This window comes from Halorubellus litoreus, assembly GCF_037081675.1.
GTDB lineage: Archaea > Halobacteriota > Halobacteria > Halobacteriales > Natrialbaceae > Halorubellus > Halorubellus litoreus.
In genome coordinates, this window is the sequence record NZ_JAZAQL010000001.1 from 322903 (window position 1) to 377896 (window position 54994).

Here is a 54994-nt window from a genome sequence, read left to right on the forward strand (position 1 = left end):
AAGCAGTCGAAGACGACGTCGAGGAAGCCGACGAAGACGACGTCGACGATGAACCCGACGAAGAAGCAGTCGAAGACGAGGAAGCGGAGGAACACGATGAGGACGACGTCGAAGAAGCGGACGACGTCGAGGACGAAGACGAGGACACCGACGAGGAGGTAGCGGATGACGTCGACGAGGACGACGCCGTCGATGCTGAAGACGAGGACGACGCCGACAGCGAGAGCGACGACGGCGAAGGCGCTGAAGACGCCGCTGAAGAGGACGCTGAAGACGCCGCTGACGACGAGGCGGCGGTCGAGGAACTCCAGGACATCAAGGGTATCGGGCCGGCGTACGCGGAGCGCCTGGTCGACGTCGGTGTCACGTCGATCGCCGAACTGGCGGACGCGGACCACGAGGCGGTCGCGGAGGCGGCGGACCTGGCTCCCGGCCGGGTCGAGCAGTGGGTGGACCGCGCGAACGCCCGCCAGTAAGGCGGTTCGCTTCCCCGACACCGTAACACCGTTTAGCGGCGGTGCCGTCGGTCCAGGTATGGATTCGTATCGGGTCGCGACCGACGCGGCCGCGTTCCGCGAGACCGCTCGGGGCGCGCCGCCGGGCGCTCGCGTCCCCGTGGAGGTGCGTGCGTCGGTCGCGGACCCCTGGACCGCGTATCGGTGCGCGCGCCGCGGTGACGGCCGGTGGGGCGTCTTCTTCGAGACGACCGGCGTCGACGCGACTGGCGCGGATGCGAGTGCGACGAGCGTCGACGGGACCGGAGCGGACGCGAACGCGACTGGCGGGGAGGACGACGCGGACGGCGGCTGGGGGTACTTCGCGGTCGACCCCGTGGAGCGCTTCTCGGCGCGACCGGGTGCGGTACTGCGCGAGGACCCGCCCGCGGACGCGCATCCCGGGTCGGGGTCGCCGTCGCTGCGGGCGCTCGAGGGCGTGCTCGACGGGGAGACGCTCGCGCGCGGCGACTGCGAGGTACCGTATCCCTGTGGCGCGTTCGGGTGGGTGTCGTACGACCTGGCGCGGGAACTGGAGTCGCTGCCGAGCGACGCGGCCGACGACCGCGACCTGCCGCACGTCCAGGTCGGGGTGTACGATGCCGTCGTCGCGTGGCGTGCCGCCGACGCCGCGAGCGACGGTGAGACGACGCTCCGCGTGACCGTCTGTCCCGAGGTTCCTGCTTCGGGAGCCGATCGTGACCGAGCGCTCGACGACGTGCACGCGGCAGCGGTCGAGCGCGCCGCGGCGCTCGTGGAGCGAGCGACGACCGGCGACCCCGGGCACGGGCCAGCGCCGGCCGCCGATACCGAGGCGGCGGCGTTCGAGAGCGACGCGGGCCGCGAGGCGTACGCCGACCGCGTTCGCGCCGTGAAGGACTACGTCCGCGAGGGCGACACGTTCCAGGCGAACGTCTCGCATCGCCTGCGAGCGCCGGCGGCGGTGCATCCGGTGGCGGCGTACGACGCGCTCCGGCGCGTCAACCCGGCGCCGTACTCGGGGCTCGTCGAGTTCCCCGGCGTCGACCTCGTGTCAGCGAGCCCCGAGCTCCTCCTGGAGCGCGACGGCGACTTCGTGCGCACCGAGCCCATCGCGGGGACGCGACCTCGCGGGAGCGACACGGCCGAGGACGACGCGCTCGAAGCGGAGCTGTCGAGCGACGAGAAGGAGCGCGCGGAGCACGCGATGCTCGTCGACCTGGAGCGCAACGACCTCGGGAAGGTCTCCGAGTACGGGTCGGTCGACGTCGCCGAGTACCGGCGCGTCGACCGCTACAGCGAGGTGATGCACCTCGTCTCGGACGTGACGGGGCGGCTTCGCGACGGCGTCGGGCTCGCGGACGCAGTCGGAGCGATGTTCCCGGGCGGCACCATCACGGGCGCGCCGAAGCCGCGGACGATGGAGATAATCGAGGAACTGGAGTCGACCCGTCGTGGGCCGTACACGGGCGCGATGGCGGCGTTCGGGTTCGACGACCGCGCGACGCTGAACATCGTCATCCGGACGCTCGTCCGCTGGAGCGACGAGTACCACCTCCGCGTCGGCGCGGGCGTCGTCCACGACTCCGACCCCGAGCGCGAGTACGACGAGACGCTCGCGAAGGCGCGAGCGCTCCTGCACGCGGTCGACGACGCGGTCGCCGCGGACGCCGACCTCACCGTCTCGGAGCGCCCCACGACGACGGAGGGCGAGCCATGACGGCGAGGGACTCGGCCGCGGGGTCGCTCCCGCCGGTTCCGGGCGAACCACGCGTCCTCGTCGTCGACAACTACGACTCGTTCGCGTACAACCTCGTGCAGTACGTCGGCGAGTTCGCGGGCGACGTCGTCGTCCGCCGGAACGACGCGGTCGACGTCGCTGGCGTCCGCGCGCTCGACCCGGACGGCATCGTCGTGTCGCCGGGGCCGGGCACGCCCGAGGACGCGGGCGTGTCGACGCCGATATTCTCGGAGCTGTCGATTCCGACGCTCGGCGTGTGCCTCGGGCATCAGGCGCTCTGCGCGGCCAACGGTGCGCCGGTCGGGCACGCACCCGAGGTCGTTCACGGGAAGCCGTCGGTCGTCTCCCACGACGGTCGCGGCGTCTTCGAGGGCCTCCCGGAGCGCCTGCGCGTCGGGCGGTATCACTCGCTCGCGGTCAGGCGCGAGGACCTCCCCGGGACGCTCGTGGAGACGGCTTCGACGAGCGACGACCGCGCGACCCTGATGGCGGTGCGGCATCGCGAGAAACCCCACGTCGGCGTGCAGTTCCACCCGGAGAGCATCCTGACCGGGGACGCGGACGACGCGACCGAATCGAGCGCCGAGAACACTCCAGCCGGCGCGCGCCCGAGCCTGCGCGTCGGCAAGCAACTCGTGAGGAACTTCCTGTGCAGTACCACGTAGACGGCGAGCTGGTCGACCGGAGCGAGGCGTCGGTGAGCGTCGACGACCGCGGGTTCCAGTACGGCGACGGCGTCTTCGAGACGATGCGAGCCTACGGGGGGACGCTGTTCGCGCTCGACGCGCACTTGGATCGCCTGGAGCGCTCGTGCGACGCGCTCGGCCTGGACCACGGTCTCGACCGTCGGGACCTCGCGACGCGCGTCCACGAGACGCTCGCCGCGAACGACCTGCGGGACGCGTACGCGAAGCTCTCCATCACGCGCGGCAGCCAGCCGGGAACGGTCACCCCGCACCCGGACGTGGACCCGACGGTCGTCGTGTACGTCAAACCGCTCCCGCGCGGCGGCCTAGAGGGTGACGACGTCTGGGACGAACCCGCCACGCTCCAGACGGTCCCGACGCGCAAGCCGCCGCGGAGCGCGCTCCCGCCGGGGGCGAAGACGCACAACTACCTGAACTCCATCCTCGCCCGCGAGGAACTCGTCGCGGGCGCCGACGAGGCGCTCCTGCGCGACCAGGCGGGGAACGTCGCCGAAGGTGCCGCGTCGAACGTCTTCTGGGTGGACGACGACGGCCTCCACACGCCCGCCGCGGACCTCGACCTCCTCCCCGGCATCACGCGAGCGTACGTCCTCGACCTCGCCCGCGAACAGGCTGGCGTCCCCGTTCACACCGGCGAGTACGCGCCGGAAGCGGTTCGGAGCGCGGACGAGTGCTTCCTCACGAACTCGACGTGGGAGCTCCGGCCGGTCGCGACCGTCGACGGCATCGACGTCGGCGGCGGCCCCGTCACCGACCTCCTCTCGCGCCTGTTCGACCGCCTCGTCGAGACGCGGCACTACGGCGGAATCGACGCCGACGCCAGTGGCGGCGACCCGCCCGCCGATGTCGGCGAGGCGGGACGCGACGCCGTCGAGTCGAGCGACGCCGAAGACACTTGACGCGTGGTGCCCTGCGAGCAGGCATGCGCGGGGATTCGCCGGCGGCGGTGCTGTTCGACCTCGACCTGACGCTGTGCGTCTCCACGCAGGCGCCCGAGGATCTGCTCTCGGCGACGTTCGAGCGCGCTGGCGTCCAGCCGTTCTGCGAGGTCGTGGACCTCGCCGCGGTCGCCTCGGAGACGCCCGAGTGCGAGAGCGACCGCGAGTTCTTCGCGGCGCTGTTCGACCTCGCCGCCGAGCGCGTCGACGGCGTCGACCCCGCGACCGTGCCGTCGTGGGACCTCGCGGACGCGCACGACGCGCTCGTCGACCACTCGGCGGTCCGGTTCCGCGACGGTGCTCGCGACGCGCTCGACGCGGCGCTCGCGCACGGCCCCGTCGGTCTCGTCACGAACGGCGGCCGCGACACCCAGTCGACGAAGCTCGACGCGCTCGGTATCGCGGACGCGTTCGGCGCGACCGTCTTCTGCGACCCGACCGCTGGGATGCCACCGAAGCCCGACCCGAAACCCGTCCGCGCCGCGGTCGACGAACTCGGCGTCACGCCCGACGAAGCCGTCCTCGTCGGCGACTCGAAGGCGTCGGACGTCGCCGGCGCGCACGCCGCCGGCGCGCGGTCGGCGTGGGTTCCCTACGACGACGCGAGCAACGACGGCGACCACGACCCCCACCACACGCTCGACGCCCCGGAGGACCTCCGTGACATCCTCTAGCCAGGAGAAAGCATTTACTTCGACCGACAGAGCGTGCACGTATGACGCGCTCCCGCGGCCAGTTCGACACGCGCCACGACGACGAGCGCGACGACGGTCCCGGCAGCGGCGGTGACGGTGGCCGGGGGCGCGCCCGCGACGGCGGCGCGGTCGACGGCGTGCGCTCGTGGCTCTCCTTCCATCGCGTCGAGTTCCTGCTCGTCTGCTGGCTCGCCGTCGGCGTCGTCGGGCTCGCGCTCGCGTTCGGCCTCCCCGGACTCGCGATGGCGAACGGGGAGTCGGCACCCGAGGTCGTCCGCACCGTCTTCTGGACGACCGGGCTCGTCGCCATCCCGCTGCTGGCCGCGTCGCTGCTCGTGCACGCCGTCGTGGACGCCTACCGCGTCGCGCTCGCCGACGGCGACGTCACCTCCGTCGGGCGCGCCGTCGTCCGCGTCCTCCAGTCCGCGAGCGCCGCGACGTTCGCCGTCGGCGTGACGGTCCTGTTCCAGGACACGGCACCGGCGAACGCCGAGTTCGACCCGGCGGCGCTCGTCTCCGCGTTCCTCCTCCTCGCCGGGTTCGCGGGCATGGTCGCGTTCGTCGTCGGCGACGGCCTCGTCCGCCTCGCCAGGGGCACCTGGTAGTGCGGGGTCACCGGTCGAGTCGGGCGGTCACCAGTCGTCGACGACGGCGCGCGCTCGCTCGTAGCCCGCGGCGTCCGTCCACGTCACGCCCGACGCGAGGTGCTCGACCCTGACGTCCGCGCCGCAGTCCGGGCACCGGTAGCCGCCGGGCTGCTTGACGGGTTTCGAGGCGCGATGTCGACCCGCGCGCCACTCGCAGCTCGCGGTGCACGCGAGCGCCAGTCGCGGGTCGGTGAAGGACTCGCAGTGTCGTGGCGCGTCGACCGCCGCCGCCTTCTCGCGGAACCGCTCGCCGTGCCCCGCCTCGCCGAACCGCTGGAACTCCCAGGCGTGCACGAGCTCGTGGCGGATGGTGGCCGTGAACTGCCGCCAGCCGTACTGCTCGTAGGCGTCCCACGTCAACCGGATCGTGACCGTCCCCGAGTCCGCGTCGTACGAGCACGCACCCGCTCGGCGACGCGCTCGCTTCGACACCTCCCACTCGATGGCGTCGTGGTCGACGTCGACGTCGACGCTCTCGGCGTAGAGGCGAGCGTACGACAGGAGGTCGCGCGGCGTGTCCGGGTCGGGCGTCCCACTCTGCACGCGACGACGGAGGGAATCGGTCGCAAAAAACGAACTGGTTCCGGAGACGCGACCGCTGGTCGTGGCCCGCCGTCCACGGGGTCGACCGTCAGTCCATGACGGTGACGTCGCCGAAGATGGCGGCGCCGTCGACGACGAGGTCGGGCGACCCGCTGGGGTTGCTGCGGCGGCGGTCGCGGACCTCGCCGAAGACCGCGGTCGTGTCGATACCGACGACCCAATTCTCGGGGACGCGAACGGTCGCGTCACCGAAGATGGCGGTGACGTCGACGGCCAGCGGCGGGTCGTCGGGGTCGCGCTCGACCGCGCGGAGGTCGACGTCGGCGTCCTCGAACACCGCGGTCACGCTCCGCGCGCCGTCGCGGTCGACGTCGTCGACGTTCCCGACGACGACGTGACTACCGCCCATGCGGACGAGGCGGTTCTTGCGGTTGCGGCCGAGGACGAGCGTCGCACCGTAGAGGACGACGAGGAGCGGCCAGAACTGGCCGGCTTCCGCGCCCGTGAGGACGCTGAACTCGACGAGCAGCCAGCCCGAGCCGACGAGCACGAACGTGATCGGCCAGAACAGGTGCGTGAACCGCGTGGTGACGAGGCGGTACGCGCCGTAGACGACGAACGCGCTCGCGAGCAGGACGTCGAACCCGTCGAAGGGGACGGTGTCGGTGGTGTCGAGCAGGAGGAGGACGCCGAAGAGGACGACGAACCCACCGATGAGCCAGCGGCCGTTGCTTCGGGTGCCGGTACTGACGACGACGGAATCTGAATTGGACATGATGGGGGCTCCGGACCGCGCGTCGGTGATGGCGGGACTGGTCGTCGAATCGAGCGACGGAAGTTCGATGCGGCGCGAGTCGTCGGTGCTGGACCGAGGCGCAATATCCAATTGTAGATACGTCGAGAACGAATATAAAGCTACGCTGACGGGTGCTATCTCCTCGCAGCGAATCGAGCGAAGAGCGCGTTACCGTTACGCTTCGACGAGGAGGCCGGCGCGTTCGAGTGCGTCGTCGACGGCGGCGTCGTCGTGGATGACGGCGCTGATGGCGGTGGCGATGGCTTCGGGGTCGTCGTGCTGGAAGATGCTGCGGCCCATGGAGACGCCGGCGCCGCCGGCGTCCATCACGCCGCGGACCGCTTCGACGGTCTCGCGGTCCGTACCCTTCGCGCCGCCGGCGATGACGACGGGGAGGCGCGTGGATTCGACGACGTGCTGGAAGCTCTCGGCGTCACCGGAGTACCCGGTCTTGACGACGTCCGCGCCGAGTTCCTCCGCGAGGCGGACGGCGTGCCCGAGCGCTTCCGGGTCCGTGGAGTCGACGCCCTCGCCGCGAGCGTACGCCATCGCGAGCACGGGCATCCCGAGGCGGTCGGCGTCGCGCGTGAGTTCGGCGAGGTCCTCTATCTGGTTCGGTTCGTGCTCGCCGCCGACGTTGATGTGGAAGGACACGGCGTCGGCGCCGGCGCGAACGGCTTCCTCGACGGTGCCGGTGACGCGCTTGTCGGCCTCGTCCGGGCCGATGGTCGTCGAGCCGTTCAGGTGGACGACGAAGCCCGCGCCGTTCTTGTTGTCGTGGACGCGCGGCGCGATGCCCTTCTGCGTGAGGACGGCGTCCGCGCCGCCGCGCGTGACCCCGTCGATGGTCGCCTCGATGTCCTTCAGGCCCTTGACGGCGCCCATGGTGATGCCGTGGTCCATCGGGACGACGAGGTAGTTCCCGTCGGTCGAGATGCGGTCCAGTCGTGCGTGTTTCCCCGGGCTTACGTGTGGTGTGTCGCGTGTCATGTGCGTGAATCGAACTGCGTTAGTGTGTCATCGTGTGCCACGTCGGGTTATGTCGGTTCCGATTCCGCCAAACTTTCGTCGTCGGGGTCGCCGCCCGCTTCCTCGGCGTCCGCGGCCGCTGCGTCCCCGTCCGACGCACCCGCGAGCGCGCCCTCCTTGAGTTCTCGCGCCTTCGACTCCAGACGTCCCGCGGTCTCCGCGACCGGCGTGTCATCCTCGTGGCCCTCGGCGACGATGTCGACGAGTGCACTCCCGACGATGACGCCGTCCGCACCGGCGGCCACGACCTCCCGCGCGTGCTCGCCGGACTTGATACCGAACCCGACCGCCTTCGGGACGTCCCACTCGCGTAGCCGCGAGAGGCTCGCGCCCGTCTGGTCGCTCACGTCGTCCTTCGCGCCCGTCACGCCCAGTCTCGCCTGCACGTAGACGTACCCGGAGACCTGATTCATGATGCGTTCAAGCCGGTCGCCCGCGGTCGTCGGCGCGACGATGAACACGAGGTCCAGTCCGAACTCGTCGCACGCCGCCCGGAGCGGCCCGGCCTCCTCCGCGGGCAGGTCCGGGACGACGAACCCGGAGAGGCCCAGTGACGCCGCCTTCTCGACGAACGGCCGTGGTCCTTCCTCGTCGCCGTACTGATAGATGAGGTTGTAGTACGTCATACAGACGAGCGGCACGTCGACGTCGAGGTCCTCGACGAACTCGAAGAACCGCTCTGGCGTCATCCCGCCCTGGAGCGACCGCACCACGGCCTCCTGGATGGTCGGCCCCTCCGCGATCGGCTCCGAGAACGGCAGGCCGAGTTCGATGACGTCCGCGCCGCCGCGTTCGAGCGCCTCCACGTACTCCAGGCTCGCCTCGTAGCTCGGGTCGCCCGCCGCGAGGTACGGGACGAACGCCGGCTCGTCCGCGAAGGCATCTTTCAGTGCTGCATTCTCACCCATCAGTGGAACACCTCCCCCATGTCGACCGCGCCCTCGACGTCGCGCTCCTCGGTCTCCTGCACGACCGACTCCAGGTCCTTGTCGCCGCGCCCGGAGACGTTGATCACAGTTATCTCACCGAGTTCGTCGCGGTTCTCGTCCGCCCACGCGAACGCGTGCGCCGTCTCCAGCGCCGGGATGACGCCCTCCAACCGGGAGAGCCGGTGGAACGCGGCCAGCGCGGCGTCGTCGTCGACGTTCGCCGCCCGCACGCGCCCCTCGTCGACGAGGTACGCGAGCTCCGGGCCGACGCCCGCGTAGTCCAGTCCCGAGGAGACGCTGTGGGACTCCAGGATCTGGCCGTCGCGGTCCTGAAGGAGCTTCGTCCGCGCGCCGTGCAGCACGCCCTCGTCGCCCGTCGACAGCGACGCGGAGTTCGGCGCCACGCCCGCCTCCTCGTCGACCGAGAGCGACGATCCGCCCGCCTCGACCGCGACGAGGTCCGTTCGCGTCCCGCCGTCGCTCCCGTCGTCGTCGACGAAGTTCGCGAACGTTCCCATCGTGTTCGACCCACCGCCGGCGCACGCCACGACCGTATCGGGCACCCCGCCGGTCTGCTCGATGGCCTGCTCGCGGGCCTCCTCGCTGATGACCGCCTGGAAGTCCCGCACCATCGCCGGGAACGGCGCCGGGCCGACGACGCTCCCGATGACGTAGTGCGTGTCCTCGACGTTCGTCGCCCAGTCCCGCATCGTCTCCGAGATCGCCTCCTTCAGCGTCCCGCGACCGGTCGTGACGGGGTTGACCTCGCTCCCGTTGAGCTTCATCCGGAAGACGTTCGGGCGCTGGCGGTTGATGTCGCGCTTCCCCATGTAGATCTCGCAGGGGAGCCCGAGGTGCGCGGCCGCCATCGCGGTCGCGGTGCCGTGCTGGCCCGCGCCCGTCTCCGCGACGATGCGCTCCTTCCCCATGTACTTCGCGAGCAGGACCTGCCCGAGCGCGTTGTTGAGCTTGTGCGCCCCACCGTGCAGGAGGTCCTCGCGCTTCAGGTAGACCTCGCTGTCGTAGCGCTCGCTCAGGTGCTCGGCGTACTGGAGGGGCGTCGGGCGCCCACCGAAGTCCCGCAGTCGCTCGCGGAACTCGTCCATGAAGCCGTCCTCGTTCTCGAGCACGTACCGCTCGTAGGCGTCCGTGAGCTCCTCGATCGCCGGCATGAGCGCCTCCGGCACGTACTGTCCACCGTACTCGCCGAACTTGACGTCCGTCGCTGTCATTGTGTTGTCTCCGTGGTATCGCTCGAATCGACTGCGTCCGCCGCACTCTCTTCCGCGAGCCGTCGCGTGTTCTCGCGGACGTCGCCGTCCATGATGGCGCTCCCGACGAGGAGCGCGTCGGCGCCCGCGGCTCGCATCCGCGCGACGTCGTCGGTCGTCGCTACGCCGCTCTCCGCAATGAGGGTGACGTCCCCCCGAGCGTCCGCCGGAACCGCGTCGGCGACGCGCTCGAACGTCCCGAGGTCGACCTCGAGCTTCGCGAGGTCGCGGTTGTTCACGCCGACGATGCGAGCGCCGGCGGCGAGTGCGCGTTCGAGTTCCGCTTCGGTGTGCACCTCGACGAGCGCCTGGAACCCGCGGTCGCGGGCCGCTGCGAGCATCGATTCGAGCGTGTCGGCGCCCTCGACGCCCGCGTCGGGGTCGTCCTCGCTGCCGAGGAATCGCGCGATGAGGAGGACGACGTCGCTCTCGACGGCGTCCAGTTGGCGTTCGCGCAGGAGGAAGTCCTTCCGGAGGACGGGGACGTCGACGGCGTCGCGGACGCGTTCGAGCGAGTCGGTGCTGCCGCCGAAGTGCTCGGGTTCGGTGAGGACGCTGAGCGCGGCGGCGCCGCCGTCGACCATCTCGGTCGCCAACTCGACGGGGTCGTCGTCGCGCGTGCCGTCGGTGGTGGGACTGGTCGGTTTGACCTCCGCGATGAGCGGTGTTCGCCCGGCGGCGGTTGCTGTCTCGAACGCGGCGGGGAGGTCGCGCGCGTCGACGGCGACGCGGTCGCCGGCCGGCGAGTCGCGGGTGCGTGCGGCGTCGAGGATGCGCTCGACGGCCGGCGCGAGCCCCTGCCCAGAGCTAGTGTTCATCCTTGTACATTGTCCGACTGATTCGTACATAAGACTTGCGTCCGCGCCCATCGAGAAACCGTTTGTACCACCACAGTCCGTTTAAAAATTTACGTTCAACCCGCGAGTGCGGCCCGTGTGCACATGGCACGTACTCACACAGCCACCGTCGCCATCGTCGCCGCACTGCTCGTTCTCGCCCCCACGGGCGCAGCCACCCTCGCTGCCGCCAGCACGGCCAACGCGCCCGGGTCGACACCAGCGACGACCCTCGACTCGCCCGCACTCGACGTCGCACCAATCGACCCCGAACCCACCAGCGTCCACCCCACTGACGCCGACCAGCGCCACCTCGGACAGCGCGGCACGGTCCACCGCAACGTCGACCAGCGCAACGTCGACCAGACCGACAGCGACGCGGCGGACGCCGAGCCACCGGGCGACGAACCCGTCCTCCTCGTGCACGGGTTCGCCGACACCGGCTACACGCCGTGGTGGGAGGAGATGACCGACAACCTCGCCGACGCCGGCTACGAGCACGGCGAGGTGTTCGTCCTGAACCTCGGCGCCGTCCCCGGCTCCACCGTCGACTCGCCCGAGGACTACGCCGCCCACGTCTGCGACGCCATCCAGACCGTCCACGAGCGAACCGACAGCGACGAGGTCGACGTCGTCGCGCACAGCATGGGCGGCCTCGACGCCCGCTACTGCATCGAGAAACTCGACGGCGCGAGCGACGTGGACGACCTCGTCACCCTCGGCACCCCCCACCAGGGGACGTACGTCGCGTACCTCGCGTACATCACGCCCGGCGGCCGCGACATGGTCCCCGGCAGCGACTTCCTCCAAGACCTGAACGACGGCCAGCTCGCAGCGAGCGTCGAGTACACCGCCGTCTGGAGCGACTGGGACGAACTCATCAACCACGACGAGTACGCGAAACTCCCCACCGAGGAACGCGCGAGCGTCCCGAACGCGAAGAACGTCTTCGTGAACAACAAGTTCCACGCACAGCTGGTGTGGGACGACGACGTCTTCGACGCCTGGATCGACCGACTCGACTGACCGCCAGACGGCGTCGTCGACCTTCCCGGTAACGATCGGGCACCGCCCGGGCCTCTCCCGAGCGTCCGCCCGAACCGCAGTTTTCATTCGACCGACTCGAAAAAGGTCGACTATGACACCGCCAGACGCGGACCAGACGCGCGACGCCGTCGACGCGGACCCGACCCCGGACCCGTTCCGCGGCGAGGACGGCGCTCCCGTCGTTCCCGACGGCTGGACGCACGGCGTCGTCGACGCGAACGGCATCACGGTCTCGTACTACCGCGTCGGCCCCGCGCCCGAGGACGCCAGTGCGACGGTCGTCGTCGCGCACGGGTTCTTCGAGGACGCGCGCTGCAAGCGCCGGCTCGTGAACGCGCTCGCCGACGAGTACGACGTCGTCGCGTACGACGCTCGCGGGCACGGCCACACCGACGCCACAGAGACGGGGTACGCACCGGCCGACCGCGTCGCCGACCTCGTCGGCGTCCTCGACGCGCTCGACCTCGACGACCCCGTGCTCTACGGGCACTCGATGGGCGGGTCGACCGTCGCGAAGACCGCCGCCGACCACCCCGACCGCGTCGCCGGCGTCGTCATGGAAGATCCCGCTGGCACGCGCTCGATGGCGGACCTCGACGTCGACGAGATCGCCGACGGCATCGTCGAGGACGTCCGCGAGGAGCTCGCGATGTCCTTCGACGAACTGCTCGCCACGTACGAGGACCCCGACGACGAGGACGCCGCGTCCGCGGTCGACGAGATCCCGCCGGAGCTGTACGCGACGTTCGCGCGCTCGGACCAGCGCCAGAGCGAGCACGTCGCCGAGATTCCGCGCCAGGGCTACCCCGCGCTCGCGGAGGTCTTCCCCGAGGTGGCGGTTCCGGCGCTCGTCCTCCGGCGCGACCACGCGACGGTCCCCGACCCGATACGGGACGGCTCGCCGACCGACGAGCGCGTCCGCGACCTCGACCTCGCCGACTCGCTCCCCGACGGTCGACTCGTGCACGTCCCCGGCGCCGGCCATCACGTCGTCCTCACCGCCGAGGACGCCGCGCTCGCCGAGGTCCGCGCGTTCCTCGCGCGCCTCGACGACGGCGAGTGAACGCGACCTGTTCCGCCGACGGTAGCGGTCACTCGGCGACCGCGAACGCGCCGCTCTCGACGCTCGTCGGCGCGCCGAACCGGCGGAGCGTCGGCGATGCGAGCCAGTACGCGGCCGTGAGCGCGAACCCGGCGCCGCTCGCGTACAGGACGAACGTCGGCGAGACCGCTTCGCCGACCGCACCGCCGGCGAGCATCCCGAGCGGCGCGACGACGGCGCTCGCGGTGCCGATGGTCGCCGTCGCCCGACCGAGGTGGTCGTTCGGGACGCCCGTCTGGAGGACGGCCTTCACGTTCACGTTGTAGACGCCGACGGGGACGCGCGACGCGCCGAACAGCGCGCCAGTCGCAGCCACTCCGGCAGCGAAGACGCCGGCAACCCACGCGACGGCCGCGGCCGCGAACCCGAGGACGCTCGTCGCCGCGAACGCGCGGTCCTCGAACGCGGGCGCTGCGATCGACCCGAGGACGCGCCCCGCCGACATCGCCGCCAGCAGCGTCCCGTACGCCGCCGCGTCCGAGAGGCCGTCCGCGTACGCCGGGAGCACGGCCGAGGCCGCGCCGAACAGGAGGTTCGCGAACAGGCTCGCGGCGAGCAGTGGCGCGAGCGCCGACCCGGCGACCACGTCGACGCCGGCGCGGACGTCCGCGGCGTACTCGCGGAGCCGGCTCCCGACCTCGGGCGCGTCCGTGTCGTCGGCGTCCGCGCCCGCGTCGGCGTTCGCGTCGTCGTCCGGGACGGCGAGACCGAGGAACGCGAGCGCGGCGACGAGGAACGTCGCGACGTCCGCGACGTAGAGCGCGACGGCGCTGGTCGCGGCGACGAGCGCGCCGGCGACGAGACGGGAGGCGGCGTCGGTCGCCTGATGGACGACGGTCGCCAGCGAGTTCGCGCGAACCAGATTGTCGTCGTCGTGGACGACGCGGGGGACCGTCGCGCTCTGTGCGGGGCCGGCGAACTGGCCCGCGAGCGCGGCGAGGAACATCGTCGCGAGGACGACGGCGACGGACTCGCCCATCAGCCAGAACCAGAGCGGGACGACGAGCACGAACGCGGCCTGTGCGAGTTCCGAGGCGACGAGGACGCGCCCGAGCGGTCGGTCGTCCACGACGGGCCCGACGAGGACGCGACAGACGCCGGGGATGCCGACGAGGAACCCGGCGACGCCGGCGACGGCGGAGGAGTCGGTGAGGCTGTACGCGAGCCACATCGCGGCGACGGCGTAGAGGCCGTCGCCGAACTGGCTGACCGCGGTCCCGCCGAGCAGCCGGCGGAACGCGGGAACGCGGAGGACCGAGAGATGCGACCGGAGCGCGCGTGCGACCATCGACGGAATCGACACCCGGAGGCCCCTTGGGCGTTCCGCGAAACGCGTTTCTGTGCGTTCGTTGACTGGAAAAAGGTCGAAGTGCGAGCGGCCACAACACGTCGCTCGTGTCCCGCAACGACGACTGCGACGTCGGCTCGTCGGTCGACGACGCCGCGGACGACGCGAGTACGGCAAGCGCCGAGGCGCCCGCGCGGAACGACGACGACCCGGTCGACCCGCTCGCAGTGCTCGGGAACGAGGTCCGCGTGCGCGCGCTCCGTGCGCTCGCGGACGCCGACCGCCCGCTCGCGTTCTCCGAGTTACGGCGGCGGAGCGACGTCCGCGACACCGGACGGTTCAATTACCACCTCGACCGGCTCACCGACTACTTCGTCGAGCGGACCGACGACGGCTACGCGCTCGCCCCCGAGGGCGCCCGGGTGGTCGACCTCGCGAACGCCGCACGCGTCGACGTCGAGACGCCCGCCGCCGTCGACGTCGGCGCCGGGGACGACGCCTGTCCGGTCTGTGGCGACGACGACTGCGACCGCCTCTACCACGTCCACCTCGGGCCGACCGGGCGCTGACCGGGCCGGCGGACGCGTCCACGCATCCGGGGGTCGTCCCGGTCGGGCGACGAGGAACCTTCAAGGGTGTGGTGGGCGACGGTTCGGGCATGGACGCGGCCGACACAGCCGGCATCTACGCGCGAGAGATCGAGTACCTGGAGCGGTACGTCCAGTTCGGTGTCGCGAGCGGACGGGTCATCTCGGTGTCGTTCCCGGAGTTCCCGGACGACCACGCGAGCGACGACTACGAACTCCTCGACCGGTTCGAGCGGTACTGCGAGGGTATCAGCGAGGACGACTTCGCTGACGTCGAGGTCGGCCTGACGGTGCCGACGGGCGAACGGAAGGTCCTGGAGGCGCTCCGACAGGTGGGGTACGGTGAACAGGTGAGCGTCGAGCAGCTCGCGAAGATGACGCCGACGCTGTCGGCGGACGACGACGAGGACGTCATCGTGGTCCGCGAGGCGCTCGCGGAGAACCCGCTCCCGGTCATCTTCCCCGACCATCGCGTACGGGACGGTCCGAGCGCGCTCCCGCCGCAGGTCGAGCAGAAGCTCCGGTCGCTCGAGGATCTCTGACGCGGCGACGGGGACGTCGAGGCGGGAAGCCAGAGGATGACAGTCCTTCTACAATAACGCAATCACGGAAGCTCGCTTACAAAAGTCAATTTCCGGGAACGTTCACGTTGCTGTCGGTTCGATAGCTAGGTATGAGCCGACCGAACTCGCTCGTGGCGCGGTTCTACGCGTTCAAGCTCACGAACGCGTCCGGGTTCTACCTCCCCATCTACTTCGCGTTCCTCCAGGACAAGGGATTCGACCTGGCGTTCCTCGGACTGCTGTCGGCGACGTTCTCGTTCTCGCTCGTCGCCGTCGAGATACCCACCGGGTACCTCGGCGACCTCGTCGGCCGACGCGGGAGCCTCGCCATCGGCGCCGCCGTCCGCGCCGCCATCATGGTCGCGTTCCCGTTCGTTCCCTCGAAGGCCGGCTACCTCGTCCTGTTCGGCGTCTGGGCGACCGGGTGGGCGTTCCGCTCGGGCACCCAGGACGCGTGGCTGTACGAGGTCCTCCAGTCGACGTGCGACGAGGACGAGTACGCTCGCGTCGACGGTCGCGCGAACGCCATCGTCCTCGGGACGAGCGCCGTCGCCGCCGTCCTCGGCGGCGTCCTCTACACCGTCGAACCCGCGGCGCCGTTCCTCGCGAACGCCGCCCTCGCGCTCGCAGGACTCCCCATCCTGTACTCGTTCCCCGCCGTCGAGACCGCCGGCGACGACGAGCGCTTCGGCGTCCGCGACGCCGTCGCACTCCTGCGCGCCCAGGCGCACCGCCCGGAGGTCCGCTGGTTCGTCGCGTACGCCGCCGTGTTCGCGACCGCGTTCGCCGCCACCCGTCCCTTCGAGCAACCGATGCTGCGCGCCGTCGGCGTCCCAGTCGCCGGCCTCGGCGTCCTCTACGCCGGCTTCAAGCTCGTGTCCGCCGGCGCCGCGTCGCTCTCGGGGACCGTCGAGGACCGACTCGGCGTCGGCGGTGCGTTCGCCGCCCTCCCCGCCATCTACGGCGTGGCGTTCGCGGCCATCGCGGTCGTCCCGCTCGCCGCCGTCCCAGTCGTCTTCCTGAACCGCGCGATCAGGACGCTGACGCGCCCGATACAGAACCAGTACCTGAACGACCGCCTCGACGACGTCGGCCGCGCGACCGTCCTCTCGGGCGCGTCGATGGCGCTCTCGCTCGTCTCCGGCACCGGGAAGATAGTCGCCGGTCGCGTCACCGACGTCGCGGGCGCCGTCGACGGCGTCGCCAGCTTCGGCGTGGCGCTCGCCGCGCTCGGCGCCGGCATCTGGCTCGCCGTCGACCCGGTCCGCTCCAGCTCGACGCCCGAGGCAAGCGGCGACGCCGTCGACGCGACCGCGACCTCCGACTGACCGCGCAGCGACGCGACGCCCGTCGGTCCCGCCGCTCCTCTCGTCGGTCCTTCCGCTACTCTCGTCGGTCGCGGGCGACGACGAGCATCGCGCTCGCGCCGACGACGAGCCCGAGGAGACTCACGGCCTCGAGGAGCGTGCTCGGGAACAGGAGCGCGACGAACCGCGAGATCGCCGCACCGACGAACGCCACCGACCCGACGAGACGCACCGTCGGCCGGCCCTCCATCCGGAAGCCGACGTACGCCGCGGCGAGCAACCACGCGAACCCGATACCGAGGTCCGTCGTCTCCGTCGCCACCGGCGCCTCCAGGAGCGCGCCCACGAGCAGCATCGTGAGCACGCCCGTGACGAGTACCGCGAGCAACAGCCACCCGCCGGTCGGCTCCTCGGCACTCGACGCCTCGGCGACGCTCGACTCGTCGACGCTCGCGTCGTCGTCCCGCCCGTCGTCTCCGTCACTCATGCCACTCACTCCACCCGGTAGACGCCTGAAAGCGTCGATTCTGCCGGCGCGGCGCCGACCGACGTCACGGCTCGGAGACCGACGTCACTCCCCGGCGAGGACGCCCTCGTGGACGACGAACTCGAGCGCGTTCACGAGGTAGTGCGCGACCACGACCACGAGGAGGCTGCCCGAGAGCACGAACGCTGCCGCGAGGACGACGCCGAGAGCGCCCGTGACGAGGACGCCCAGTCGCCCCTGCGCGCCGTGCCCGAGTCCGAACAGGACCGAGGACGCGACCGCGAGCAGCCACGGCGACACGCCGAACCCGGTCGAGAGCGCGCCGACGAGCACCCCGCGGAACAGGAGTTCCTCGAACGCGGCGACGATCGGGAGGACGCCACCGAGGAGGACGACCCAGCCGGCTCGCGACGTCGGCGCGAGCAACTCCCGCAACTCCTCGCTCCGCCCGAAGCCCGCCGCGTCCGCGAGCGAACTTCCCGCCTCGTTCACCGCGTACAACGCCACGCCGAGCGCGACACCGACCACCAGCAACCCGCCGGAGAGGTCGGCGTCCCCGACTCCGAGCGCGCCACGCGGAACCTCCGCGAGCACCGCCGCAGCGACGAGAACGACCGCGAACACGCCCTGCGAGAACGCCACGTTCAACAACAACATCGGTTGCGAGAGCGCCGGCTCCCCGGACCGCGCTAGCACTCGCTCGCGGACGCCCGGTACCGCGACCGCGTCCTCGACCTCGACGTCCGCCCCGAACTCGCGGGGCGCGACCGCCGCGACCGCATCCGGATCGACCTCGGTCGTCTCCACCGTCTCGCTATCGACCGCGTCGACCCCAGTCGTCTCCACCGTCTCGCTATCGACCGCGTCGACCCCAGTTGTCTCCACCGTCTCGCTATCGACCGGTTCCTCGCCGGTTCCCGCCTCGACGCCGACCCGCTCGTAGCCGGTTCCCGCCTCGACGTCGTCCGAGTCACCGAAGCGCTGGCTGGTCGTATGCGACGCAAGCAACAAGAGAACGGTGACGACGCCCGCGACCGACGCGAACGCCGTCCACGCCGTCACGGCGCGTTACTGCGGGCTCGGCGACCCGCTCCCGGTCCGGCCGACCTTCTGTTCGAGGGCCTTCCCGGTGATGTTCTTCAGGCGGTCGACGAGCGAGTCCTTCTCCGTCTCACCCGTCAGCGCGATCTCGAGGACCTCGCTGATGTGGTTCACGGGGATGACCTCGATCATCTCCTCGTACTCGTCCTCGATCATCACGTCCTGCAGGTTCGCAGCCGGGATGATGACCGTGTCGAGGCCCGCCTTCGCCGCAGCCTCGATCTTGTGCGTGACGCCACCGACGGGGAGGACGTCACCGCGCACCGAGAGCGACCCCGTCATCGCGAGACTCTGGTCCACGGGGACCTCCTCGAGTGCGGAGATGACGGCGGTCGCGACCGTGATGGACGCGGAGTCGCCGTCCACACCCTGCTGGCCCGCCTGCACGAACTGGATGTGGATGTCCTTCTCGCTGATGTCCTCGTCGCTGAACTTCTTGATGATCGCGGAGACGTTCTGCACTGCCTCCTCCGCCATCTCCTGCAGTTTCCCGGTGGCGATGACCTGCCCGGGGCCCTGCGAGGGCGCGACCTCGGCCATCACGGGGAGGACGATACCGGAGTCCTCGCCCATGACCGCGAGACCGTTCACGCGACCGACCACGTCGCCCTCCGAAACGGTGAGCTCGTAGTCCTTGCGGCGCTCGATGTAGTCGTCCGCGAGCTGCTGCTCGATGGAGCGACTCCGGCGCTTCGCACGCAGGACGTCCTCCCGCGTCGTGTGCTCGCGGTCCTCCGCGCGAGCGATGTCACCGCTCACGCGAACGAGTCCGCCGAGGTCGCGCAGTTTGAGGGTGAGGTGCTCCTTGCGGCCCGCGCGACGCCGGGCTTCGAGGATGATCTCCTCGACCGCCGAACGCGTGAAGTGCGGGAGCCGCCCGTCCTTCTCGACCTCCTGCGCAATGAAGCGCGCGTACTTCCGGCGCGTCTCCGGGGTGTCCTCGATGGTGTCGTCCATGTACACCTCGTACCCGTACCCCTTGATGCGGGAGCGGAGCGCCGGGTGCATGTTCTCCATCGCGTCGAGGTTCCCCGCCGCGACCATGATGAAGTCGCAGGGAACGGGTTCGGTCTGCACCATCGCACCAGACGACCGCTCAGACTGGCCCGTGATGGAGAACTTCCCCTCCTGGATGGCCGTCATGAGCTTCTGCTGGCTGCGGATGTCGAGCGTGTTGATCTCGTCGACGAACAGCACGCCCTTGTTCGCCTTGTGGATGGCGCCGGGTTCGACGCGGTCGTGACTCGGCGTCTCCATCCCACCGCTCTGGAACGGGTCGTGGCGGACGTCACCGAGGAGCGCACCGGCGTGCGCACCGGTCGCGTCCTCGAACGGCGCCGTCTGCTGGTCGGAGTTGTTCACCACGAGGTTCGGGATCATCGAGTCCGTCGACCGGCTCGAGTACCGGAATGCGAGGAACACGACCCCAGCCGCGAGGATACCCAGCAGGAGGCTGCCCTGGATGAGCGCGTACCCCAGCACGACCGCGACGATGATGTACATGAGGAACTGCCGCATCTGGTTGCGCTTGCGGGCGTCCTCCTTGTGCGCCTCGATGATCTGGTCGCCCTTCCCCGCGGGAACCGTTCGGACCTTCGGCGCGTTCCCGTCGTCGGGGTTGTGGTAGACGAGGATGTCCTGGAGGTCCTCCTTCGGGAGGAGTTGACTCATCGCCTTCGCGAGCATCGACTTCCCCGTCCCCGGGGAGCCGATCATCATCACGTGGCGGCGCTGCTTCGCGGCCTTCTTGACGATGTCGCGCGCCTCGTCCTGGCCGATGACCTGATCCACGAGTCGTTCGGGGACCTCGATCTCGTCGGTGCTCTCGATCTGGAGGCCACCGAGGAGGTCGTCGTCGGCGACCTCCTCGTCTATCTCTGCGTCGACTTCGACGTCGCTCCCGAGCCGGTCGATGTCCGGGCCGGTCGGTTCGTCGGAGCCAGCGTCGGACTCGCCGGAGTCGTCGACTCCGGTTTCGGGGCCGCCGGGGACGCCCAGGTCCGGGTGCTCGTCCCGGGGGACGTCCGTGTCCGGCTGACCGCTCCCCTCCTCGACCTCGTCGGTCGATTCGGGGCGTCCGTCGGTGGTGTCGCTGTCTTTGCTCATAGAAGTGATTCGCTAATCGAACGGAAGGGATTCGGACTGATATACTTTCCTCCTACCCATCGCGCCACCCGCATGGACTTTTCGCCGTCGAGACGCCTCCTACGTCCGGTTCACGCGTCGAGCGTCTTCCAGCACCGTTATAAATCAGCGTCGTGCAGGGTGAGACATGACGCGGGGTTTCTACATCGGTCGCTTCCAGCCCTACCACAACGGGCACCATAGCATGGTCGCCGAGATCGCGGAGGACGTCGACGAGCTCGTTCTCGGCATCGGGAGCGCCGGTGATTCCCACACGACCCACGACCCGTTCACCGCCGGGGAGCGCATCATGATGCTCACGAAGTCCCTGCGCGAGTTCGACATGACGACGTACGCGGTCCCCATCGAGGACCTCGACCGGAACTCGGTGTGGGTGAGTCACGTCCAGTCGATGTCCCCGGCGTTCGACGTCGCGTACTCGAACAACCCGCTCGTCATCCGGTTGTTCTCGGAGGCGGGTATCGAGGTCCGGCAGTCGCCGATGTTCAACCGCGACGTCCTCGAGGGCACGGAGGTCCGCGACCGCATGATAGCGGGCGAGGACTGGCGGTCGCTCGTCCCGGACGCGGCCGCGGACGTCATCGACGAGATCGAGGGCGTGGACCGCATCCAGCAGGTCGCGGAGACGGACTCGAACGGGTCGAGCGGCGGGAAGGGCGACCGGGACTGACCGGCGGCGTTCGTCGACCGCCGGCGGGAGCGGTGTCGGGCGTTCGGCGAGCGTAGGGTGCCGTGGTCGATGAGCAATCGATAAGCGACCGGTGCGTGAACGCTCGTGTATGATAACGCTCTCTTCTGACTTCGGGTCGCCGTATCCGGCGGCGATGCGGGGGGTCCTGCTGCGGCGGGACCCGGACGCGCGACTGGTGGACGTGAGTCACGAGTTCCCGCGGCAGGACGTGCGCGCGGCGGCGTTCTGGCTGCGCGAGCTCCTCCCGTACTTCCCGCCGGCCGTGCATCTCGTGGTGGTCGACCCGGGTGTGGGAACGGACCGTGCGGCGCTGGCGGTGAAGGCGGGCGAGCACGCGTTCGTCGCGCCCGACAACGGCGTGGTGGTGCCGGCGGCACGGGAACTGCTCGACGACGGCGAGTCGCTGCGCGCGTGGCGTCTCGACGACGCGGACGCGGCGTCGTCGACGTTCCACGGCCGGGACGTGTTCGCGCCGGCGGCCGGGGAACTGCATCGGCTCGGGTTCGGCGAGTTCACGGACCGCGTGGGCGCGGAACGCGTCGAGGAGTTCGAGGACCTCAGACTCCCCGAGGCGTCGGCGACGGAGTCGGGCGCGGTCGGCGAGGTGCTGACGGTGGACGACTTCGGGAACGTCATCACGAACGTCCCCGGACGCGTGCTCGACGGCGTGGAGACGGTGCGCGTGAACGACCGCGAGGTGCCCGCGGTGGAGACGTTCGCGGGAGTTCCGACGGGCCAGTGGCTCGCGACCGTCGGGAGTCACGGCTACGTCGAATGCGACGTCAACCAGGGGCGAGGCGACCGCGCGTTCGACCTCGAACCCGGAGACGACGTGCGCGTGGACCGCGTCGAATGACCGGCGTTCCGTGGATGCCGGTCAGCGCGTTCGACGCCCTGAACTGGCTGGGGTTGCTCGCGTTCGCGCTCGCCGGGGCGCTCGACGGCGCGGACAACGACCTGGACGTGCTCGGCGTCGCCGTCCTCGGTGTCGTCACCGCGCTCGGCGGCGGCATCACGCGCGACCTCCTCGTCGACCGGACGCCGGTCGCGCTCACCGCGACCGCGGACGTCCTCGTCGTCCTCGCGGGCGTCCTCGTCGCGGTCTTCCTCGTCCGGAACGGCCGCCGCATCTCGACGGACTCGCTCGCCGTCCAGATTCCGGACGCCGTCGGGCTGTCGGCGTTCGCCGCGACGGGCGCCATCGTCGCGTGGGATAGCGGACTGTCTGCGTTCGGCGTGCTCGTGTGCGCGATGCTCACCGGGACCGGCGGCGGCGCGATACGGGACCTCCTCGTCGGCCGCACTCCCGGAATCCTCGTCGAGGACTTCTACGCGACGTGCGCGCTCGCCGGCGCCACCGCGTTCTGGCTGCTGCGCTCCGCGGGTGCGCCGCGACCGACGGGCGTCGCCGCGTGCGTCGGTATCGCGTTCGTCCTGCGCGCGCTCGCCATCCGCTACGACTGGCACCTCCCGACCGTCGGGTGAGACGGGCGAGCACGTCCGGCGGCGGGAACGGATGGCGGAAGGACCGCCGTCAGTCGCCGGTGACGCCGTCCTCGACGCGCTCGACGACGTCCTCGGCCTCCGACTCGAGCGCGTCGCGCTCGAAGTACAGGAGTTCCGCGCCGACGACGACGGCGGCGATGACGAGCACGAGCCAGAACGTCTCGCGTTCGGCGACGTAGAGGTGCGCGAACATCAGCGGGAAGAACGCGAGCGCGCCGACGGCGCCGACCGCGGGCGGCACCGGGTGGACGTCGTCGTGGTCGCGCCGGGAGAACGCGAGCGCGCTCGTCCCGCCGAACACGAGGATGAACGCGAGCGACGCGAACGACGTGATGGCGTCGAGCGACCCCCAGGCCGCGAGCGTCGCCGTGACCGCACCGAGGACGAGGACGGTCCGGGTCGGGATGCCGTCCGCGTCGCCGTCACCAACCCGGTCCGGGAGGAGGTCCGCCGAGAGGAGGCCCTTTGCGAAGTGCGCGCTCGAGAACAGCGTCGCGTTGATCGCGCTCCCCGTGGAGAACAGCGCGGACGCGGAGACGACGAGCGCGGCGACGCCGCCGAGCGCCCACGGCGACACCATCATCTCCGCGGCGTCGACGAGCGCCGTGTGCGGGTGCCGTTCGAGCGCTCGCGGGACGAGGTTCGTCGTCACGACCGCGACGAGGACGTAGATGCCGACCGCGACCGGGATGGACGCGTAGACGGCGCGCCGGATGGTGTCGACGGGGTCCGTGATGCTGTCCTGGTCGTAGAAGAGGAGTTGCCAGCCCTGGAACGCGACGAACGAGATGGCGGCCGCCATGAGCGGCGTCACGGTACCGAGACTCGTCGTGCCGTACGAGAGGGAGACGTCCGGCGAGTACGACCACGCGAACGCGACGCCGACGACGCCGAACGCGACGAGGATGCCGACCTTCGCCGCGACGAGGACCGCCTCCGCGACGCCGGTCGTTCGCGCGCCGAGGAGGTTCAGCGCGACGAAGCCCGCGACCGCGAGCACGGAGACGACGGGGCGGAGCGGGACGCCCATCGCCGCCTCGGGGACGGCGTCGAACCAGAGCGTGAACTCGGCGAACGCGAACGCGTACATCGCCATCGACCCGACGTACCCGACGAGGAGCGTCCATCCGACCATGCCCGCGAGCGTCCCCGTCCCGAGTCGCTTCGAGAGCGGGCCGTCGTCAGCGAACGACTGCACGAACGTCACGCTGCCGCCCGCGCGGTCGCTCGCGGCGTTGAGCGCGTTGTACGAGTATGCGGCCGCGAGTGCGACGACGCCGGCGAGGACGAACGCGACCCACGTCGCCGTCCCGGAGATGCCCGCGACGACGCCGAGCACCGCGTAGATGCCGCCGCCGATCATCCCGCCGAGCGCCATCGACACGGCTCCCGCGAGTCCGAGGTTCTCGGAACTCATCGGTTGTCGATGCTACTGGCGCAGGCCAGGTATGCGTCCGTTCAAAACGCCTAGGTCGTCGACGTCCAGGCCTCGGCGGACTCAGGAGAACAGCACGTCGAAGACGCCCTTCTCGGCCTTCCGGAGGTGCTGGTGGAACGTCGGCGGTGCGATACCGAGCGACCCGGCGACGGCCTCCGCGTTCGCGTCCCGCGGCCACTCGAAGTATCCCGCGTAGTACGCCGCTTCGAGCGCGTGCTGCTGGCGGTCAGTGAGTTCGGTCTCGAGCACCCGGCTGACCGCCGTCACGTCCTCGCGCGACCGCGTCACCTGGACGTGCCGGAGCATCTGCACGTCGGGGTGCACCGCCTCGACCTCGTCGATGACGCGGCGCGCGTCGACCGACGGCGACAGATGCAGCGTCAGTCGGAGGTCGCCGTCCTCGAGGACCGCCTCGGCGACGTCGCCCCCGACCGCCGCGACCGCCGACAGCACCGGCGGGTTCGCGACCCGCAACTCGAACACCACGCTCTCCGTTCGCTCGCGCACCGTCAACGAGCTCTCGTTCGAGTACCCGTCCGCGAGCGCCGCTATCGCCTCGTGCGTCCCCGGCATCCCGCGACCGTAGAGGAGGAACTCGTCGTCGTCCATCGGAACGACGCCCTCGAAGACGACCGACGCGTCCGCGGGCGCCGCCCACTCGTCGGCGGGCACGAAGTCGCGTATCTGGAACTCGAGTTCGACGACGTCGTCGCTCATGAGCGCGCGCTTGCGTTCGGTCGCCGCGATGGCGTGCCCGACGATCTCGCCGAGTCGCCCGAGGACCTCGCGCTCCCGTTCGCCGAACGCATACGGACGCTCGCTGTACACGTTCAGCACGCCGTACGTGGCGTCCTCGTGAACGACCGGGATGGCGGCCGACGACCGGAACCCGGCCTCGTCGGTCGCGTCGCGCCACGGTTCGTGCCGCGAGTCCGACCGGATGTCCCGCGAGATGTGGACGGTCTCGGTGCGGAACGCGCGCCCCGTCGGGCCGTCGCTGCGCTCGTCGTCCGGGTCGACGGTTATCGTCACCGCGTCCAGGTAGTCGTCGACGCCGGCCGACGCGCGGACGTTCACGGTCTGGGACGCGCCGTCGGCGTCGCCGAACCACGCGAACGCGTACGAGTCCGCGGCGGCGAGGTGCTCGCAGACCGCCGCCTCGATGGCGTCGCGCGTGGACTGGTCGACGACGGCGTCGGTGACCTCGGCGACGACCTCGTGCAGTGCGTTCAGCGCGTCGACGTCCTTCCGGTTCCTGACGAGTTCGGTCTCGTACTCGGCGCGCTCGATGGCGCTGGCGAGCGTGTTCGCGATGGACTGGACGAACGTGACGTCGTGCTCGGTGAACTCGCGCCGGTCGGTCGCGTGCGTCCCGAGGATGCCCCACGGGTCGTCGTAGGGCCCGAGGACGGTGCTGATGCCGCTCGCGACGTCGTGGCTCGTCAGGAGCTCCGGGCCCGATATCGCCTCGTGCGCGTCGAGGTCCTCGACGACGACGGGGCGTTCCGTCGAGAGCGTGTGCGCGGCCTGCGATGCGTTCTCGACCGCCGAGACCGTCGCCGTTCCGACGACGCCGTCGTCCCACCCGACGCCCTCCCGTAGTCGGAGCGAGTCCCCGGCGTCGTCGAGTTCAAGCACCTTGCAGTAGTCGGTGCCGAGCGTCTCCGCGACCACCTTCGTCGCGTCGCGGAGCAGGTCGTCGAGCGACTCGGACGCGAGCGCGCGCTGGCCGAGGTCCGCGACGATGGACTGCTGCTGCATCCGTACCTCGAGTTCGCGCTCGCGTTCCCTGCGCTCGGTGACGTCCCGAACCGCACCGATGCGTTCGTACCCGCCGTTCACGTCCATCAGCGCGAACGTCGCCTCCCCGACCCACGTCTCGCCGTCTGGGCACTCGAGTTCGGTCTCGAGGACGGCCGTCGACCGGTCGGCGGCGACGAGCTCGGCCTCCAGGCGCTTCGCGCGGTCGGCCGTGCGGTCGTTCACGACCGAGGCGACGTCCGTACCGATGATGTCCTCGCGCGGGACCCCTATCATCTCGGCGTACGCCTCGTTCGCGTGCGTGAACGTCCCGGCCTCGTCGACGACGTAGATGCCCTCGTCGACGGTCTCGAGGATGGTCTCGTACCGGTCGACGGCGCGGTCGCGGTCCGCCGGCGCGCCGACCGTCGGAGCCGTTCCGTTGCGGTCGTCGGTCTCGCCTGACGCGTCGGTCGCTGGCGCGCTCGCGTCGCACGGAGTCGCGGTATCGGGCGGCTGCCACCAGACGCGAGCGTTCGCGCCGACCTTCTTCGTCTCGAGATGACCGCTCTCGACGAGTCGCTGCAATCGCGTGTACGTGCTCCGTCGACCGACGTCGAGGGCGTCCGTCACCTCCGCTGTCGTCTGCGGCACGCCGGGGTCGAAGACCGACACGGTCTCGCAGAGCGCGTCGGACAGTGTCGCGTTCGTCATTCGACGGTGTCCTCGCGCCACAGCCGTCTAACTCCATCGACGGAGGTCACCACCTCGGTAGTACGTGAGTGAAGCTATCGGTAACTGGGGGGGAGAGTGCGACCACGCCACCGCAACTCGTGTTCATCTCGTCGGTACTCCCGTGCACGCGGACCGAAGTAGTTCTAGGCGGGGATTTCCTCTGTCGAGGGGTTCGACTACAGTGTCCGCGGTCACACGCGGTCACCCCAAACGCATGATCCACACGAAAACGGACCAGACGACCGAGCAGTCGTCGGGACTGGTGTTCGACGAGAACACCCGCCATCACGTGCTCGCCGACGAGCGCCGGCGAACGGCGTGCAACGTTCTCGCCGAGTGCGAGCAATACGTCCAGCTCAGCGACCTGGCGCACGCGGTCGCCGGGAGCGAGGCGACCGACCGCGAACCCGCGTCCACGGGACGAGTTGGCGTGACCCTCCACCACGTCCACCTGCCGCTCCTGGACGACGTCGGCGCCGTCGACTACGAACCGAGCACCCACCGCGTGACGCCCAACGACGCGGCCCTCGACGAACTCGCCCACTGACACGGACGCCCACCCGCTGACGCCGAGTCGGTCGACCGCGCTCGGACGTATTTTCCGGACGGTTCGCACGACGAGCGGTCGCTTCCTACTGGTACTGTCGGCGAAAGAACGAGTGGTCGGGAGTGAGTGTTCGGGAGTCTCAGTTCGCGGCGATGATGTCGTCGATGCGGACGATCATCGTCGCAGCCTCGGTCGCGGCCGAAACGGCCTCCGCCTTCACCGCAGCGGGGTCGACGACGCCGTACTCGAGGGGGTCAGCGACCGTCGCGGACTCGCCGTCGACGACGACGCCGAGGACGTCGCCGTGCTCGTGGAACGCGCGGAGGTCGACGAGGACGTCGATCGGGTCCATGCCGGCGTTCTCCGCGAGCGTCCGCGGGAGCACCTCGACCGCGTCGGCGAACGCTTCGGCGGCGAGCTGCTGGCGGCCCGTGATGCGCGCGCTGGCGTCGCGGATCGCGTCCGCGATGGCGACCTCGGTCGCGCCCGCGCCGGGGACGACCGCACCGGTCTCCGCGGCGACCGCGACGACGTCGAGCGCGTCGTCGAGCGCACGTTCGAGTTCGTCGACGACGTGCTCGGTGCCGCCGCGGACGAACAGCGTCACGGCGTCGGCGGCCGCGCCGCCCTCGACGAACGCGAGCTCGTCGTCGCCGAACGTCCGAACGCTGATGCGGTCGACGTGCCCGAAGTCGTCGGCGTCGAGGTCGTCGATGCTGCCGAGACGCTTCGAGCCGGTGGCGCGAGCGACCGCTCGCGCGTCGTCGCTCGACAGCTTCTCGAACACGAGGACGCCCTCGTCCGCGAGGAGCGCCGCGACCTGGTCGTCGACGTCGTCCGTGCAGACGACGACGTCGATGCCGGCGTCGACGATGGTCTTCGCGACCGCGCGTCGCTCGGAGTCCTCCGCGTCCATGACCTTCTGGAGCGCCTCCGGCGAGTCGATGCGGTACTCGACGTCGCCGCTCGCCTCCTTCGCGTCGAGGTCGACGTCGAGGATGGCGACGGACGCGTCAGTGACCTCGCGAGGCATCTCGTCGTGCACGCGCTCCTCGTCGAGGACGATACCGGGGACGAGCTCGGTGTCGCTCGCGCTCCCGCCGACCTTCGTGAACACGTGGACGTCGTCTCGCTCGACTGCGTTCTCGTCGGTGGTGACGTGCCCGATGGCGTCGACGACGAGCGCCGCGAGCGCGTCCACGGTGATGCCACCGGTGCCCTTCCCGGTCATCGAGGACGTCGCGACCGCGCGAAGGAGGTCGTCGTCGACGTCGTCGTCGAGTTCGAGCGACTCGATGGTCTCGAGCGCGATGTCGGCGGCGGCGCGGTAGCCCTCGACGATCGCGGTCGGGTGAATGTCGTCGTCGAGGAGCGACTCGGCCTTCGCGAGGAGCTGGCCGCCGAGGACCGCCGCGGTGGTCGTCCCGTCACCGACCTCCTCCTCCTGGGCTTGCGCGAGGTCGACGAGCATCTCCGCCGCAGGGTGCTCGATGTCCATCTCCGAGAGGATGGTCGCGCCGTCGTTCGTGATGACGACGTTCCCCGAAGAGTCGACGAGGAGCTTGTCCATCCCGCGCGGCCCGAGCGTCGTGCGTACCGCTTCCGCGATGGCGCGACCGGCGGCGATGTTCGAGCCCTGCGCGTCGCTGCCGCGTGTTCGCGTGCTGTCCTCCGCGAGGATGAAGAGTGGCTGTCCGCCCGTGCTGCGTCGTGCGTAGGATGCCTGAGACATGTGTAATACTCACTACTTATTGGTTCGATGTCGTATATCTACTTTTCCCCAGAATCCCGACGCTTGCATGCGATTCGCACGCCAGCTTCGTGGCCGCACCGAGACCTGTCGCATCGCCAGGCCGTGGCCGGTAACGACTTACGGACGGCCGGGGAACTCCGGAGCAGATGCTGGAGTTGGAACACCGGTTCCGCGTGGTCGACGTCCACGCCACGCTCGCACCGGACCGAGACGACGGCGACCGCGCACGCGCCGTCGACCCGGACCGACTGGAACGCGAGATGCGTCAAGCCGGAATCGTCCGGACCGTCGTCTTCCCCGAGACGCGCAACGCGGACACCGACTACCTCACCGCGAACAACGGCGTCGCACGACGAAGCGTCGAACGACCGTTCGTCGCGTTCGCACGCCTCACCGGCCCCCGGGACCCCGGGACGGCCGCGACGAGTCGCCTGAAGAACCTCGCCGCGCGCCGCCGCGACCACCACACCGACCCCGAGACCGTCGAACAGTACGCGTACGACGACCGCTTCCACGGGTTCGTCCTCGACCCCGCGACCGACGGCCTCCCCGACGACGCCGTCCTCGACGCCCTCGAGGACGTCGACCTCCCCGTCATCGTCCAGGGCGGCAGCGACTTCCCACCGACGGACGTCGCCGACACCCTCCTCTCGCGGTCGTTCACCGTCGTCCTCGCCGGCTTCGGCGGATACCCGCTCCAGGCGGACCTGATGCACGACGCCATCTCCCTCCTGGACCGCTACGACGACTGCTACCTCGACACCAGCCACGTCCGGTTCCGCGACCCCCTCGAACGCGCGCTCATGGAGCACCCCGACCGCGTCCTGTTCGGGAGCGGCGTCCCCGACGCGCACCCGAACGTCGCCATCATGGAGGTGCTGACGCTCGACGTCAGCGAGGACAAGATGCGTCGCGCGTTCTCGAAGAACGCCACCAGGATCGTCCCGGAACTCGCGTCCGACGGCAGCTGAGCTCGCCAGCGACGCGACCCTCGGACGTCAGCGACGGACAGTCCCTCAGAGTTCGTAGCGAGTGACCGCGCGGTCCGCGCGCGAAGAGATACCGTTCGGGTTCCGCGAATCCGCGGGCATCCGCTTTCGCGCGGCGAGCCCGTCCTTCGTGCCGACGGCGATGCCCTCGAAGACGCCCTTCCCGTTCGCGAGCCACGCCGACGGCGTGCTCCCACCACCGAGGACGTCCCGGAGCGCGCGCGCACCATCGAACGCCGCGGTCTTCGCGGTATGCGCGAGCGCACCGGGATGGACGCCGTAGTTCTTCGCGAGCCGGTACGCGAGCGACCGGTACTTCGTCCCCCAGTCAGCCGGCTCGCGACCGCCGTCCGTCTGGAACTCACCGCGCACGCACACGTCGGCGTTCCACGCGACGTCGAAGTCGAGCGCCGCGATGCGATGCGAGACGTCCCGCGACCCACCCGTCTCCAGGTACTCGTCGAACCCGTCCACGGCGTCCAGCGCCTCGCGCGTGAACGCGCCGTTGTCGCCGTTGACGAACGTCACGTCCCGTCCTGCGACCGTCCACGTCTCCCGTGATTCCGTCGTCACGCCCGCGCGGACCGTGCGATGCGTCGGGCCCGTGACGACGTCCGCGCCCGCCTCGACGCTCTCCAGGATAGCGTCCGCCCAGCCGTCCTCAACCGCGAGGTCGTACCGCAGGAACGCGACGACGTCACCGCCTGCCGCCTGGACGCCCGCGTTCCGCGCGACGTTCAGGTTCCGCTCCGAGATCTCCACGAGGACGTCGACGTCGTCGCGGTCGCGGACCATCCCCGTCGTGCCGTCCGAGGACGGGCCGTTCACGACCACGACCTCGGCGTCCGGGGCGTCCGCCGCGAGCGCGTCGAGCGCTCGCACGAGTTGCTCCCGGCCGTTCAGCGTCGACACGACAACCGAGAGGTGCATAGCGCATCGAAGGACGGACTCGTATAAAAATCGTCTCCTCTCGACCAGACGACCACGAAACCCGAGAGAATCACCCCGCAAATACCCAGATTGTGAACTGAAACCCGATTCCCGGGCGTGATTTCAGAAGGGAAACGGCCAGAGAGTACGAGAGCGATGCACCGTAGACCGGGCATGTGGCGCTGGAGAACGGGCGCGTTCCGCTGGAGAGCAGTAGCCGAGGAGTCGGCTAGACGCGCGTGTCCCAGTACGAGACCGACGCGAGCCGGTCGAGCCCGGGGACGGACAGGAGCTTCGTGTCGAGCGACCGGAACGCGCTCGCGACGTCGTCCGGTATCTGCCGGTAGAAGCCGTAGGGGAACACGAAGTCGTGCTCGGCGTTCACGAGTTCGAGGTTCGACTTCTCCAGCAGCGAGTCGACCTCGTAGCGCGAGTAGAGCCGCGACCCCATCGGGAGCGCCCAGTTGTAGATCGAGCGCGTCGAGAACCGGTTGAACGTGTCGAAGAACACCTGGTCGTTCGAGACGCGCCGGAGCTCCGCGAGGAACGACTTCGGGGTGTCCGCGAGATGGAAGAACCGCATGGCGACGACGCTATCGAAGTGGTCGTCGGGGAACGGCAGACGCGCAGCGTCCCCGCGCATGAACTCGAGCGTGTCCGATACGCCCGCTGCCTGTGCCTTCTGACGGCCCTCCTCGAGCATCGCGGCGGAGATGTCCATGCCGACGATGTCCGCGCCACGTTCGGCGAGCATCACGGTGAAGCGGCCGGTCCCGCACGCGACCTCCAGCACGCGCTTGTCCTCGAGCGGACCGAGCGCGTCCAGTACCGCCTCCTTCTCGCGGCGGTCGATGAGGCGACCGCCTCGCGAGAAGCGCTTGTCGTCGTACTCCGCGGCCACGTCGTCGGCCTGGTACCACTCCTGTCCCTTCACTGTATCCCTCGGTAGGCCACTGCGGGGATAAAACGGTACTGAACTTTCGCCACGCACGTATTTGTGCCGCGGTACCGTACCGCACAGTATGGCGCACTGTAGACACTGCGACTCCGACGTCGACGTGGAAGCGCTCGTCCGCCACGAGCGAGACGGCCTCCTGCGCGTTCACTGCCCCGACTGCAACGGGATGCTCGGCGCGTACCGCGACCCGTCGACGCCGCGGTCGCGGTAAGCGAAGCCAGCCACGGAGCGCGGCCTCGACCGACAGGTCGTCACCCGCTGGTGACGACGCGGTCCGGCTCGATCCGGATGACGACCCGCGGCCCGCGCTCCTCGCCCTTGTGCGGGTACTCCTCGCGCTCGAAGTACCGCCGGGTGAGCGAGTCGATGTGCTCGTACGAGTCGTCGTCATCCACGGCGACGACCTCACCCCGCACGGACACGTACCGGTAGGGATCCTCGGGGTCGCTCACCTCGATACCGACCTTCGGGTCGCGCTCGACGTTCCGTTCCTTCTGACGGCCACGGGCGGTGTTCACGAGCACGTGCCCGCGTTCGTCGTCGTAATCCACCCAGACCGGCGTCACCTGGGGCGTCCCGTCCGGCATCAGCGTCGCGAAGTGCGCGAACGACTTGCGCTCGAACAGGTCGTGGAACTCGGGCGGGATCTCGGCCATGCTCGACGCCTCGCGCGCCGTCGACAAAAGCCGTCGCCCCCGGGCAACGCCGACCGGCTCGCGCCGCACCGAACGACGTCCTTCGCACGCGCCGAACCAACTCTTACTCCGAGCGACGAACCCACTTAAACACCCCTCCTTCCTTGGTAATAATACACCTTATATTGTTCGTACAGTTTGTATCCCACTGTAGCCAACCTTTAACACTGACCTTCGCTGTCACGGTGGTATGAGCATGAGTGCCGCGGACGACCGCTCGCAGAACGACGACGTACTCTCAGACGCCGAATACCGCGACCGCCTGCGCGAACTCCCCCCGAGCGCGAAGCTCGTCTCGAAGGTCCTCGAGAGCGACTCCCCGCTCTCCCAGGGCCAGCTCGCCGAGGAGTCGCTCCTCCCCGACCGCACCGTCCGGTACGCCCTCAACCGCCTCGAGGACGAGGACCTCGTGAACTCGCGGTACTCCTTCCAGGACGCCCGCAAGCAGGTCTACTACCTCAACGTCTAAGCGGATACCAAACACCCTCAGAGCGAAACCGACGCACCGACGACCGACCACAGCCACCCTCGCCGCCGACCACTCCCTCTCCACTCCGTTGACGTCGAGTGCCCGCTATCGATTCCGTCGACGTCGACCGCCAGCACTTATCAACGACCGCTCCTTGCGCACTCGCATGAAGGTCACGCGCGTTCCCGTCGAGGTCGCGACGCGAGCCCCGACCGGGTCGACGAACGCGTACGTCGTCGGCGAGGACCCAGCGGTCCTCGTCGACCCGGCAGCGCGCACCGACGCGCTCGACGACGCCGTCGCCGGGCGGGGCGTCGAGCACGTCGCCGTCACCCATACGCACCCCGACCACGTCGGCGCGGTCGCGCACTACGCGGACGCTCTGGATGCGACGACGCACGCTCGCTACGGCCGCACCGAACTCTTCGCGGCCGCGACCGGCGTCGACGCCGACGAGACGTTCCGCGAAGGCACCACGTTCGCGGGCGTGACCGTCCTGGACACGCCCGGGCACGCCGTCGACCACGTCGCGTTCGCGGCGGACGACGCGGTCCTCTGCGGTGACCTCGCGGTCGCCGCCGGGAGCGTCGTCGTCGGCCACCCCGAGGGCGACCTCCGCGCGTACCTCACCGCGCTCCGCCGCCTGCACGCGATGGCGCCCGACGTCCTCCATCCCGGGCACGGCCCGACCATCGAGAACCCGCGCGAGACGTGCGAGCGACTGCTCGCGCATCGCCTCGACCGCGAGCGCGCCGTGCTCGACGCCATCCGGAACGGCGCCGGCACCGTTCCCGCAATCACCGACGCCGCGTACGAGAAGGACGTCAGCGACGTCCGCGACCTCGCCGAAGCCACCGTGCACGCGCACGTCCAGAAGCTCGTCCACGAGGGCCGCGCCCGCTGGGAGGGCGGCCGCGTTCGACCCGGCACCTGACTGACGCCCACCACCAGTTCAAGTGAGATGCCGCGGCGAACGGCGGCGTGACGTGACGGTCGACCCGAGCGCGGACGAGACGGGAGCGCGGACCACCCGCTCGGGAGACCCCGATACCCCCCAGCGGTCCGCCTGTTCGCCAACGAATCCCGCAGTGGCCACCGTCGCGACCGCGACGACGAGCGGCTTTTGTTCGTGCGCGCCGTCGGCGACGACGTGGACTCCCTGGAGACCGAACTCGGCCGCGCTCGCGACCTCGACACCGCCGAGCTCGCCGACGCCATCGAGACCATCGGGTTCGAGTGCACGCGCTGTGGCGCGTGCTGCAAGAGCGAGGCCGACGACCCCCACACTGCGACCGTGTTCCCGGAGGAGGTCCGGACGCTCCAGGGGGTAAACGACGATGCAGACGCCGGTTCGGACGAGGCCTACGACTGGCGCGACGTCGCCCGCCCGATGCCGTACGGCCTGGAGGAGACACAGGACGGCACCGTCAGTGGCGAGACGTTCGAGTGGGCGCTCCAGACGGACGCCTGCGGCGACTGCACGTTCTACGAGGAGGACGCCGACGGGACCGGCGCGTGCACCGTCCACGAGGACCGACCGCTCATCTGCGAGACGTATCCCTTCAGCGTCGCGCTCGGCGGCACCTCCCAGCCGATGGGTGACGCCGTCGACGAAGCCGGGATGGTTCGCGCTCACGAATGCGAGGGCCTCGGTCGCGACATCGCGCGCGAGGACGCGGAAGCACTCGCTGCGGCACTCAAGGAGCGCGCCGTCCGCGAACTCGAGGAAGCGATCGGCGTCCGCGACAACTACGAGCCAGTCGACGCCGGCGACGGCGTCGTCGTCCACGACTCAGAGGGCGCGAAACGCGAGGACGGCACGCCACTCGACGACGAGACACCCGGCGAGGACACCTGAACGTCGACCGCAACGGAGCGTTCTCACGCACCCTCAAATGATGGGTGTCTTTTATTGTGGCGTGGCAGTGTACGTTCAGACGAGATGAGTCAGTCAGTCGAGTACCGGTTCGAGTGCCCGGAATGCGCCGAATCCATCGACGTCAACGAGTCGATGAAGGAGGCCATCCAGGCGCACGGCTGCGTCGTCTGCGGCACGCCCGCGCCCGACGGCGCGTTCCAGCCGTGACCACTCGAACCAACGCCCTCGTCCGAACACCCGCCGGTGGCCTCGTCACTCGGAGACGTTCCGTCGACCCGTGACCGAGTCCGGAACGAGCTTGTTCACCGTGAACTCGATGTCCTCCTTCGCTTGCTCCCACACCTCGAACTCCGGCGTCCGCGCCTTCCCGAGTCGTTCCACGTCCGTCGGCGTCAACTCGTCCTTCGGGATGCGGACGAGTTCACCAGACACGACGACGCTCTTGATGTCGATAGACCCGTCGTCGGCCGCGCGTTCCTCGTACACGACGAGCTGTGCGGGACACGGTTCGTCGACGTACTCGGCCTTCGTGCTGTCGTCGTCGTACCCGAGGCGCAGGTAGAACTCGCCGTCGTCGGTCGCGAACCCGTACGAGACCGGGAACGAGTACGGGACGTCACCGCGAGCGAGTGAGAGCACGCCAGTCCCGCCGTCGCCGAGGAACGCCTCGATCTCCGTCGTCGTCAGCGATACGCTACGTACGTCGGCCATCACGAGATACTCCGGACGTGGCGCACGTAAAACCCGTGGGGTTGCGGTGACCGCACTCGGTGGTCATTCGAGGATGGCGTCGAGGAGCTTGCTCTGTGCGGCGGCGAGGTGCTCGCTGAACGTCGACCGCGTGATGTCGAGTTCGGTCGCGACCTCGCCGGCGTTCGCGCCCTTCGGGTGCCGGAAGTATCCCATCCGGTGTGCGGTCTGGAGGACCTCGAGCTGGCGGTCGGTGAGGCGACCGCGGTCGACGAACACGAGGTTGTGCGCGCCGGCGTCGCCCGTCGACCGGAGGAGGCGTTTGACGTCGAGCGACGGGAACTGCTCGCGGAGGTCGCCGACGAGCGCCTGCAGGTCGGTCATGTCGGGGACGTGGAAGGTGACGTGGACGCCGTCGTCGCGGATGGCGACGTCGACGGTCGGGCAGTCGTGGGCTTCGACGACCTCGCACGGGCAGGCGACGTCGCGCTCCCGTTCGAACCGGTAGGTGGCGTGGTCGCCGTAGTCGAACACGAGCGTCGGGGTGACGTCCGCAGTGGCGCCGGTGTCGCCAGCGCGGGCGTCTGGCGGGCCGGTGGGTTTGTCCGCGCTGTCGGTGGTCTCGGCGTCGTCGCCGTCGACTGCCGGGGTGCCGCCGACGTCGATACCGACGGGGTCGGCGAGGAGGAACTCCTCGACGACGCGGTCGCCGTCGCCGGAGACCGCGCGGGTGACGTCCTCGGCCGTCGTGCCGGTCTCGTCGACGACGCGCGTCGCCGGACAGCCCGTGGGGCCGTCGACGCGTATCTCGGCGCGGATGCCGTCGCTCATGTCCGTGCCGTCTCGACGCATCCTCCTAATTCCTTCCCCGGTGGTATTTAAACCCCCATCGTTCTATGGGTGTCAAGACGAGAGGCGCCCGTCAGTATGTTGTAGTAAGAACGACCCCATGTCCGCACAGCGCGCTCCCGAACAGATTGGTATCGAGCAGACGACCGAAGTCGACACGGACGCCCTCCTCACGGCACTCCAGGACGAGGACTGTCGTGCCATCGTCGAGGCGGTCGAGGACGAGGCGCTCTCGGCGAGCGAACTCGCGGAGGAATGCGACCTCCCGACGTCGACGACGTACCGCAAACTCGACACGCTCACGGACGCCGCGTTGCTCGACGAACGCCTCCGGCTGTCGTCGTCGGGCTCGCACGAACGCGAGTACGTCGCGGGCCACGTCGACCTCACCATCTCCGTCGGCTCCGGCGCGACCGTCGACGTGGAGGCGGAGACGAACGCCGCGGACCAGCTCCGCGCACACTCGATGGCGGACTGACCACCGCCGTTCCGCACGCTCAACCAGTCCTCTGCGACGGACCGCCGCCGGGGCGTGACCTCTAGATTCCTTTGCCCATGAGGTGACTGCGGAGGACGTCAGCCTCCTTGTTCCCGGTGCCGGTGTTGACGATGACGACGGTGTCGTCCTCGTCGAACGCGTCGTCCTCGGCGAGCGCCCACGCGCCCGACGCGGCGGCGGCGCACGTCGGCGCCATCTCGAGGCCTTCGTTCTGCGCGACGGAGATGGCGGCGTCGAGTATCTCGTCGTCGCTCGTCGCGACCGCGCGCCCACCGGACTCGCGGACGGCATCGAGGACGAGGTGGCTCGCGCCCGGGTCCGGGATCTCGATGCCGCCACAGATGGTGTCCGGGACGTCCCACGGTTCGTGGCGGTCCTTGCCCTCCTCGAACGCCTTCACGATGGGCGCACAGCCGTCGGCTTGCGCGACGTGGAACGCAGGTTCGTCGTCGACGAGGTCGAGGTCGCGGAACTCGCGGGCGGCCTTGTGCATGCCGACGAGTCCGACGCCACCGCCCGTCGGGTAGACGACGTGGTCGGGCGCCTCGAAGTCGAGTTGCTCGGCGACCTCGCAGTACATCGTCTTCTTGCCCTCGTGGCGGTACGGCGTGACGAACGTCTTCACGCTATACCAGTCGTCGTGCTCGTCCATCGCCTCGGCGTACGCCTCACCGGCGTCCGTGATGCGGCCGCCGACGACGGTCATGTCGCCGCCGTGGACGTTCACCATCGCCTTGTTCGTGAACCCGGAGCGCGCGGGGAGGAAGACGTGCGACTCCAGGCCGGCCCGGCCCGCGTACGCGCTCGCGGCCTGTCCGGCGTTCCCGGCCGACGCGAGCGCGACGTCGGTTGCATCGTGCTGGACGGCCGCTGTCACCGCGGGCGACTGCCCGCGGTCCTTGAACGTCCCCGTCGGATTCCGGCCCTCGTCCTTGATGTACACCGACTCGACGCCGAGTTCGTCCGCGAGGCTCGGACACTCGACGAGCGGCGTCGCACCCTCGTCCATCGACACCGCCGCGGCTCGGGTGAACGGGAGCAGTTCCTCGTAGCGCCACATCGAGTCGAACGGGCGCTCGCGGAGGTCCTCGCGCGTCAGGTCGACGGCGTCGTAGTCGTACGCCGGGTCGAGGATGCCGTCGCACTCCGGGCAGCGATGCGTCGCGGTCTCGGCGTCGAAGCGGTCGCCGCAGTCGACGCACTCCAGGCCGACGAAGGCGTCCGTCGTGTCCATACGCGAGCGTTCGAACGGCCCCGACTAATCCCTGTCCATCGCGGGCCCCGCCCGTGCGAGACGAGTCCCTGTGCATCGCCCCGGCCGCGACGCCAACCATCGACGCGTCACTTCCCCTGGTCGTTATGCCGCCGACGGTCCAACGGCTCGGTATGGACGACGCAGACGTGGTCGTGGTCGGGAGCGGACTGGCCGGACTGGTCGCCGCGCGGCGGCTCGCGGCACGCGGCGCGGACGTCACCGTGTTCGAGCGCGAGCACGACGTCGGCGGGCGGGTTCGCTCCCGTCGCGAGGACGGGTACACGTTCGACCGTGGCTTCCAGGTGCTGTTCACGGCGTACCCCGCGGTCCGTCGGGAGCTGGACCTGGACGCGCTCGACCTCCGGGACTTCCGGCCGGGCGCCATCATCGCTCGCGACGGCCAGCGGTCGGTGCTCGCGGACCCGTTCGGGGACCCCGAAGCCATCGTCGAGTCCGCGCTGAACCGCGAGGTGACGCTCGGGGACAAGGTCCGGACGCTCGCGCTCCGCCGGGACCTCTCGGGCGCGGACCCGGCGACGCTCATCGCGGACGGCGACCGGACGACCCGCGAGTACCTCCGCGACCGCGGGTTCAGCGACCGGTTCGTCGAGCACTTCGCCGCGCCGTTCTACGGCGGTATCACGCTCGACCGGTCGCTGTCGACGAGCTGTGGCGTGTTCGAGTACACGTTCGCGATGCTCTCGCGCGGCCGGACCGTCGTCCCCGCCGACGGGATGGGCGCCATCACCGCCCAGCTCGCCGAGCGCGCCGAGTCCGCGGGCGTGGACGTGGTTCGCGACACGCCGGTCGAGTCCGTGGACGGTCGTCGGGACGGTGCGAGCGTCTCCGTCGACGGGGAGACCGTGAGCGCGGACGCGGTCGTCGTCGCGACCGACCCGGTCGCGGCGCACGCACTGACGGACGTTCACGTCCCGACGGAGGGGAAGGCGTGCGTGACGCTGTGGTTCGCCGCTCCGGACGGCCTCGACCTGGGGACGAAGGGCCGCATCCTCCTGAACGCCGACGACGACCGCCCGAATCAGGTCGTTCACCACACCGAGGTGGCGCCCGAGTACGCGCCCGACGGCGCGGACGTCCTCTCGGCGACGTTCCTCGGCGAGCAGGACGCGAGCGACGACGCGCTCGCCGACGAGGTCCGGTCGACGCTCTCGTCGTGGTATCCGGAACGGCACGTCGAGGGACTGGAGTGCCGGCACGTCGACCGCATCTCGTTCGCGCAGTTCGCGCAACCGCCGGGGTTCCAGGCCGACCTCCCGGGCGTCCGCGACCCGGACGGCCGCGTCTACCTCGCCGGCGACTACACGCGCTGGTCGAGCATCCAGGGCGCCCTGGAGAGCGGGCGCGTCGCCGCGGAGGCCGTGGCCGCCGACACCTGACTGGGCCGCCCGAGCGTCCGATATCGGCTTCTCAGAGGTACGCGCGGAGCGCTCGGAGCGGCGGGAACCACAGCGCCTCGTCGGTGTCGGCGTCGTAGACGACCGGCCGCAACGCGTTCGCGTTCGTGACGAGTGGCGACGAGAAGTCGTCGGTCCACATCCCGTTCACCTCGACGCCTGCGGCGAGTTCCGTGAAACTGGGGAGCATCAGGACGTCGCTCCCGCGGTACGTCCCCGGCCCGTAGAGGTACGTCGGACGACGCTGCCCTTCGATGTCGATCGTCGGATGGTCGTGTCCGACGACGAAGAGCGAGGCGTCGGTCGTGGACGCGTCCCCGGCATCGGATCCGGCGGCCTCGCCGGGTGGTTCGTGGCCGTGACAGACGACGACGTCGTCGAACCGGAAGCACGCCGGCGTGGGCGCATCGAGAACGCCGGGGAGTTGCGGGTCGTGATTCCCCGGGGTCGCGACGAGGTCCGCGCCCGCAGCGGCGACGACGTCGACGAGTTCGTCGAGCGTCTCCCGGACGACCGCGGGAACGTACTCGAAGCGATGGAGGACGTCGCCCGCGAACACCACGGTCTCGGGCGCGAACGCGTCGAGGAGCGCGACGAGACGGTCCCGGAGGTGCGCTCGCTCCCCGACCGGGAAGTCGACGTCGCTCGCGTCCGCTCGCCCGACGTGGAGGTCCGCGAGCACGAGCACGTCGCTCCGCGAGAAGAACACGGCACGGTCACGGAACGCGACGTCGTCGCGGCCGGTCGACGCGGACGACTCGCTCGCGGTCATCGACCGGCGAACGCACCCGGCGCGACCGCGACGGTCATTCCCCGCCGTCGGCGCGCACCGCCGGGTCCTCGACGTCGAGCGCGCTCTCCAGGTCGTACTCGCTCCCGGTCGCGACGAACAGGACCTCCTCGAGGACGCCCAGCATCTCCGGGAGCTCCCGGACGACGATCCACGTGATGCCGACGAGCGCGAACACCGACCCGGTCTGCGAGAGGACGTTGTGCGCGAACCAGAACGACGCGTGCGTCGCCTCCACGCCCGCCAGCGCCGCCAGGTCCACGACGGGGTCCTGGAGGAACCAGCCCTTCCCAGCAGCGATGGCGACGAACACGTTCCGAACCCAGTTCAGCACCCAGATGATGCCGACGGCGAGCGCGAACGACTTCAGTTTCCGCCGAATCGGCGCCTCGACCGCGGCGATGAGACCCGCGAAGATCGCGATCGAGCCGATGCCCGTGCAGGCGTACACGATGTACGTCGCGAACTCACTGAACACGAACATGTTGTGGTAGCCGAACTCGGGACCGGTCGTGTACTCGGGATTGTACCCGAGCAACTGGATGCCCCAGTACGTCTGGTCGGCGACGAGCTCGATGAGGAACTCCCGGACCGCAGGTATCGCCTGCGTCGGATAGTAGATGACGCCCATCAGGAGCACCGCTCGCGACAGCGTGTACAGTCCCTCGCGGCCGTTCCACAGGAGATAGCCCGTGTAGAGGCACGCCGGCACGGCGACGATGGCGAGCACGCCCTCGATCGCCGACGCTTTCGTGAACAGGAAGTGCGGCGCGACGACGCCCCAGAACGCCGCGAACAACGCCCACGCACCGGCGTACGCGTACCGGGCGACGCCACGGCGTCGAGCCACGTCGAGGACGGCACCGACGAGGAACGCGGCGAGGACGAGCCACCCGAGGAGGTCAGAGCCGACGGTGACACCACCGACGCTGACGGACTCGACGGACAGCGGAATCGACATACACGAATCGAGGTCGCGTCGGCATATAGACCTGTTGCCCTCGTGTCGAGGGTGCTCACGACCGCGTTTCGAACGCGCTCGCGACCGCCACAGCATGCAGTCGGCCGTCGCTGGCCTACCGAGCGCGCAGTCCGCCGTCGTCGACCTACCGGGCGCGCGACCGCGTCGTCGGCGTCCTCTCCCCGTCGACGTCGGCTTCGACGTCCGGGTCGGCGTGCGCCTTCGCGGTCGCGTACGCCTCTCGGACGCGCGTGAACGCGTCCTCGGTCCCACCGTGGTCCGGGTGCGCCTCCTTCACGCGGTCGCGGTACGCCGACCGAACCGCGTCCACGTCCGCCGACGGCGACAACCCGAGCGCGTCGAACGCCTCCCGGACGACGGCTTCCGGGTCGGCGTCCTCGTCGTACCACTCCACGACCGGGACGTCGAACGGCAACCGGCCACCGAGGTGATGCCCGTGCATCTCGTGCTCGCACAGCACCGTCGCCGTCCCCGTCGCCTGCAGTCGGAAGTACGCCTTCGCGTCGAACGTCACCGCGACGTCGCGCTCGGGCAGATAGAACGCGACCGACTCGCCCTCGAGCTCGTGGTCCTCCAGGAACGACTCCTCGATAGCGTCGAGGTACTCTCGGATCTCGACGCGGCGACGCCCCTCGCTCGAGACCGACGCCCCAGACCCGTGATCCGCGCGTCCGGCGTCGTCGAACAACCACTCCGCGACCGCGAACGTGCACGCTGCGACGACCGTGAACGCACCCGCGAGCGACGCGCCAGCCACCACCCACGGCGGCAGACCCGTCACCCACTCGAAGAGTTCGACCCCGTACACGACTGTTCGGCTGACGATAGGGGACGCGCGCACAAATGTGCCACGCCGACACGCGTCAACCCCACGACACCCCTCGGACGACCACACCCGCACGCCACCGTCCACGCGACACCGTCAGCGCCACATCCCACGATTTTTGACCCCACGCACGTCAACGAACACGACATGAAGGTCCCGAGACGCCACCTCCTCCGCACCGCCGGCGCCAGCGCGCTCGCCGGCACCACCGCACTCGCCGGCTGCCAGACGCTCACCGAGACACCACACCTCCTCGTCGTCGAGAACGAGACCGACACCACGCACACCGTCACCGTCGTCGTCCGCCGCGCGACCGACGGCACCACCAGCGAGCCACGCACCGAGACCACGGGCACGAGCTCGCGCTTCGTCGTCGACTTCACGTACGACGTCCCCGCCGGCGGCCGACAGGAAGGCCCTGGCGTCCTCCCGACGGGCGACACCTACGAGGTCGTCGCCAGCACGCCCGACCTCGGCACCGGTCGCACCACGTACACCGACCGCGAGAGCGTCCGCATCACGCTCGCCGACGACACCATCACCGCCGAGACGTTCAACCCCAGCTGAATCGACGGCGACGGCGACGACCACCGCTGGCGCTACCAGCGCCACGCTCGACAGAAAACCCGGTCGTGAACGGCCAGCCCTACCCGATGTACCGGAGGTCGTCGTCAGTGACCTGCGGCGACTGCTGTTGCTCCATCTGCTGGATCTTCTCGATGACGTCCTCCATCTCGTCCGCGCGCTCCTCCAGGGACTCGTACTCGATCTCGATCTCGAACAGCTCGACGAGCACCTCCAGAACCGCACGCGCGCTCTTCGGGTCGACGAGATACCCGGACGTCTCGCCCATCAGGCACGCCGCGTCCATCCCGCGGCGGCCACCGAGCCCGAGCACGAGCCCGGACACGCCGACGATACCACCCGCGGGTTCGTCCTCCCGGAACTCCACGCCGACGTCCTCCAGGGCCTCGACGCGCGCCTCGCTCGACGCCGCACCGAGCACGTCGTACTCCTCGATGAGCTCGCCCGTCGGCACCCCACCGAGCGCGTACGCCGACTCGCACCCGAACTCAGCGGCGATGTCGAGGAACGCGTCCGCCATCCGATAATGGCCCTCGTTACTCTGGGCCTGATGGTCGCCCGTCAGAATCAGGAGGTCGCGACCGTCGGTCTCGACCGCGTGGAACTCCGCGTGCGTCAACTCCGCCACGCCGTCGTCGCCGACGTCCACCTGCGGCGGCAGGTCGTTCGAGTACACGCGACGCACGAGCGTCGACTCCAACTCCTCCAGCAGGTGCTCGGCAGCGAGTTTCCCAACGTGCCCAACACCAGGCAGTCCTTCGAGGAACACCGGGTCGTCGAGTTCGACGTCCGCGACCACCTCGATGTCGAGTGCATCCATACGCGCTACTCGCGGGCGCGTCGCTTAAGTTTGCGTCGGTACTCGCCCCAGCGGTCCTCGGGCGAGAACGGCGCCGGCGCCGAGTTCACCGCGTCCGCGCCGCACTCCGGGCACGTCTCGGCGAACGTGTACACCGGTCGGTCGTGCGCGGACGTCCACGCCGAACAGACGCGGATGTCCGAGTGCATCTACTCGTCGTCGGTGTGGCGCTCGCGGTGATAGTCGCCCTCGCCACCGACCGCCTCGATCGCCTCGCGAGCGCGCGCCGCACTCGCCTCCAGTTCGGATTCGGCGGTCTTGTAGTTCGGCGCCTGCACCTTGATGCGGTACTCGGGCGCGCCGACGTACGTCACCGACAGGTCGACCTCGTCGGGGACCTCGTCGTCGCCCTCGCCCGCCTGCATCGCCTCCTTCACGTCGTCCACGCCGTCCGGGTTCGGCGACTCCAGGTCGACGTAGCCCGTGACGTTCACGTACGGCACGGAGACGTTCTCGCGCGCCGTCTCCACGAGCGACGTGATCTCGTCGTCGTCGAGGTCGGTCTTCTCGAGCGCGCTCTCGCCGTGGATCGCCGCCTCCTCGAAGCCGTCGTACAGACTCCCGAACTGGCCGAGGAGTTCGTTCGCCACGCTCGCGTACTGCTCGTCGCTCACGTCCTCGCCGAACGCGAGCAGCATCCAGTTGTCCGCCTTCCGCTCGTTCTTCCAGTCCTGGATCTTGTCCGACCGCTGGTGGTCGTTGACGTCCTTCAGCGACAGGTCGATCTGCTGTGAGGACTCGTCCACGTCGAGGACCTTGCAGACGACGGTCTGACCGACGTTCACGTGGTCGCGGACGTTCTTGATCCAACCGCTCGCGACCTCGCTGATGTGGATGAGCCCGCGCTTGTCCTCGTACTCCTCGAGGTCGACGAAGACGCCGAAGTCCTCGATCTCGTCGATCTTGCCGACGACGAGCTCGCCGTTCTCGGGCCACCCGCTGTACTTCATCGTGCCTCTACGACGCCCGTGACCTCGCCCTCGAGGTCGGCTTTGCCGCCGGTCGGGTGGGCGAGCGTGTGCCCACAGACGGCGCAAGCGACCTCGCTCGAGGCCTTCTCGAAGACGGTCTGTTCGCTCTCACAATCCGGACACGTGACGGTGATGAAACTTCCTGCCATAGATTTACTCCTGGAACTCGAGGCGGCCCGTACGCCATCCTTCGCGGAGGTGGGCCTTCCCGCAGTCGCTGCAGCGGTACTTGAGGTCGGTCTTCTTCGTCGGCTTCTCGCCGGACGGCACCTTCGAGAACTTCCCGGAGTTACCGATCGAGGAGATCGCGCGCTTGCGCTGTCGGCCCTGGACCTTCGTCATGCCTGTGGGGCGACCGCCACGGACCTTCTCCACTTCGTGCTCGTGGTGCTCGTTGCAGTGCGGACAGTACGTGTTGAACCGGCGTGGCATCTTCATGGATATCTACCTTGACGTGGGTTTGTTCGCGGGCGCTTAAAACCGGTACGGTTCACGGCGAACGCGGGTCTGCGTGGAATCCGCTGGATGACGCGTTCTCGGCGGGGTGTGTCGGCGTCGCGGTCGCTGACGGTCAGTTCCCGTCGTCGATGTCGATGGTGCGCCCACCGTCTGCTTCGGCGGTGGCGTCCTGGCTGGCGTCCGTTACGGCGTTCGAGTCGTCGGTATCGGGGTCAGTGGCGTCGGCGCCGACGTCGGTGGTGTCGTTGGCGTCGGTCGCGTTGGCGCCGTTGGGGGTATCGCTCTCGGCGTCGTCGGCCCGGAAGATGCTATCGGGGGTGCGCGCCTCCGAGCCGGTTCCGACGAACGCTTCGCCGACCTGTTCGCGCCACCGGTCGATCTTGTCGATGTCGTCGGACAGGTCGCTGGCGAACGCGGCGACCTCCGTCATCGACTCCTCGCACGTGCGTTCGAGCGTCTCGACGGTCGTCCTGACGGTCGCGAGGTCGTCGTCGACGGTGTCGACGCGGCCGTCGACGCTCGCGATGCGCGCGTCGAGCCGTTCGGTGCGTTCGTCCGCTCGCGACAGGTGCGTGTCGACGGTGTCGAGGCGTTCGACGACGGTGTCGAGGCGGCCGGCGAGCGTGCCCATGCGGTCCTCGACCGATTCGAGGCGCGCGCCGACGTCGGCGTGGCCGCCGCTGGCGTCGTCGAGCGTGGCTTCGAGCGCGTCCACGTCGTCGCTGGCGGCGTCGACGTCTCGACGGAGGCCGTCGACGAGTTCGGTCGCCGTCCCGTGTTCGTCGATGATGGCTTCGAGGCCGTCGGCGTACGCCGCGAAGTCCTCGAGTCGCGCGCGGAGCTGGGCGAGCCGGAGGTCGTCGCTCCGGGCGAACGCGGGCCCGAACGCCTCCTGGAGCGCCGCCGTCTGGTCGTCGGAGAGGGCGTCGGCTTCGACGTCCGCGACGAGGGCGTCCACGAGCGCGCCGTCCGGGAGCGCGTCCGCGATCGTTCGTTCGTCCATCGCCGCGACGACCGCGTCCGGGTCGAGCGCGGCCGCGATCGCTCGTTCGTCCATCGCCTCGACGACAGCCTCTGGGTCGAGTGCGGCCGCGACAGCGCCCGGGTCGATGGCGTCCGCGACCGCGGTGGCGTCGACCGCGCTCGCGACCGCTGCCTGGGACGCTCCCGCGCTTGCCCCGTCGGTCGGCTCGTCGGTCGGTTCGTCGCGGCCGACGGGGTCGACCATGTCTATCTCGGGCGCGTCGATGACGGACTCGACCGTCTTCGGGTCGTCGCAGCGCACGACGTACCCGGTCGTCACCTCCTCGCCCGCGGCGACGATATCGACGAGCGCGACGCGAGCGCGGTCGCCGTCGAGCAACCAGTCGCCGCCTCCGCCGGCGTCGAGGTCGAGCGCGTCCAGCGGGAACGACGCGGCGAGCGACTCCTCGACGCGGATGGCGGCGTCGTCGTCGCGCGTGCTCGTGATGCGATAGTGCACTCGCATGTGGTTGTCGCCCGGCTCGATACCCTTGTCGACGCGGACCCCGTCCGTCTGCGTCGTCGTCGTGTTACTGAGACTGCCTGTGGTTGCCATTGACGCCCCTCTCTACGTTCCTATCACACCCGAACCACCATTAATTTCACGCCTATAATTTTGGAAGCTTAGTCTGGTCCGTCGATGCGTAGCGGGCGTGCCCCGCAGCGGTTCGACACGCTTAATGGCCGCGTATCCGAAGCGCGAGCCATGAAGCGACTCATCATCGACGGGGACCCCGGCGTTCGGAAGGACGCGACCATCGCCTACGACGACGAGGAGTCGATACACGTCTTCAACGTGAACCGACAGGGCGACTGGCACGGCCCCGAGCGCGTCCAGCTCTGGTGTACCGTCGGCACCGAGGACGAGCTCGAGACGTTCCAGACACGCGACTACATCCCGCACCACCTGGAGGTCGACCGCGTCGAGGCCGAAGCGGTCGAAGTGCTCTCCGAGAAGAACAAACTCAACGTCTGACGTCGACTCCTCCCCGTCTCGCCGTACTACCCGAGTAGCGACGCGACCACGGGTCGAGTAACCGCGACGGACGCGTTCGTGGACGCGTCCGCGTCGGACGCCGTCTCGTCGTCGACGAGCGCGCCCCGGTCGACGGCGTACACGACGACGTCGCCCCAGCGCTGCACGCGCTCGATGCCGGGGTCGGCGGCGAGGTCCGCGACGTCGTACCGCGAGCGCTCGTTCGGCCCGACGTAGACGTACGCGACGTCGTACTCGCGGAGGACGGTCGCGCGCTCGCTCGCGTCGCCGGTCTCGTAGAGCGTCTCGACGGCGGCGACGCGCGCGTCCCACTCCGCTTGCGTGTGGTAGTTTGCAGCGTGCGCCCACCCCGCGATGGTCGGGAGTCCGGTATGGCTGGAGACGCCGCTGACGAGCCCCGACGCGGGATCGTTCGACCCGTAGAGGTACCGTCCGGTCGTCGGCGCCTCCACCACGACCGGCCGACCCTCGCGGTCGTTCAGCCACTCGATAGCGGCCGCCTGGTTCGGATAGCACTCCTCGCTCCAGTCCTTCGCGTCGAGCGTCCACTCTCCTTGCCCGGTCTCGCCGCTGCGCGAACACACCCAGTGCTGGCTCGGGTTCGCCTCGAAGTGCCCGACGAGCGCGAACCCGCCGTACAGCGACAGCGAGACGAGCAGGACGACCGCGCCGACCGTCGACCCGACGCGCAGCACGCGCCCCCAGTCGACGCCACCGCCGGCACGGCCGCCGTCCGTCTCCGGGTCACCGTCGGCGTCGATGCCACCGTCCGCGCTCGCCGAGCGCGCGCTCGCCGTCGGCGCTCGCGCGAGCGTCGGGCTGACGAGCCAGCGCGGCCACGCTCGCGACGCGACGTCCGCGAGCATCACGCCACCGGCGACGCCCCACATCACCCACACCTGCCAGTAGAGCTTGAACACGGTGTTCAGGCGACCGGGGCCGGCGCGTTCGGCGACGTACACGAACTCGACGAGCGTCACGAGTCCGGTCGCGCCGAGCACGAGCACGACCTCGAACCCGACGTCCCGACGGAGCCGGAGGAGCACCATCCCGACGAGGAGGACGGGGACGACGGCGACGAGCACGGTCGCGTCGAGCACCCACGCGACGCCGGCGAGGGTCGCGACCGCGACGGCAAGACCGACGGCGGCGCGTCGTTCGGGGCGGTCGTCGTCGAGCAGGGCCGCTGCGAGCGCGAACAGCGCCGCGCCGCCGGCGGCGACGAACGCGACCATCGACCCGTGGTACGCCGCGAACGCGGCGAGCGCGAGCACGCCGAGCGCGACGAACGCGCGGTCGCGGAACGACGTCTCGAGCGCGAACGCGCCGAGGACGCCCGCGATGGCGACGACGACGAGGTTCGCGCCCACCCAGCCGACGACGAGGTTCGCGACCGCGAGCGTCGCCAAGATCGCGACGAGCAGTCCCGTCTCGAGGGCGTCGCGGTCGACCCGGGACCGGTCGAGGAAGTACGCGACCGTCACGAGGAGGAACGCGCCGTGCACGAGCACGAGGCCGACGAGCGACGACCGGTCCGGGAGGAGCGCGGGGTACTGGCCGCTCGTCGCCCCCGAGAAGAACGGGAGCGCGAACGCGACCGAGAGCGCGCCGACGACGCCCGCGAGCACCACGGCGACCACGAGACGAGACACCTCCTCGTGGACGCGGGACGCGTCCGCGACCGCTCGCACGCGGTCCGCAACTGGTGCCGGAAGCACGGACGCGGGATGGGTCGCCGCGAACGCCGTGGTGAGCGCGACGATGCCCGCGACCGACGGGAAACTCCACGTGTTCACGACCGCGAGCAACCCGCCGAGTGCGGGGGCGGCCGCGAACAGGTACGCGCGCTTCCGCCAGACCGCGTCGGCGGGCGCCTGCCAGTACGCGAACGCGAACGCCGCCGCGACGAGCAGGAGCGGCGGACTCATCATGTGCGCGTGCAGGTCGCCGTTCAGGTACGCGAACAACGGGAACTCGTTTATCGTCCACGGGATGACGCGGCTCGCCGCCCAGTACCCGAACGCGTCAGCGGACACCGCCAGGCCCGAGAACTGGTAGCCGAAGATCTCGACGAACCGGCCGCCGCTCTCGGGCGTGACCACCTGCACGGTGTCGTTCGGGACGACGAGGAAGAGCACGCGTAGCGGCGCCAGGAGGACGTCCACGGGACCGCTGAACGTGATGGGTTGCTGGAGGTGCTGAACGAGGAGGATGAGGCCGCGTGCGGGCGTCGACAGGTTGCTCGCGACGCCGACGAGGAACGCGCCGAGGACGCCCGCGCGCCGCGGTGAGATACCGCGCGCCAAAGCGACCGACCGCCCGAGCCCGTACGCCGCGGCGACCGTGAGCCCGTAGTACGCCGCCAGCGCGAGGTTGTACGCGTACGCGGGCGCAGTTCCCGTGAGTCGCCCGAGCTGTGCGGCGATCATGTGCCCGCCGTAGTAGTACTGGAGGCGGTCGCCCGCGAACCACATGTCCTCCGGCGGGAGCGCCGGCGCCCGGTAGAGCGTCGCGAGCAACCCGAAGTCCAGCATCTTCTCGCCCGCGTACGGGTCCGCGGCCGCGTCCGCCGCGCGGACGGCGACGACGAGCGCGAACCCGACGACGAACACGACGAACGCCTCCACGGCCGGGCCGCGCTCGGGGACGTGTCCGCGGGAGAGCGCGTACGCGGAGCCGGCGAGGACGACGAGGAGGGCGACGACGATACCGGGCCACCCGAACGCGACCTGGCCGACCCAGTAGCTCGCGACGCCGAGGACGGCGATCGCGACCGGGAGCCCGAGCCCGCTCCCGCGGTCCGGGAGCGGCGAGAGGAGCAGCGTCGCGAACGGCGTGGCGGCGGCGGCCAGGGCGGCGAGGACCGCCAGCCAGACGAGGACCAGCGTGTACTCCATCTATCACCACGTAGGCGAGCGCGGTGGCTAAACCCTTTCTGCTCGCGATACCGACCACGCGCCGAGCGTTCGCCGGTTCGAACTTCGGCCATCGGTCGTCGACCGAACTCTGTCGCGAAGCGAACGATTTTACACCACGCGGGGACCGACGTAGGGTAGATGTCGCAGTCCCTCGGCGTCGTCCTGCCAGCGTACGACCCCGCGGTCGACACGCTCGCCGCGTACGTCGACGCCCTCCACGACGCGCTCGACCCGGACGTCGTCCGTATCGAGCTGGACGCGCCCGACGACGCGACGCTCGCCGGTCTCGAGGACGTGGACGCGACCGTCAACGCGGTGGACGCACGCCGCGGGAAGGGCGCCGCCATCACGGCCGGGTTCGAGGCGCTCGTCGACCACGTGGACGTGCTCGCGTTCGCCGACGCGGACGGAGCGACGCCGGCGCACTCCATCGCGGACGTCGTCGACGCCGTCAGCAACGACGACGTCACGCTCGCCGTCGGGTCGCGTCGCCACCCGGACGCCGACGTTCGAAGCCACCAGACGTTCGCGCGCCGATACCTCGGCGACGGGTTCGCGTTCCTCGCCCGCTCGCTCCTCGGCATCGACCTCTACGACTTCCAGTGCGGCGCGAAAGCCATCACGGTCGACGGCTGGCGGACGGTGCGCCCGCACCTCTACGAACCGGGGTTCGCGTGGGACGTCGAACTGCTCGCGGTCGCCGCCGCACACTCGCTGCCCATCCGCGAGATTCCAGTGACGTGGGAGGACCAACCCGAGTCGACGGTGTCGCCGGTGTCGACCGCGTACGAACTCGGCCGCTGCCTGCTGCGGAGCCGACACCGCATGAAGGAACTCGGCGGCAGTAGCGTGCACGCAGCGATAGCCGACCGCCGGTCCGGCCGGAGCGCGCTCGTCGACCGACCCCACGGCGACGTCGAGGAACCGTGACGGGCGACGAGGACACTCGGACGACCGATGCGTCCGCGAGCGACGGTGGAACGACCGGCGCCGCGACACGTTCCACGTCGAACGCGGGCGTCCTCGGTCGGTTCCGCGCGCTCGTCTCCGGCGTCCGCTTCGCGGAGTTCGCGTCCGTCGGTGCGGTCGGCGCGGTACTCGACACGACGCTCCTGCTCGTCCTCACCGGCCCGTTCGGGGTCGCGACGTGGCTCGCGAAGCTCACGTCCGCCGAAGCAGCGATCCTCCTGATGTTCGCAGTGAACGAACGCTGGACGTTCGCCGACGAGGGCGACCCAGACCGGTGGCCGCGCCGCCTCCTGAAATCGAACCTCGTCCGCGTCGGCGGCGTCCTCGTCGCAACCGGCGTCGTCACCGGCCTCGACACCTACGTCGACGTCTCCATCCCCGTCCTCGGGTTCGACCTCTGGCTCGTGTTCGCGAACGGCGCCGGCATCGCCGCCGGCCTGCTCGTGAACTACGTCGCCGAGAGCCTCTTCACCTGGCGCGTCCACGAGTGACTAATTGCCATACGGCGTTGCAATCACAACCCTTAACTAGCGGAGCGCGGTACGTGATGGTAGCGGGATGGGATAGCCAGGAGATTCCGGCGGGCTCATAACCCGCAGATCGGTAGTTCAAATCTACCTCCCGCTATGCTTCTGACGCGAACAACACGAGGAGCGTAGCGACGAGTGTCGTGAGTGTCGAACATAGCAGCGGGGAGGTTCGAACCAGGGAGCACGAGGCGCGAACGAAGCGAGCGACCGTGCGACCGTGGTTCGAATCTACCTCCCGCATTCGCGCGACTTTCGTTCTCGATCGTTTCTTCGAACTCCGAATGTCTAGTCGTTCGGAGCGGTTGCTCCGGTGGTGTTGTTGGCGAGCGGGGTGGGTGGTCGGTGGTTCTAATCGGTCGGTCTCAGGGGAGGAGGACGCCGTCGATGACGTGGACGACGCCGTTCTTGGCTTCGATGTCGGTGGCGACGATCTCTGCGCCGCCGAGGCCGCCGCCGTTGAGGGTGGTGCCGTCGGTGGTGACGTTGCCGCCGGCGAGCATCTTGACGGGGGCTGGGTTGACGATGGAGGGTGCGTACCGGCGGCCTTTGGTGACGTGGTACTTGAGGATGGTCGCGAGGTCGTCTCTCGCGAGGAGTTGGGCGGGGGTGGCGCCGAGTGCGTCGAGGAGGGCCTCGAACGCTGCGTTGGTCGGCGCGAACACGGTGTACTGGCCGTCGTCGCTGTCGAGGGCGGTGCCGAGACCCGTCTCCTGGAGTGCCGCGACGAGCGTGCTGAACGTGGCGGGGTCGCCCGCGGCGATCTCGGTGATGGTCTGCTCGGCGCTTGCGCCCTGGCGGTTGCCCTTGCCGGGGCGGGCGGCGACGGTGCCGGCGCCGGTGGCGAGGAGGGTTCCGGTTGTGAGCGTCTTGAGGACCGTTCGGCGGTCGATGGGTGTCATTGTGATACCTCGTCCGTATGGACCACCGATAAGAGATTAGACACTAGCCCGAACTGGTTGGGTTGCTTTGTTGCCAAAGTATCGCTTAGAGGCCTTCTCAGTGCGTTTTTGCCACTTGAGGGCAATCGTTGCGAAGCGGTAACTATGCCATAATTACTGATACGATGGTGTCGCGGTGGTTGGCGGGGTGGTCAGTCGCCGGACGCTTCGTTCGCGATGGTGGCGCGGTCGTCGGCGACGGCGTGGTCGTCGAGGAGGTGGCAGGCGACGTCGTGGTCGTCGTCGACGGCGCGCGTTTTCGGCGCGTCCTGCTCGCACGGCGTCGTGAACGCGTCCCCGAGTACGGACGCGGCAGCGTCCGCGTTCCCGTTCGCGAGGGCGTCGATAGCGTCGGCGAGCACGCGCTCGGCGTCGTCGTCGCCGAGCGCGTCCGGGAGGTCGTACTCCGCGCGGACGGCGTCGTCGACGGCGTCCGACCGGAGGTCGCTCGCGTCCTCGACGTCGGCGTGCGTGCGGGCGAGGTCCATCGCGGCGTCGCCGTCGAACTCCCCGCCCTCGACGTCGTGCCGGAGGTCGAGGACGCGCCGCCACGCTGACTGGTCGAAGTCGTACGCGTCGGGCTGGATGACCTTCGGGCAGCGCGTGTGGAACCGGCACCCGCTCGGGGGGTTCTCCGGGCTCGGGACGTCGCCCGTGAGTTCCACGCCGAGGCCGCGCTGGCGCGGGTCCGGGTTCGGAATCGAGGACAGCAGTGCTTGCGTGTACGGATGCTGCGGGTCCGCGAACAGCTCCTCGGTCGGTGCGACCTCGACTATCTCTCCGAGGTACATCACGGCGACGCGGTCGCAGACCTCCTTGACGACGCCGAGGTCGTGACTGATGAACAGCATCGACAGCCCGAAGCGCTCTTGGAGGTCGTTGATGAGGCTGAGGATCTCCGCCTGGATGGAGACGTCGAGCGCGCTCACGGGCTCGTCGGCGACGACGAGCTCCGGATTGACGACGAGCGCGCGAGCGAGCGCGATGCGTTGCTTCTGGCCGCCCGAGAACTCGTGGGGGTAGCGGTCGGCGTCCGCGGCCTCCAGACCGACGCGCTCCAGGAGGTCGGAGACGATCTCGTCCTGTCGCTCGGGGTCGGTGAGGCCGTGTATCTCGAGGGGTTCGGCGACGCTCTCGCCGACGGTCATCCGCGGGTCGAAGCTGCTCGTCGGGTCCTGGAACACCATCTGTGCCTGCCGGCGGAAGCGCTTCAGTTGCGCGTCGGAGAACCCCGCGACGTCTCGCGGGTCGCGGTCGGCCTCGTCGTCCCCGCGGAAGCCGTCGCGGACGCGGTCCAGCAGCGACCGCGAGTCGTCGTCCGCCGGGAGCTTCCCGTGGTACCGTATCTCGCCGGCGGTCGGGTCCTCCAGTCGCAGGAGCGACGTCGCCGCCGTGGACTTCCCGCAGCCGGACTCGCCGACGAGCCCGAGCGTCTCCCCGCGGTGCAGGGTGAAGTCGACGCCGTCGACGGCCTTCACCGTCCCCACCTGGCGACGCAGCAGGCCCTTCGTGATTGGGTAGTGCTTCTTGAGGCCGTCGACGGTGACGAGCGGTTCGCCGTCGGCGCCACGGTCGGCGGGGCGGCGAGCGACGCCATCGGCCGTCGCATACTCATCGTCGGTCGCGGGCTCGTCGTCGCGGTCGTCGCGGTCGTCGCGAGCGGGTTCGTCAGTCATCTCGCTCACCTCCGTCGGTCCGCGCCGTGTCGTCGTCGGCGTCGTCGGTCGCGACCGCGACCCCGGCGTTCTGTACGACGGTCGCGTCGTACCCGGCCTGGTAGTACACGCAGGACGCGACGTGGTCGTCGGCGCCGTCGACGTTCACCGCCGGTGGCTGGTCGCCCTCGCGGCAGGCGTCGACCGCGTGCGGGCATCGTGGCGCGAACCGACAGCCATCCGGTGGGTCGGTCGGGTCCGGGAGCGTCCCGCCGATGCCCTCCGCGGCGTTCCGACGACCGGGCAGACACTCGAGGAGCGCCTTCGTGTACGGATGCGACGGGTTCTCGAAGACGTCGAAGACGCTCCCTTGCTCCATGACCTTCCCGGCGTACATCACGACGACGCGGTCGGCGACCTCCGCGACGACGCCGAGGTCGTGCGTGATGAGGAGGATGCCCATCCCGAACTCGTCCTGGATGTCGCGGAGGAGCCTGAGAATCTGGGCCTGGATGGTGACGTCGAGCGCGGTCGTCGGCTCGTCCGCGATGAGGAGGTCGGGTTCGCCCGCGATGGCGATCGCGATGACGACGCGCTGGGTCTGCCCGCCCGAGAACTCGTGGGGGTAGTCGTCGAACCGCTCGCCGGCCTTCGGGATGCCGACGCGGTCGAGCAGGTCGACCGCTATCTCGCGCGCCTCGGCCTTCGAGACGTCGCGATGCAGTCGCACGGCTTCCACGACCTGTCGGCCGACCGTGTAGACGGGATTGAGCGTGCTCTGTGGGTTCTGGAAGACGTGCCCGATGCTGCCGCCCCGGAGCGTCCGGAGTCGCTTCTCGGGGAGCGTCAGGAGGTCCTCGCCTTCGAAGTCGACGCTCTCGGCGTCTATCTCGCCCGGGGGCTGCGGGACGAGGCGCGTGATGGCTTCGCTCGTCACGGTCTTCCCGCTGCCGGACTCGCCGACGATGCAGACCGTCTCGCCGCGGTCGACGTCGAACGACACGTCGCTCGCGGCGTGCACGGTCCCGGCTTCGGTGTGGAATCGAACGCTCAGGTCTCGGACGGACAGGAGTGGATCATCTTGCATCAGGCATCACCTCGAGGGTCGAGGACGTCGCGGAGGGCGTCGCCGAGCAGACTGAACGCGAGCACGACGAGTGCGAGTGCGAGCGTCAGTTCGCTCGACACCCACCACGCGTTCGGGAAGTTGTTCAGGCCGTTC

At 69.9% G+C, this 54994-nt stretch carries 60 protein-coding genes and 1 tRNA gene (1 of these 61 cut by a window edge); 28 read left to right on the forward strand and 33 right to left on the reverse strand.

Annotated features, from left to right (window positions below):
* The 6 genes from VYJ16_RS01655 to VYJ16_RS01680 all read left to right on the forward strand — a co-directional run.
* Positions 1–476: helix-hairpin-helix domain-containing protein (locus tag VYJ16_RS01655; RefSeq protein ID WP_336348585.1), on the forward strand; the 476-nt coding region annotated here is incomplete at its 5' end.
* A gap of 58 nt (positions 477–534) precedes the next feature.
* Positions 535–2193: an aminodeoxychorismate synthase, component I gene (pabB, locus tag VYJ16_RS01660; RefSeq protein ID WP_336348586.1), complete on the forward strand. Its 1659-nt coding sequence runs from the start codon at positions 535–537 to the stop codon at positions 2191–2193.
* A complete protein-coding gene (locus VYJ16_RS01665) occupies positions 2190–2879 on the forward strand; it encodes an anthranilate synthase component II (RefSeq protein ID WP_336348587.1) in 690 nt (229 codons plus the stop codon). Before pabB ends, VYJ16_RS01665 begins: the two co-directional genes overlap by 4 nt.
* The gene (locus tag VYJ16_RS01670; protein ID WP_336348588.1) at positions 2864–3820 is read left to right on the forward strand and encodes an aminotransferase class IV; all 957 of its coding nucleotides are present in this window, start codon (positions 2864–2866) and stop codon (positions 3818–3820) included. Before VYJ16_RS01665 ends, VYJ16_RS01670 begins: the two co-directional genes overlap by 16 nt.
* 23 nt (positions 3821–3843) lie before the next feature.
* Positions 3844–4533 (forward strand): HAD family hydrolase, encoded by a 690-nt coding sequence (locus VYJ16_RS01675; RefSeq protein ID WP_336348589.1) that lies wholly within the window; start codon positions 3844–3846, stop codon positions 4531–4533.
* Positions 4534–4574: 41 nt separating this feature from the next.
* Complete coding sequence (locus tag VYJ16_RS01680) at positions 4575–5159, forward strand: hypothetical protein (RefSeq protein WP_336348590.1); 585 nt, start codon at positions 4575–4577, stop codon at positions 5157–5159.
* 27 nt (positions 5160–5186) lie between these two features.
* On the opposite strand, the gene VYJ16_RS01685 is transcribed toward VYJ16_RS01680, so the two are convergent.
* The 6 genes from VYJ16_RS01685 to trpC all read right to left on the reverse strand — a co-directional run bounded on the left by VYJ16_RS01685 (position 5187) and on the right by trpC (position 10587).
* On the reverse strand, positions 5187–5744 hold the full coding sequence (locus VYJ16_RS01685; RefSeq protein ID WP_336348591.1) for a SprT-like domain-containing protein: 558 nt from the start codon (positions 5742–5744) through the stop codon (positions 5187–5189).
* Positions 5745–5832: 88 nt separating this feature from the next.
* On the reverse strand, positions 5833–6519 hold the full coding sequence (locus tag VYJ16_RS01690; protein WP_336348592.1) for a LiaF transmembrane domain-containing protein: 687 nt from the start codon (positions 6517–6519) through the stop codon (positions 5833–5835).
* Between the two features lie 195 nt (positions 6520–6714).
* Positions 6715–7530: a 2-amino-3,7-dideoxy-D-threo-hept-6-ulosonate synthase gene (locus tag VYJ16_RS01695; protein WP_336348593.1), complete on the reverse strand. Its 816-nt coding sequence runs from the start codon at positions 7528–7530 to the stop codon at positions 6715–6717.
* Between the two features lie 47 nt (positions 7531–7577).
* Positions 7578–8477 (reverse strand): tryptophan synthase subunit alpha, encoded by a 900-nt coding sequence (gene trpA / locus VYJ16_RS01700; RefSeq protein ID WP_379761779.1) that lies wholly within the window; start codon positions 8475–8477, stop codon positions 7578–7580.
* Positions 8477–9730, reverse strand: a complete 1254-nt coding sequence (gene trpB, locus VYJ16_RS01705; protein ID WP_336348594.1) for a tryptophan synthase subunit beta — start codon at positions 9728–9730, stop codon at positions 8477–8479. The genes trpA and trpB overlap by 1 nt, the downstream gene beginning before the upstream one ends.
* Complete coding sequence (gene trpC / locus VYJ16_RS01710; protein WP_336348595.1) at positions 9727–10587, reverse strand: indole-3-glycerol phosphate synthase; 861 nt, start codon at positions 10585–10587, stop codon at positions 9727–9729. Before trpC ends, trpB begins: the two co-directional genes overlap by 4 nt.
* Before the next feature lie 123 nt (positions 10588–10710).
* On the opposite strand from trpC, the gene VYJ16_RS01715 reads away from it, so the two are divergent.
* The gene (locus tag VYJ16_RS01715; protein ID WP_336348596.1) at positions 10711–11631 is read left to right on the forward strand and encodes an esterase/lipase family protein; all 921 of its coding nucleotides are present in this window, start codon (positions 10711–10713) and stop codon (positions 11629–11631) included.
* A 112-nt stretch (positions 11632–11743) separates the two neighbouring features.
* Complete coding sequence (locus VYJ16_RS01720; RefSeq protein WP_336348597.1) at positions 11744–12715, forward strand: alpha/beta fold hydrolase; 972 nt, start codon at positions 11744–11746, stop codon at positions 12713–12715.
* A gap of 28 nt (positions 12716–12743) precedes the next feature.
* Here VYJ16_RS01720 and VYJ16_RS01725 read toward each other — a convergent pair whose 3' ends face one another.
* Positions 12744–14042, reverse strand: a complete 1299-nt coding sequence (locus tag VYJ16_RS01725; protein ID WP_336348598.1) for an MFS transporter — start codon at positions 14040–14042, stop codon at positions 12744–12746.
* A gap of 107 nt (positions 14043–14149) precedes the next feature.
* On the opposite strand from VYJ16_RS01725, the gene VYJ16_RS01730 reads away from it, so the two are divergent.
* The 3 genes from VYJ16_RS01730 (at position 14150) to VYJ16_RS01740 (ending at position 16520) form a co-directional block, all read left to right on the forward strand.
* Positions 14150–14611, forward strand: coding sequence for a DUF7347 domain-containing protein (locus tag VYJ16_RS01730; protein ID WP_336348599.1), 462 nt, complete (start codon positions 14150–14152; stop codon positions 14609–14611).
* A gap of 89 nt (positions 14612–14700) precedes the next feature.
* On the forward strand, positions 14701–15171 hold the full coding sequence (locus VYJ16_RS01735; protein ID WP_336348600.1) for an MGMT family protein: 471 nt from the start codon (positions 14701–14703) through the stop codon (positions 15169–15171).
* 131 nt (positions 15172–15302) lie between these two features.
* Positions 15303–16520, forward strand: a complete 1218-nt coding sequence (locus VYJ16_RS01740) for an MFS transporter (RefSeq protein WP_336348601.1) — start codon at positions 15303–15305, stop codon at positions 16518–16520.
* Positions 16521–16575: 55 nt separating this feature from the next.
* On the opposite strand, the gene VYJ16_RS01745 is transcribed toward VYJ16_RS01740, so the two are convergent.
* The 3 genes from VYJ16_RS01745 to lonB all read right to left on the reverse strand — a co-directional run bounded on the left by VYJ16_RS01745 (position 16576) and on the right by lonB (position 20193).
* A complete protein-coding gene (locus VYJ16_RS01745; RefSeq protein WP_336348602.1) occupies positions 16576–16986 on the reverse strand; it encodes a hypothetical protein in 411 nt (136 codons plus the stop codon).
* Between the two features lie 84 nt (positions 16987–17070).
* Positions 17071–18048: a CPBP family intramembrane glutamic endopeptidase gene (locus tag VYJ16_RS01750; protein WP_336348603.1), complete on the reverse strand. Its 978-nt coding sequence runs from the start codon at positions 18046–18048 to the stop codon at positions 17071–17073.
* A gap of 6 nt (positions 18049–18054) precedes the next feature.
* Positions 18055–20193 carry an ATP-dependent protease LonB gene (lonB, locus tag VYJ16_RS01755; RefSeq protein ID WP_336348604.1) on the reverse strand — a complete coding sequence of 713 codons (2139 nt, stop codon included), beginning with the start codon at positions 20191–20193 and terminating at the stop codon, positions 18055–18057.
* Positions 20194–20359: 166 nt separating this feature from the next.
* Between lonB and VYJ16_RS01760 the strand changes: the two genes are divergently transcribed.
* The 3 genes from VYJ16_RS01760 (at position 20360) to VYJ16_RS01770 (ending at position 22408) form a co-directional block, all read left to right on the forward strand.
* Positions 20360–20902 carry a nicotinamide-nucleotide adenylyltransferase gene (locus VYJ16_RS01760; protein ID WP_336348605.1) on the forward strand — a complete coding sequence of 181 codons (543 nt, stop codon included), beginning with the start codon at positions 20360–20362 and terminating at the stop codon, positions 20900–20902.
* 109 nt (positions 20903–21011) lie between these two features.
* Positions 21012–21779, forward strand: coding sequence for an SAM hydrolase/SAM-dependent halogenase family protein (locus VYJ16_RS01765; RefSeq protein ID WP_336348606.1), 768 nt, complete (start codon positions 21012–21014; stop codon positions 21777–21779).
* Complete coding sequence (locus tag VYJ16_RS01770) at positions 21776–22408, forward strand: trimeric intracellular cation channel family protein (RefSeq protein WP_336348607.1); 633 nt, start codon at positions 21776–21778, stop codon at positions 22406–22408. Before VYJ16_RS01765 ends, VYJ16_RS01770 begins: the two co-directional genes overlap by 4 nt.
* Positions 22409–22457: 49 nt before the next feature.
* Here the strand turns inward: VYJ16_RS01770 and VYJ16_RS01775 are convergent, their stop codons facing one another.
* The gene (locus tag VYJ16_RS01775) at positions 22458–23846 is read right to left on the reverse strand and encodes an APC family permease (RefSeq protein WP_336348608.1); all 1389 of its coding nucleotides are present in this window, start codon (positions 23844–23846) and stop codon (positions 22458–22460) included.
* A gap of 81 nt (positions 23847–23927) precedes the next feature.
* Positions 23928–26321, reverse strand: coding sequence for a GAF domain-containing protein (locus VYJ16_RS01780; protein ID WP_336348609.1), 2394 nt, complete (start codon positions 26319–26321; stop codon positions 23928–23930).
* Positions 26322–26556: 235 nt separating this feature from the next.
* Here VYJ16_RS01780 and VYJ16_RS01785 point away from each other — a divergent pair, with 235 nt between their 5' ends.
* The gene (locus VYJ16_RS01785; protein WP_336348610.1) at positions 26557–26889 is read left to right on the forward strand and encodes a DUF7344 domain-containing protein; all 333 of its coding nucleotides are present in this window, start codon (positions 26557–26559) and stop codon (positions 26887–26889) included.
* A 139-nt stretch (positions 26890–27028) separates the two neighbouring features.
* Here VYJ16_RS01785 and thsA read toward each other — a convergent pair whose 3' ends face one another.
* Positions 27029–28621: a thermosome subunit alpha gene (gene thsA, locus VYJ16_RS01790; protein WP_336348611.1), complete on the reverse strand. Its 1593-nt coding sequence runs from the start codon at positions 28619–28621 to the stop codon at positions 27029–27031.
* A 167-nt stretch (positions 28622–28788) separates the two neighbouring features.
* Here thsA and VYJ16_RS01795 point away from each other — a divergent pair, with 167 nt between their 5' ends.
* On the forward strand, positions 28789–29613 hold the full coding sequence (locus VYJ16_RS01795) for an amidohydrolase family protein (RefSeq protein WP_336348612.1): 825 nt from the start codon (positions 28789–28791) through the stop codon (positions 29611–29613).
* 45 nt (positions 29614–29658) lie between these two features.
* Here VYJ16_RS01795 and VYJ16_RS01800 read toward each other — a convergent pair whose 3' ends face one another.
* The gene (locus tag VYJ16_RS01800; RefSeq protein WP_336348613.1) at positions 29659–30561 is read right to left on the reverse strand and encodes a glycosyltransferase family 2 protein; all 903 of its coding nucleotides are present in this window, start codon (positions 30559–30561) and stop codon (positions 29659–29661) included.
* A 229-nt stretch (positions 30562–30790) separates the two neighbouring features.
* The gene (locus VYJ16_RS01805; protein ID WP_336348614.1) at positions 30791–31495 is read right to left on the reverse strand and encodes a class I SAM-dependent methyltransferase; all 705 of its coding nucleotides are present in this window, start codon (positions 31493–31495) and stop codon (positions 30791–30793) included.
* An 88-nt stretch (positions 31496–31583) separates the two neighbouring features.
* Here VYJ16_RS01805 and VYJ16_RS01810 point away from each other — a divergent pair, with 88 nt between their 5' ends.
* Positions 31584–31730, forward strand: coding sequence for a hypothetical protein (locus VYJ16_RS01810; RefSeq protein WP_336348615.1), 147 nt, complete (start codon positions 31584–31586; stop codon positions 31728–31730).
* Between the two features lie 40 nt (positions 31731–31770).
* Here VYJ16_RS01810 and VYJ16_RS01815 read toward each other — a convergent pair whose 3' ends face one another.
* Positions 31771–32175 carry a PPOX class F420-dependent oxidoreductase gene (locus VYJ16_RS01815; protein WP_336348616.1) on the reverse strand — a complete coding sequence of 135 codons (405 nt, stop codon included), beginning with the start codon at positions 32173–32175 and terminating at the stop codon, positions 31771–31773.
* A 229-nt stretch (positions 32176–32404) separates the two neighbouring features.
* On the opposite strand from VYJ16_RS01815, the gene VYJ16_RS01820 reads away from it, so the two are divergent.
* The 4 genes from VYJ16_RS01820 (at position 32405) to VYJ16_RS01835 (ending at position 34769) form a co-directional block, all read left to right on the forward strand.
* Positions 32405–32683 carry a helix-turn-helix domain-containing protein gene (locus VYJ16_RS01820; RefSeq protein WP_379761780.1) on the forward strand — a complete coding sequence of 93 codons (279 nt, stop codon included), beginning with the start codon at positions 32405–32407 and terminating at the stop codon, positions 32681–32683.
* Positions 32684–32849: 166 nt separating this feature from the next.
* The gene (locus VYJ16_RS01825; protein ID WP_336348617.1) at positions 32850–33617 is read left to right on the forward strand and encodes an MBL fold metallo-hydrolase; all 768 of its coding nucleotides are present in this window, start codon (positions 32850–32852) and stop codon (positions 33615–33617) included.
* Between the two features lie 216 nt (positions 33618–33833).
* Positions 33834–34541: a YkgJ family cysteine cluster protein gene (locus VYJ16_RS01830; protein ID WP_336348618.1), complete on the forward strand. Its 708-nt coding sequence runs from the start codon at positions 33834–33836 to the stop codon at positions 34539–34541.
* 84 nt (positions 34542–34625) lie between these two features.
* A complete protein-coding gene (locus VYJ16_RS01835) occupies positions 34626–34769 on the forward strand; it encodes a DUF7560 family zinc ribbon protein (RefSeq protein ID WP_227131716.1) in 144 nt (47 codons plus the stop codon).
* 45 nt (positions 34770–34814) lie between these two features.
* Here the strand turns inward: VYJ16_RS01835 and VYJ16_RS01840 are convergent, their stop codons facing one another.
* Both VYJ16_RS01840 and VYJ16_RS01845 read right to left on the reverse strand, forming a co-directional pair.
* Complete coding sequence (locus VYJ16_RS01840; protein ID WP_336348619.1) at positions 34815–35273, reverse strand: pyridoxamine 5'-phosphate oxidase family protein; 459 nt, start codon at positions 35271–35273, stop codon at positions 34815–34817.
* Positions 35274–35336: 63 nt separating this feature from the next.
* Positions 35337–36083 (reverse strand): helix-turn-helix domain-containing protein, encoded by a 747-nt coding sequence (locus tag VYJ16_RS01845; protein ID WP_379761977.1) that lies wholly within the window; start codon positions 36081–36083, stop codon positions 35337–35339.
* 118 nt (positions 36084–36201) lie between these two features.
* Between VYJ16_RS01845 and VYJ16_RS01850 the strand changes: the two genes are divergently transcribed.
* On the forward strand, positions 36202–36579 hold the full coding sequence (locus VYJ16_RS01850; RefSeq protein WP_336348621.1) for a helix-turn-helix domain-containing protein: 378 nt from the start codon (positions 36202–36204) through the stop codon (positions 36577–36579).
* A gap of 61 nt (positions 36580–36640) precedes the next feature.
* On the opposite strand, the gene VYJ16_RS01855 is transcribed toward VYJ16_RS01850, so the two are convergent.
* Entirely contained in the window at positions 36641–37834 is a 1194-nt protein-coding gene (locus VYJ16_RS01855; RefSeq protein WP_336348622.1) for a threonine synthase, read from the reverse strand.
* Between the two features lie 152 nt (positions 37835–37986).
* On the opposite strand from VYJ16_RS01855, the gene VYJ16_RS01860 reads away from it, so the two are divergent.
* Complete coding sequence (locus VYJ16_RS01860; RefSeq protein ID WP_336348623.1) at positions 37987–39252, forward strand: NAD(P)/FAD-dependent oxidoreductase; 1266 nt, start codon at positions 37987–37989, stop codon at positions 39250–39252.
* Between the two features lie 31 nt (positions 39253–39283).
* On the opposite strand, the gene VYJ16_RS01865 is transcribed toward VYJ16_RS01860, so the two are convergent.
* From VYJ16_RS01865 to VYJ16_RS01875, 3 genes are all read right to left on the reverse strand, one after another.
* Positions 39284–40042, reverse strand: coding sequence for a metallophosphoesterase (locus VYJ16_RS01865; protein ID WP_336348624.1), 759 nt, complete (start codon positions 40040–40042; stop codon positions 39284–39286).
* Positions 40043–40076: 34 nt separating this feature from the next.
* Complete coding sequence (artA, locus tag VYJ16_RS01870; protein WP_336348625.1) at positions 40077–41021, reverse strand: archaeosortase A; 945 nt, start codon at positions 41019–41021, stop codon at positions 40077–40079.
* 145 nt (positions 41022–41166) lie between these two features.
* Positions 41167–41850, reverse strand: coding sequence for a J domain-containing protein (locus VYJ16_RS01875; RefSeq protein ID WP_336348626.1), 684 nt, complete (start codon positions 41848–41850; stop codon positions 41167–41169).
* A 165-nt stretch (positions 41851–42015) separates the two neighbouring features.
* On the opposite strand from VYJ16_RS01875, the gene VYJ16_RS01880 reads away from it, so the two are divergent.
* Positions 42016–42435 (forward strand): hypothetical protein, encoded by a 420-nt coding sequence (locus tag VYJ16_RS01880; RefSeq protein WP_336348627.1) that lies wholly within the window; start codon positions 42016–42018, stop codon positions 42433–42435.
* Positions 42436–42514: 79 nt separating this feature from the next.
* Here the strand turns inward: VYJ16_RS01880 and VYJ16_RS01885 are convergent, their stop codons facing one another.
* The 6 genes from VYJ16_RS01885 to VYJ16_RS01910 form a co-directional block, all read right to left on the reverse strand.
* On the reverse strand, positions 42515–43273 hold the full coding sequence (locus VYJ16_RS01885) for a proteasome assembly chaperone family protein (protein ID WP_336348628.1): 759 nt from the start codon (positions 43271–43273) through the stop codon (positions 42515–42517).
* Positions 43274–43278: 5 nt separating this feature from the next.
* Positions 43279–43461, reverse strand: a complete 183-nt coding sequence (locus VYJ16_RS01890; RefSeq protein ID WP_336348629.1) for an RNA-protein complex protein Nop10 — start codon at positions 43459–43461, stop codon at positions 43279–43281.
* Positions 43462–44262 (reverse strand): translation initiation factor IF-2 subunit alpha, encoded by an 801-nt coding sequence (locus VYJ16_RS01895; protein WP_336348630.1) that lies wholly within the window; start codon positions 44260–44262, stop codon positions 43462–43464.
* On the reverse strand, positions 44259–44432 hold the full coding sequence (locus VYJ16_RS01900; protein WP_227131738.1) for a 30S ribosomal protein S27e: 174 nt from the start codon (positions 44430–44432) through the stop codon (positions 44259–44261). Before VYJ16_RS01900 ends, VYJ16_RS01895 begins: the two co-directional genes overlap by 4 nt.
* A gap of 4 nt (positions 44433–44436) precedes the next feature.
* A complete protein-coding gene (locus tag VYJ16_RS01905; protein ID WP_227131739.1) occupies positions 44437–44721 on the reverse strand; it encodes a 50S ribosomal protein L44e in 285 nt (94 codons plus the stop codon).
* A 133-nt stretch (positions 44722–44854) separates the two neighbouring features.
* Entirely contained in the window at positions 44855–46321 is a 1467-nt protein-coding gene (locus VYJ16_RS01910; RefSeq protein ID WP_336348631.1) for a hypothetical protein, read from the reverse strand.
* 150 nt (positions 46322–46471) lie between these two features.
* On the opposite strand from VYJ16_RS01910, the gene VYJ16_RS01915 reads away from it, so the two are divergent.
* The gene (locus tag VYJ16_RS01915; RefSeq protein WP_336348632.1) at positions 46472–46741 is read left to right on the forward strand and encodes an HAH_0734 family protein; all 270 of its coding nucleotides are present in this window, start codon (positions 46472–46474) and stop codon (positions 46739–46741) included.
* Positions 46742–46767: 26 nt separating this feature from the next.
* Here the strand turns inward: VYJ16_RS01915 and VYJ16_RS01920 are convergent, their stop codons facing one another.
* The gene (locus VYJ16_RS01920; protein ID WP_336348633.1) at positions 46768–49659 is read right to left on the reverse strand and encodes a DUF2298 domain-containing protein; all 2892 of its coding nucleotides are present in this window, start codon (positions 49657–49659) and stop codon (positions 46768–46770) included.
* Positions 49660–49818: 159 nt separating this feature from the next.
* Here VYJ16_RS01920 and VYJ16_RS01925 point away from each other — a divergent pair, with 159 nt between their 5' ends.
* The 3 genes from VYJ16_RS01925 (at position 49819) to VYJ16_RS01935 (ending at position 51276) form a co-directional block, all read left to right on the forward strand.
* The gene (locus VYJ16_RS01925; protein ID WP_336348634.1) at positions 49819–50610 is read left to right on the forward strand and encodes a glycosyltransferase; all 792 of its coding nucleotides are present in this window, start codon (positions 49819–49821) and stop codon (positions 50608–50610) included.
* On the forward strand, positions 50607–51140 hold the full coding sequence (locus VYJ16_RS01930; RefSeq protein WP_336348635.1) for a GtrA family protein: 534 nt from the start codon (positions 50607–50609) through the stop codon (positions 51138–51140). Before VYJ16_RS01925 ends, VYJ16_RS01930 begins: the two co-directional genes overlap by 4 nt.
* 61 nt (positions 51141–51201) lie before the next feature.
* Positions 51202–51276, forward strand: a tRNA-Met gene (locus VYJ16_RS01935).
* 265 nt (positions 51277–51541) lie between these two features.
* On the opposite strand, the gene VYJ16_RS01940 is transcribed toward VYJ16_RS01935, so the two are convergent.
* The 4 genes from VYJ16_RS01940 to VYJ16_RS01955 all read right to left on the reverse strand — a co-directional run.
* On the reverse strand, positions 51542–52078 hold the full coding sequence (locus VYJ16_RS01940) for a fasciclin domain-containing protein (RefSeq protein WP_336348636.1): 537 nt from the start codon (positions 52076–52078) through the stop codon (positions 51542–51544).
* 191 nt (positions 52079–52269) lie between these two features.
* Complete coding sequence (locus VYJ16_RS01945) at positions 52270–53793, reverse strand: ABC transporter ATP-binding protein (protein ID WP_336348637.1); 1524 nt, start codon at positions 53791–53793, stop codon at positions 52270–52272.
* Positions 53786–54859, reverse strand: coding sequence for an ABC transporter ATP-binding protein (locus tag VYJ16_RS01950; RefSeq protein ID WP_336348638.1), 1074 nt, complete (start codon positions 54857–54859; stop codon positions 53786–53788). Before VYJ16_RS01950 ends, VYJ16_RS01945 begins: the two co-directional genes overlap by 8 nt.
* On the reverse strand, positions 54859–54994 hold the final stretch of the coding sequence (locus tag VYJ16_RS01955) for an ABC transporter permease (RefSeq protein WP_336348639.1). It continues 1499 nt past the right edge of the window; the window shows 136 of its 1635 coding nt (coding positions 1500–1635); the start codon falls outside the window, past its right edge — the gene reads right to left on this strand; its stop codon occupies positions 54859–54861. The genes VYJ16_RS01950 and VYJ16_RS01955 overlap by 1 nt, the downstream gene beginning before the upstream one ends.

Bases quoted from the DNA above. Each gene is read 5' to 3' on its own strand.
- VYJ16_RS01815 (WP_336348616.1), bottom strand. From the start codon at position 32,175: ATGGCCGAGATCCCGCCCGAGTTCCACGACCTGTTCGAGCGCAAGTCG.
- trpB (WP_336348594.1), bottom strand. From the start codon at position 9,730: ATGACAGCGACGGACGTCAAGTTCGGCGAGTACGGTGGACAGTACGTG.
- VYJ16_RS01665 (WP_336348587.1), top strand. From the start codon at position 2,190: ATGACGGCGAGGGACTCGGCCGCGGGGTCGCTCCCGCCGGTTCCGGGC.
- VYJ16_RS01810 (WP_336348615.1), top strand. From the start codon at position 31,584: ATGGCGCACTGTAGACACTGCGACTCCGACGTCGACGTGGAAGCGCTC.
- thsA (WP_336348611.1), bottom strand. From the start codon at position 28,621: ATGTCTCAGGCATCCTACGCACGACGCAGCACGGGCGGACAGCCACTC.
- VYJ16_RS01905 (WP_227131739.1), bottom strand. From the start codon at position 44,721: ATGAAGATGCCACGCCGGTTCAACACGTACTGTCCGCACTGCAACGAG.
- VYJ16_RS01895 (WP_336348630.1), bottom strand. From the start codon at position 44,262: ATGAAGTACAGCGGGTGGCCCGAGAACGGCGAGCTCGTCGTCGGCAAG.
- VYJ16_RS01860 (WP_336348623.1), top strand. From the start codon at position 37,987: ATGGACGACGCAGACGTGGTCGTGGTCGGGAGCGGACTGGCCGGACTG.
- lonB (WP_336348604.1), bottom strand. From the start codon at position 20,193: ATGAGCAAAGACAGCGACACCACCGACGGACGCCCCGAATCGACCGAC.
- VYJ16_RS01690 (WP_336348592.1), bottom strand. From the start codon at position 6,519: ATGTCCAATTCAGATTCCGTCGTCGTCAGTACCGGCACCCGAAGCAAC.
- trpC (WP_336348595.1), bottom strand. From the start codon at position 10,587: ATGAACACTAGCTCTGGGCAGGGGCTCGCGCCGGCCGTCGAGCGCATC.
- VYJ16_RS01745 (WP_336348602.1), bottom strand. From the start codon at position 16,986: ATGAGTGACGGAGACGACGGGCGGGACGACGACGCGAGCGTCGACGAG.
- VYJ16_RS01940 (WP_336348636.1), bottom strand. From the start codon at position 52,078: ATGACACCCATCGACCGCCGAACGGTCCTCAAGACGCTCACAACCGGA.
- VYJ16_RS01785 (WP_336348610.1), top strand. From the start codon at position 26,557: ATGATCCACACGAAAACGGACCAGACGACCGAGCAGTCGTCGGGACTG.
- VYJ16_RS01675 (WP_336348589.1), top strand. From the start codon at position 3,844: ATGCGCGGGGATTCGCCGGCGGCGGTGCTGTTCGACCTCGACCTGACG.
- VYJ16_RS01910 (WP_336348631.1), bottom strand. From the start codon at position 46,321: ATGGCAACCACAGGCAGTCTCAGTAACACGACGACGACGCAGACGGAC.
- VYJ16_RS01770 (WP_336348607.1), top strand. From the start codon at position 21,776: ATGACCGGCGTTCCGTGGATGCCGGTCAGCGCGTTCGACGCCCTGAAC.
- VYJ16_RS01820 (WP_379761780.1), top strand. From the start codon at position 32,405: ATGAGCATGAGTGCCGCGGACGACCGCTCGCAGAACGACGACGTACTC.
- VYJ16_RS01765 (WP_336348606.1), top strand. From the start codon at position 21,012: ATGATAACGCTCTCTTCTGACTTCGGGTCGCCGTATCCGGCGGCGATG.
- trpA (WP_379761779.1), bottom strand. From the start codon at position 8,477: ATGGGTGAGAATGCAGCACTGAAAGATGCCTTCGCGGACGAGCCGGCG.
- VYJ16_RS01885 (WP_336348628.1), bottom strand. From the start codon at position 43,273: ATGGATGCACTCGACATCGAGGTGGTCGCGGACGTCGAACTCGACGAC.
- VYJ16_RS01760 (WP_336348605.1), top strand. From the start codon at position 20,360: ATGACGCGGGGTTTCTACATCGGTCGCTTCCAGCCCTACCACAACGGG.
- VYJ16_RS01800 (WP_336348613.1), bottom strand. From the start codon at position 30,561: ATGCACCTCTCGGTTGTCGTGTCGACGCTGAACGGCCGGGAGCAACTC.
- VYJ16_RS01680 (WP_336348590.1), top strand. From the start codon at position 4,575: ATGACGCGCTCCCGCGGCCAGTTCGACACGCGCCACGACGACGAGCGC.
- VYJ16_RS01845 (WP_379761977.1), bottom strand. From the start codon at position 36,083: ATGAGCGACGGCATCCGCGCCGAGATACGCGTCGACGGCCCCACGGGC.
- VYJ16_RS01695 (WP_336348593.1), bottom strand. From the start codon at position 7,530: ATGACACGCGACACACCACACGTAAGCCCGGGGAAACACGCACGACTG.
- VYJ16_RS01715 (WP_336348596.1), top strand. From the start codon at position 10,711: ATGGCACGTACTCACACAGCCACCGTCGCCATCGTCGCCGCACTGCTC.
- VYJ16_RS01740 (WP_336348601.1), top strand. From the start codon at position 15,303: ATGAGCCGACCGAACTCGCTCGTGGCGCGGTTCTACGCGTTCAAGCTC.
- VYJ16_RS01720 (WP_336348597.1), top strand. From the start codon at position 11,744: ATGACACCGCCAGACGCGGACCAGACGCGCGACGCCGTCGACGCGGAC.
- VYJ16_RS01915 (WP_336348632.1), top strand. From the start codon at position 46,472: ATGAAGCGACTCATCATCGACGGGGACCCCGGCGTTCGGAAGGACGCG.
- VYJ16_RS01865 (WP_336348624.1), bottom strand. From the start codon at position 40,042: ATGACCGCGAGCGAGTCGTCCGCGTCGACCGGCCGCGACGACGTCGCG.
- pabB (WP_336348586.1), top strand. From the start codon at position 535: ATGGATTCGTATCGGGTCGCGACCGACGCGGCCGCGTTCCGCGAGACC.
- VYJ16_RS01950 (WP_336348638.1), bottom strand. From the start codon at position 54,859: ATGCAAGATGATCCACTCCTGTCCGTCCGAGACCTGAGCGTTCGATTC.
- VYJ16_RS01855 (WP_336348622.1), bottom strand. From the start codon at position 37,834: ATGGACACGACGGACGCCTTCGTCGGCCTGGAGTGCGTCGACTGCGGC.
- VYJ16_RS01945 (WP_336348637.1), bottom strand. From the start codon at position 53,793: ATGACTGACGAACCCGCTCGCGACGACCGCGACGACCGCGACGACGAG.
- VYJ16_RS01925 (WP_336348634.1), top strand. From the start codon at position 49,819: ATGTCGCAGTCCCTCGGCGTCGTCCTGCCAGCGTACGACCCCGCGGTC.
- VYJ16_RS01890 (WP_336348629.1), bottom strand. From the start codon at position 43,461: ATGCACTCGGACATCCGCGTCTGTTCGGCGTGGACGTCCGCGCACGAC.
- VYJ16_RS01775 (WP_336348608.1), bottom strand. From the start codon at position 23,846: ATGAGTTCCGAGAACCTCGGACTCGCGGGAGCCGTGTCGATGGCGCTC.
- VYJ16_RS01825 (WP_336348617.1), top strand. From the start codon at position 32,850: ATGAAGGTCACGCGCGTTCCCGTCGAGGTCGCGACGCGAGCCCCGACC.
- VYJ16_RS01880 (WP_336348627.1), top strand. From the start codon at position 42,016: ATGAAGGTCCCGAGACGCCACCTCCTCCGCACCGCCGGCGCCAGCGCG.
- artA (WP_336348625.1), bottom strand. From the start codon at position 41,021: ATGTCGATTCCGCTGTCCGTCGAGTCCGTCAGCGTCGGTGGTGTCACC.
- VYJ16_RS01900 (WP_227131738.1), bottom strand. From the start codon at position 44,432: ATGGCAGGAAGTTTCATCACCGTCACGTGTCCGGATTGTGAGAGCGAA.
- VYJ16_RS01840 (WP_336348619.1), bottom strand. From the start codon at position 35,273: ATGGCCGACGTACGTAGCGTATCGCTGACGACGACGGAGATCGAGGCG.
- VYJ16_RS01735 (WP_336348600.1), top strand. From the start codon at position 14,701: ATGGACGCGGCCGACACAGCCGGCATCTACGCGCGAGAGATCGAGTAC.
- VYJ16_RS01835 (WP_227131716.1), top strand. From the start codon at position 34,626: ATGAGTCAGTCAGTCGAGTACCGGTTCGAGTGCCCGGAATGCGCCGAA.
- VYJ16_RS01920 (WP_336348633.1), bottom strand. From the start codon at position 49,659: ATGGAGTACACGCTGGTCCTCGTCTGGCTGGCGGTCCTCGCCGCCCTG.
- VYJ16_RS01725 (WP_336348598.1), bottom strand. From the start codon at position 14,042: ATGGTCGCACGCGCGCTCCGGTCGCATCTCTCGGTCCTCCGCGTTCCC.
- VYJ16_RS01780 (WP_336348609.1), bottom strand. From the start codon at position 26,321: ATGACGAACGCGACACTGTCCGACGCGCTCTGCGAGACCGTGTCGGTC.
- VYJ16_RS01850 (WP_336348621.1), top strand. From the start codon at position 36,202: ATGTCCGCACAGCGCGCTCCCGAACAGATTGGTATCGAGCAGACGACC.
- VYJ16_RS01795 (WP_336348612.1), top strand. From the start codon at position 28,789: ATGCTGGAGTTGGAACACCGGTTCCGCGTGGTCGACGTCCACGCCACG.